The organism is Mycoplasma paraquilae (assembly GCF_048284415.1).
Taxonomy (GTDB): domain Bacteria; phylum Bacillota_I; class Bacilli_A; order Mycoplasmatales; family Metamycoplasmataceae; genus Mycoplasmopsis.
This window is the reverse complement of record NZ_JBLVZU010000002.1, coordinates 1-57671: the sequence shown is the minus strand read 5'-3', so window position 1 is coordinate 57671 and position 57671 is coordinate 1. Positions and strand designations below refer to the sequence as shown.

Sequence of the window (57671 nt, the reverse complement as noted above, 5' to 3'; positions counted from 1 at the left end):
TTGAAAAGGTACACCTTCATTAGTTTCGGGAATATAAGCACTAAACGTTAAATTTAAATTTCACTCATCTTCTTTAGCTCTTAAAAATCTACTAAAATTAAACCCATCATTATATTGTTCAAGCAATTTTCCGTTTTGAATGATTTTCTTTTCATCTTCACTTAAAAGGTAAAAGTCAAAATCGCAAGGACATAAAATGTTCTTGCCTTTAAGTTGTTCCTTATAATGATTTAATTCTTTTGCAATATCGTCATATTGAGTATAAAACTCATCATTTTTTGCATTTCTTGCACTGTGCAAGTTTGAGTTGTTTGATTTATTTGCGACTAGCGCGCTAGTCTCTCTCTCTCTCTCTCTCTCTCTCTCTCTCTCTCTCTCATCTTATTCATCACTCTTCTTTTGCACCCTACTGAATTTTTGATATAATTATTATATGGACATTCAGCAGGGTTCTACAATAGGCTGAGTGTCCTTTCTTCTATTATTAAGATTATACAAAAATAGCAAGGAAACCCTTGCTATTTCTATTTAACTTTATTTCGATATTTACGTACATAAATAAATCATCCCAATACTGAACTAGCACCCACCGCTAATAATGCAAGTGGAATACCAATAAATCATACAACGCGCTTAGCAATATTCTTGTCATCTCGCTTATCATTGATATTATTTGTTAAATTATCATTAATTTGTTGCGTTGTGCGGTTCATTAATGTTACATAACCATCATTTTTAACATCACCTAAAGGATGAAGTTTAACAAATGTACTTCTAATAATACCATCAGATTTTGAAACATTTCTAATAGCTTCATTCAACTCATTAACATCTAAATTGTAATCAATATTGTATTTAATACCATATATTGCATCAAGATATTTACTTAAATCATCAATAAATTTTGATTTTAATGTTTCTAGGTCGTTTTCGCTATATATAAAGCTTGCGCCTTTTATTACGCTTAAATCTTTGACTTTTACAGCTCCATTTATAATTATTTGCTTATTTAAATCATCAATAGGCTTTTTATCAGTCGTATTGCTGAATGCAAACGCTTTAGTGCCTTGACTTCTATTATTAACACCGTAAACATTAATTAAGCCTTTATGTATTTTTCCATCTCCTACTACCACATCTCTTATAGTTTTATTAATTTCCTCAATATCAAATGTGTAATCCTTATAAATTGTTAGCTTTTGCTTAGCTAGATATGCAACTACATCATTAATAAGCGAATTTCTTAGTAAATTCATACTATTAAAACTATAAGAATGCTCTTCTCAATTAGGAATATTATCTAAATCAATAATATCTACCAAATCATCTTCAATTTCTTTATTAGTTTTATTACTGAATTCAAAAGCTTTAGTACCAGTAGATATATTATTTATTCCATAAATATTAATGTATCCACTATGCTCAACATTATCGCTTTTAATTACTTCTCTTAATGTTTTATTAATTTCATTCAAATCGAATTTATAATCCTTGTTTTGAATTAAATAATATTTTTCAAATAAGTAATTACTAATTTTGTTTATTAATTTATTTTTAAGCACTGAAAGCTTATTCTCATTGAATTTTAAGGATTTTAAGCTATCTATTTGATTTAAGTCAATTAATTCTTTTGTATTAGCATCAATATTAGTCAATATATTTATAGTTGTAGTATTTTTCAACATCGCATTTTTACCAATTAATGTTGCTTTAAAAGAGCCTTTTCTTTTCAAAATGCTTAACATTAAATCACTATTTATGGTAAAGTCAATATCATTAGGCACGCTGATATTGTGTGCTTTTAACTGATTATTGATTTTTGTATATAATTCAGTTAACATTTCAGTATTACTTGCATTTTTAATTGTAACTTCATTTAATACAATTTTACTTAAATCAATTTCTTTATCATAAATACTATGTGCAGTGTTATATACTTTTACTAATACACGCCCATTTTTACCTTCTTTAGCAGTTAATTCTAATGTAGAATATTTGCTTCCAATACCATCCTTATTTAAAAGCAATTCAACAAATTTTCTTTCATTAGCTACAGTATCTAAATTTTTAATTTCATAATCAACATCAAGAATTAGAGAATTGTAATAGGTTACAATTTTTTCTTTTATTAACTTTTTAATCTTTTCAACATCAGTTTCACCATTTAAATTTATTGTTAATTCACCAAAATTTTCGAAAATATTTTTGGTATTTTGCTTTTTACCTTTCCCAAATTTACCAGTAATATCAATCATAAAAGTTGAACTACCGGCAAGTAAATATTTATCTTGAAATTCCGGTTTCAAAACGATGCCAAATTTTACGAAAACATTATTTTTTTCTTCTGTAGCAATCAGTTTGTCTCAATCGTTAAAGTTAATAAATCATTTTTCTTTATTGCTTAACATTTTATTGCTATATTCATCAGCATTCATACTATTGCTTAATTCATTTTGAAAGTAGCTAGCATTTCAATTTAGCGTGATAACAGTTTTATTAATCCCATTAATTTTTAATGGTATCGATATTGTTTCGCTACTGAGTTTGTGATTAATGTTAAATGAATTTAGTTTTAAATGCAAAATAACATTATTATTATCATCAAATGTTACATTATCTATTTCTACATATTGACTACCTTTAAAGTTATCAAAAAAGTAGTTTTTAATATCATTGAATTTTCACGTATCATTTGTTTTAAATTTTTCATTAAATTCTTCTTTAGTAAGCACATTATATTTCTTTAGCAATGGTGTAATTGCAATATATGCATTAAATTTTTCATTATTATAAATAGCATTCATAAACAATTTATAATATTCCATGACATCTTCATATTTTAAAGAAAATATAACATCATCTTTTAATTTATATTTATCTGAGATAAAGTTATACATCTCAGCACCAACTTTTGAATTTCAAAACGGGATTAAGTATTTATTTTGCACATTATCTGTAAATAAGCTTTGCGGATTTGTTTTTTCATCAATAAGCACAAATTTAAAGTTCGAAATTGCGTTTTGGCCATCTTGAACAATTAGGTATAAACCACTTTCACTAAAATAATTATTTTCCGAACTTTGATTTATATCTGTTTCAAACTCGCTATTGTATCCTAAAACATCGCTATCACTAAATATTTTAAAGATATGCACATCTTTTGTATCACCAATATAAGATTTTAATCCACCCTTACCAAGTACTACAGCTTCGGCAATAAATCCAGCATCTTTTAATTCCGGCTTAAATAATGTTTTTGCTCCATAAGGCAATAAAGTTTTTAAGTAATAGTTATATTCACTACTTCTTTCATCATATTTATGCTCTCATGACGAAATATAATCATTGTCATTTTCAGTATATTTTTCATAATCATCCCCTTGATTAAAGCCTTCAGATGGTACTCAAATTATTTGCTTTTTAGTACCAGTTTTAACATCAATACTTGCATCATAAAGCTCGTTAGGTATTTTATGCCCTTTTTCGTCTTTAATTTCATTTCCATCTTCATCTATTTTGTATGGTGAAATTAATACTTTTTGATGATAATTTTCATCCGGATTTCAAGCATATCATTTAAAATCTTCTTGAATGCTTTTAGAATTAATTACAAGTATCTTTTCATATTGCTTAACTAAATTCTTATCTAAATTTCCTTGACCATCATATGAATAAATTTCAATTCTATATTCATTTTTCTTATGTGAATTTTCTTCTGTTTTTGCTACTTCTTCTCCATTAGCATTTACGGTTTGAACACCACTATCAAATACTCTTTCATTATCGTTAGCATTATTTCTATTATCTTTTAATTCTTCCTCGAAATATTTGTTTAAAACATCAATTCTTTTGCCATTGATTTTTAATACCTCATTTTCATTAACTGTTGTAAATGAAATTTTTAATGGAGTATGCACTTCGTATTTACCAAGATAACATTTCTTACCATTACACTTAATTTCTTTATCACCAGCAACTCTTACTAATTTATCATTAACTAATGCAGTTGTTCCAGTTTCAAAATCTACTCATTTACCTAAATCAATTGTTAATCTATTATCAACATTTTTTGACTTAAAGTATTCTGATGGAATAAAATTAACTTTTAAGTTTTTATAAATTAAATAGTCACCTCAAGGAGATGTTAAATACAAGTTTATGTGAGTATTAGTAGCAATACTTGTTTTTAAAGAAATAATTTTGTCTAAACTTAAATGCATTTTGCTAGATAACTTGTTACGTATTGCGGAATTTACTCTTTTAATTTCTTCATTTAAATATTCACTATTAGCTTTTGTTGATTTTTCGTGTTCATTAGGTAATTCTGTATAAATATCACCCCCAGTATCAGTTGTAACATTCATCCCTTTTCTTCATTCACTTTTTAGTTCACTAACAAAATCGTTATATTGTTGAGCTATTTTATCAGCATTATACTTATCAATTTTTAAATTAGGTTCTTCATATTTAAAAGTAAATGATAGCCCTGTGATATATCACTTAGTTTCAGTAGATGTATAAGTTTTTCTACTATTTACTTTAGCATATTGTATTTCTCAATTAGTATCAAGTTTAGTATCAGTATCTGATAATTTTCATAGTTTTCATTTATCACTATTAATAAGTACATTTGTAGACCCAGAAAAAATTTTCTTCCCATTTGGGTATAGTACAGTTACATCCATACCTTGAATTAATTGTTCCACAAAATCCGGATGAATACTTAATTTACGCTTATAATTTGTTTTTGTACTTCAAGAACCTAAACTCTCTGTGCTGACTATAAATTCGTTATCATCAAGTAATTGCATCCCTTGATAAATATTGTTTTCGCCAAATTTTAAATAAACAGTATCTCCAATTGACTTAATTTCACTATTAGTTGACCAACTTCACCCAGAACTACCAATTGGTCGATTTAATATTTTCTTTCGCATATCAGCCAATGCTCGTGAAACATCATATTCTCCGGTAGGTATATCATAGTTGATGAATGCGGATACAAAATAAGGTACAGCACCAATTGTACTTGTGCCTAATAAAATTAGATTTTTAACTTTTTTATTCAAATATTTCATCATCAATTTCATCCTTTAGAATTTCACTATCAAATTTTTGTTCAATATCATAATTTTGAAATGTATTGAGTGTTTCTTCTCGTGTTTCATCTAATTTCTTGCGTTTTGTTCATTCTTTTTCTCTTTCTTGTAACATTGCTTTTTTATGCACATTAATTTTTTCTATATCATCTTTTGTGATGTTATATCCACATAATGCTTGTAATATTAAGTCGACTTTTTCGTTTAAAATTTTTACTTCATCTTCAACATTTTCTATTTCAGCAATAATATTATGTTGAAAAGGGCTTAATGATGCATAAAAACTTTTTCTAAATGAATAAAATAAGTCAGATTTAATATCCTTGAGAACAATTTCTTTTTCTTCATTAGCAAGCTGCATAGCTACCATATCGCTTAAATATGCACTTAAAGAAACTTTTTGACCAGCTAGTTGCTTTTTAAGCTTATTTAGTCGTGCAACATCATCGCCATTATAAAAACGTATTGTAGTCGCAATTCCAGTTTCTTTTTGTTTCTTCTCTTTTGCTCGCTTTTCAGCTTGTTTTACTTTAGCTAAATCTCTTTTAATTAATTGTTCAATTTTACTTTCTTTTTCATTCTGAGCTTCTTGTTCCTTTTGTGCAAGCTTGCTCATTAATTCATCTTCATTTATCATATTTCCCCTTTCAACTAATTAATTAATTTTTACCAAAATTACCTTGTTTAAATAAAATGCTCTTTTCAAAATCGTTGTAAAATACTTCAGCTTTTATTTTTGAATACTCGTGCAGTGACGTTAAATTAGTTCCAATATCAGCTTTAGCCAAGAAAGTAGTAATCGAATTATTTAACCCACCACTATTTTCATACAGCTTTTTAACAGCTTCTAAATCATTTTGTCTTAACCCAAAAAAGTAAGAATATTGAGAGTTCATCATAATAGCTTCAGCTTTTTTGCTTGCATCCGCACTAGCTAAGAAATCTGATGGATTTTGTGATGCAATAAGCATTCCAGCATTATATTTTCTAACAGTTTTAGTCATAAAGAATAATGCATCCATTGTATGTTTATTATCTTTAAATCGATGGAACTCATCAACAAGAATTGTTGTATTTACTTTCTTATCTAAGATAAAGTTATTAAATATCTTAGTTTGTAAATAAGAGATAAGCACAAATACAGCAACAGCTGATATTTCATCATCAGCAATATCTAATTTAGAAATATTAAAGACTATAAAGTCACTATCTAAATTCATATTTGTTTGCCCATTATAAATAAATTCATACTTACCATTATTTTCAAACAAGTATTCTAGCGTTTCAACAATATCAGCTAGCAATATTTGCTTGCTTGTAATGTTTTCTCCCTTAGGCAGTTTATATCTTTTTCCATATTGAATTAAATCACTCATTATAGGATATTTAAAATTACTAATCTCTTCAATAGTTTTAATCTTATAAACGCCCATTTCTTCATATAATCCTTTAACTAGCTTTAATATCATCATTATTTGCGCAGTCTTTCACTCATCGCAAATTAGTTTAAAGTAAGCCTCTAGTCATTCAAGATGTTTATTAATTATTAGTTTTACTCCTAAAGCATCAACCTCGTCTTCATCATAAAGTTGATATCTAATTTCAAGTGGATTTAATGTAGTGTTTTTACCACTTCCAAGGTCAATAACTTCACCACCAAACTTTTCACATAATTTAACATATTCGCCTTGAATATCTAAAATATATACTCTATTATTTTCGGCTAGTAATGAAAGAACTTCTTTTCCAAGAAAAGTAGATTTACCTTTTCCAGAACTTCCAAGCACAAAAGCATTGTAGTTACTTCTTTTACTACTATTTTTATAAAATCTATTAATAATAAGTGGCTCAGCAGTATCATAAGTTAATGATGCAATATTAATGTTTCCATCATTTACCATCGCATTTTCAAATGCTCAACCGTGACTTAAATTGTAAGAACTCATTTCCATTTGTTCTTTTAAATTATTTGTCGTAATTAAACAAGCTTGTGAATATGCTTCAAATTGTTTAAATGGTAAAGGATTTAAGTTTATTTTGCTTTTGCGTGCTTCTCTAAAGTTACTATTTTCAATTTCTTTTAATTCTTCTAATGAATTGGCTTTATTAATAACTAGAAATTGAACATCATAAAGTTTATTTTGATTAGTAATCAATTGATTTTGTAAATATTCAATCGCTTCAAGCTGTAATTCATTTGTCTTTTTGGCGTATTTTGATTTAATCCCGTTAATATTATCTTCAGTACGTTTTGTACCCTTATCTAGCATTATTGCTTGCATATCTTCGTTAAATGGAACACATTGTACAACAACTTGAGAGTTATTACTTAATAGTGGTAACATTCAATTGTTAGGTAGTTTTAATGGTAAATCGCTCATTACTTGTATGCTGTAAAATAACTCATTTTTCTTGAAATAATTCTTTTTAAAAATCATTTCATCCACAGTAAGCAGCTCATCTAAATAAATATGGTCATCACCTTCTCAATTTTCAGCTGAAAAATATTTTTCAATTGTTTCGTTATCGATATCAATATCTTCTTTGTTAGCTAAAAACTTAAACAGCTTTTCCTTTTTTAGTATTTCATTTAAAAGCCCCATTTTATCTAAAGCGTCTGAAACGTTATTTAAACTTTTAAAAACGTTATTTTTATTTTTAGAATATAGCACCAAATAGTATTTATCTACTTCATAATTTGTATCAAGTATTTCAAAATCTTGCATTCTAGCATCATAATATTTTTTAAAGTTTTCTTTGACTTCCTCGCTTGCTTTAGCTAATAAAATTTCTTTTTCTTTTCTATTCTTTTTAAGGCAATTAACATTATTAGAATAATCTTCTAAATCACGTAATCTTACAATACTCATTTGAGTTTCACTTGCATCTAAAATATCTGTAAATTGTTTAATAAACATTTCAGCATCATTTTCATCTTCGCTTCACGGATTATTACCACTAAATGCAATTACACCCAAATATCTTTTTCCACCCTTGATGTTTTTAGTTTTAATATACATTTCATCTTCGATATCTTCGTACGGAAACAGATTAAAAGTTGTATTACCTTTAGTACTATTTTTTGTATATTTTTTACTTGAAAATAAGTACATTAAGGCTCTAAAGCCTAGTACGTATGTTCTACAGTTATATTTTCTATTCTTAATAAGCAAAAAGCTAAATGAAATCATAAAAAATATTGTTAATATTAGTTTAAATATTTCATTTACACTTGATGGTAAGATAGTAAAACCTAGAACAAACGAAAGAACAGCTAGCGCCATAGCAACAGCAAAATCTCCAAGATTAAAATCTCGTCAAATTAAAAGCTTATTTTTATTATTACCTTTAGGTTGTAGCATCATCTTTTATTCCTCGGTTCCATTTATATTTTTTGTTTCATCACTTTTAATTTTTCCATCATAGTAATCTCTAGCGTTTTTTAATCCTTTTTCCATTCTTGCTTCTCTTGCTTGTTTTCAGTGGTTTAATTTACCTTTAAGTCCGTGATTATATTTTGTATCAAAGTCATTTAACTTTTGATTTGAATTAGCTAAATTGTTTTGTGCGTCAGTATATCCATCCAAATCTCCGGTTTTCTTATACATTTTGCTTTCAAACTTATTAGCTTTTAATTCTTGTCTTAAGTTATTTCTTCTTTCATTAAATACTTGTTTATCAGCTTTCACATTTGCTCGATTTTGTCTTGTGTTTTCGTGTAAGTTTCTAATGCGCTTTCTAGCTTCAGCTCCACTAATTTTTCCGGCTCTTTGCATATTTTTAATATCTTTACGTTGGCGATATACAGATAATCCAGAAGTTCCGTGTGTTGCAGCTTTAGCCATTACGGCTGCACCAGCTGCGCCAGCAATACCGGCCTTAGTCATCATACCAAGCGCTCTACCACCAGTCACAATTGATTTCATATCTTGCATTCCTTCTTTAACACTAGCACTTTCTCCAATAAAGTTCGCCACTTCAGAACCAAAATTTTGCATTGCTAAAGCACCACCAACATATAGTGCAACAGATAAAAGTATTCTTAATAAAAAGTTAATATTATCTATAGCATTAATATAGCTACCAGCGCGTGAAACAAATTGTACATAAATTTGTATTCCAATAAAGAATGCTAAAATTGCAAGTTGCTTTCCAATATATTGCGTACGTCATATCTTTAAGCGCTTACCATCATCGCAAATTGCAGCAGATATAACAAAAGGTGATATCATAAATAATCAAAACATTTGTAATACTTTACCAACAACTAGCATTATTCCCATAATCAAGCAATAAATTGTTCCAAGTGAAATCATTGCACCAGTAACAATAACCATTGCACCTTCACCTCAATTTAACTTATCATAGTATGTTCTCGGTATTACATATTCCCCTTCACTAGAATTCGAACCCCATTTATTTCATTCTTCAAATGAAATTCTATTAGCTAGCGCTTTTTTGTCATATAAAGAACTTCAAATTGTATCGGACAATGTAGTAGAACCACCTTCTCCTAAAATTACTCCAACAATTAAAGAAATAATCATATTAGCAACAAAAATAATAATTGGTATACCTATTAGATATAATGTACCAACAGCACTTCTTTTTATTGCTATTTTTACATAATTATCACTATCATCCATTTTTGCATAGTGCATTCGTACAACACTAAACATAACCATAAACACCCATAATATCAATGAGACTACAATAAACCGAACGAACATAAATGGAACTTCAGCACCATTTATGCCATCTTGTATTCTGACACCAAAGAGGATATATTGCGGTAAATCAATCGCTATTAATTGATATGCTTGCACTATCACCGAAATAAGTTTTAATGGTAATGCAACAAAAATGGTTGATGAAGTACTAAAAACTGAATAGTATAGCCCACCAAACATTTTTATTACCTCCTATAAATTAATTAAAGCACTTGTTACTAGTTCAGCTTTTGACCCAGTTCCATTCATAAATGCATTTTGCATAATACCAGTAATTGCACCAGTTAAAGCTCAAATGATTAAAATTGCAATAAATCCAATAAATACTCATTTAACCTTATCAAGTTGTTTCTTTCTCTCGTTTTCGTCTTCGCTTTTTGCTCCTTTGTAGAAAGCAATAGCACATATAATAGCCATTGCAAGCACAAATAAACCAGCTAAAGCTCCAAGTATAATATTTGCATATGTTTGCACTTGTTGTGCAATTTGTGAAATCCCAGTCGTGATAGTCTCACTGTTTCCACCTTCAAAAAATTTAATTAAATTGTCGTTCATAAGAACCTCCCTTTATTTCTTTAGTGATGAAGCACATTCTTCATCTAAATTTAAGTTTTCGTTTATGTTTAAAATATCTGTAGATATATTTAAATCTTTTAATGTTTCATAATATTCATCATTAGAAACATCTTTAATAAGATTTAGTAAGTAAATACATTGAATATCATTAATATAAAGAAAATTTAAATCATCCCTTATATTTGAGTATTCAAAAGTCTCGGCATCATCTTGACCATTTTCTATATATTTTTCATACAAGATACTATTATAAGCATCATAGTTATCCATAAAGTCACCATAATTATCCTTAATATCTTCTATGGAATAATGATAGAATTTAGCATTTTCGGCATCTTGTAATGCAACTTTTAGTATTTCAACATCTAAATTATTAAAATCCTTTAAATTTTTAATTCATTCTTTAGCGTTACTTAATTCTTCAGAATTTAAGCTATCTTTATAATCATTTTCGAAATCATTTAAAGCATTTTGAATTAGGTTTTTACGTTCATTTAAAATATCATCTAAATTAGATTTAAGCGCTTCGATATCTCGATAATTGTCCATAATCACCTACATTTTCATTCCGCAAGACTGTTCATTATCAAAATCTTCTATTTTTTCCTTATAGCCTTCATATCCATTTTGGCCAAGGTTATAATAAATTGATAATAAAAGTATTTCATTATCATTTGCATTAGGATACTTTTTATAAATATTAAGAATTTCCTCACTTAATTTAGCGTCTAAAAGGTTTTTAGTAATATAACAGCTCATTTCAAAAGGTTCTACATATTCATAATCATCATCCTTTTGATATGAAATAATTTCATTCATATTTATGATTTCATAAATAGTAAAGTTATTTCTTATGCATAAATCTAATTCGTCTTCAGTAATACCACGTTTTGTAAAAATATCTTCAGTAATGAATTCATCTAAAACATCATTTCAATTTAATTCCTCATTAGTGTTTAATAATCTATTTTCAATTAAATGAATTGATGAATTTAATGTTTCTAATCCTAAATCTAATAAATATTGTTTATCCATAATTACCTACATTTTCATTGATGATGTTTCTTCTTCATCCTCTTCTTGAGGTTTAATATTTTCTATAGCTTCATAATCTATATTTTCATTTCTTACATATTTACGTGTATTTTCTTCTACATTATTTTCTTCGCTTTCTACAACATCTTGTTTTCTTGCTTCACGTACAGCTTTAGTTTCTAAACAAGTAATAGTATCAGCAACAACCTCTAATTGTTTTTGGTTATAACCACTTGCATTAGTAAATACATTGCATTTAATCTTGCCTTGTAGCATAATTAACGCACCTTTTTCTAAATTATTTACTACATACTCAGCGCTTTTGTTTCATAATGTAACCGGTATAAAGTTAGTGCTTCCTTTTGTATCCACAGCAATATCAATTTTTACATATTGATTTCCTTTTGCGGTTTCTTGTAATTTGGGTTCATTTGAAATTCTCCCCATTAGTTTAATTTCATTAATCATAATATTTACCTCTTTTATTTTTTACGTTTAATAAGTAATCCAAGTCCAATTAATGCAGCTATACCACAAACCACAGTTGCACTTATTAATCCAGCAAAAATCGGATTTAATCCTTTGTTATCTTCTTGTGGTGTTATTTCAGCATCTTTAATAACTATTTGTGGTTTTGTATTTTTTGGCAAGGCATTTAATAAAGTTATCATTTCAGGTCTATTTTGTATTTTGTTGAAATTTTTATCAAACTTTTCACTAAAGACTGTGTCTTTATCTTCTTCAGTAAATGGTAATTTGCTCAATAACAATAATGCTTCGTGATAATTATTTACTAAATCATTGATGTTATCTGTTTCTAAATTTAAACTATTTAATTTTCCTTTTTGTTGTGATAAATCAATTTGTTTTGTTGTAGTCATATAATCAATAACTTTATTTGCCAGTTCTTTTAAGATAAAAGCAGATTGTTTAATCGTATTAATTTCTTCTAGCTTAAGCTCTAACTTACTTTTATCATCTGTTTTTGATATTTCCTTTAAAAAATTTTCATAATTTCTTACCATTGATGATAAAAAACTTTTTAATATCAGCAGTTTTTCACTATTATTTTTATTATTTAAATTAAGTTCGCTCACAATTTCGTTTTCGATATTGTGTAACTTCTCAATTTGCTTATTAGCTATTTCTGGTGAAATGCTAAATGATGATTTAATTGCTTTTAATTTTTGAATATAAGTGTCGAAATAAACTTCTTTAGTATCTGTATCATTATTACTATTTTCGATAATATATTTTATTTCCTTCAATGTTTCATTATCATTTAAATTGTTTATTATAAAGTCTAAAGGCACACCAGCATATCCTAACGCATATGCTCCAAAACTATGCAATGGAAATCAATGCATTGATACTGTATCAAAAATTTCTCTCATTTCATTTATTGCATTTTTGTTTTCTTTTATGCCTTCTATAAAAGTTTGATAATCGATAGATTTACCTTCAACGTTTCTAGATACATCACCAGTTTGTACTCAATAGAAATAAAAGTTTGCATCCATATACTTATTAAACGCATCATCAGTATAAATTTCTTCCGTGTATAAATCGTTTAATTTAATACTTATTAAATTTTTTAATCACTGAGTTGAAGAATTATTAAAATTAATTATGTCTAAAATATCATAATTTTTTTCGTCTGACAATCAAAGTTTTAATAATTTATATTGAGTTTTCAACATTTTATTATATTTTTCCATAACTACTAAATGCCTAGGTATTTCCACATCTTCAATATATGCGTTGCTAAGCCCACTAAAATTACTATCATTTTTAATAGCATTTGTTAGTTCATTATAATTGTTGAATTCTTGAATTTTTGAATTATAAGGGTTGCCACTTGAAATATAAAATAAGCTTTTAAATTCATCATAAGTTAAATATTTTTTAGAAATATTTATTTTTTCTTCAGCTTCTAATTTATTTTCATAATTAGTTTTAAAGTTATAGTTTGATTTTTTATAAGCAAAAACATTTTCTGTATCGATATTTTTAATATATTCATTTATTCTGAATTCTTTTATTCTATTTTTCTTGTTATAAAACATATCTTCAAAAGTCTGATTTGATTTAAATTTTCTTTCAAAATCTTCTTTTTGTTTTCTGATGTTTGGACTAAATTTAATTAATTCCTTAACTATCTCATCCATACTATTTCATAATGCTTTAACAGTTTCTTTGTTGCCGGTGTTGAATTCTTTCGCCATTAATAAATTAACAGTTTTTGCATATTGATATTTAGCATAATCGAATTTTGTGTTTCTAGTAATATCAAATCTCGTGTTAAAATCATTAATCTTTGAAGTTCTAGTACTCTTAAAATATTCTTTTAATTCATTAGGATTAATTAACAACTTCACTAGTTTATCATTGATATCGGTTTTTAGTAAGTCTGATATTTTATTTTTTATATCAAAATAGTCATTTTGCTCATCATAAGTTTTTGCAAAAACTGTATTTTTAATATTTTCTTTGTAATTTGTATAATATATTTCTGTTTTGTTTGTTCAACGACTTTTCTCTATCTTTTCATCACCATAAGCCTGACGAATATTTTCTTTAAGACTATCAATGTAAAAATCTAGTATATTTAAATATTGTTCAATGTAAAGTGGCTTGAAGTTTTTTACAATAACCTCTGTTTCTGGCACAATAATCAGCTTTTCAATTTTCGCTTCTTCATTTATAGTTGTAGCAGACATTGTAGCAATCGGTGTAACTACACTCATTCCAATTAATGGAAACATAAATCATTTTTTAAATTTCATTTTGTATTCCTTTCATAAAATAAAAACCTCATAACACACAAATAAATTCTTGTATGTTATAAGGTTTTTTAAATATTTTTCTTCATAAGCTCAGTTAAGAACTTATTTCTAATATCTCTATCTTCTAAAATGATTTTTTCTTTAGTTTTAATGTATGGTGACTTATATTTATTATTCTGTTTCATAACCAAATAATTCAGTTGCATATTGATAAATATCTTTTTGCTTGCTTGCTAATGCTGTATCATTAGGCACGCTAGGCTTGCTTGCCCCAGTACTTTTTTCTAGTGCTGTTCAAATAAGTTGATATTTATCTTCTTTATTACCATTTTTGAATTGTTCGTTGAATGATGCTCTAAAAAATAAGGAGCTTTTTGTTTCATCTTTTTCATCATACATTAAAGGAAGTGTAACGTTTTCAAATTGTTCTTTAGCTCATAAGTATGTGTCTTGATAATCACTTGCTCGTGTATATTGCCCACCAGCAAATAATGTTAAATCATAATTCTTAAAAGTACCATCTTCACGTGGAATAGTAGTTCCTACTATCATTTTTGCTTGTAGATACTCAATTAATCTGTTGTGATACTTGTTTAAAATTTGTCTGTTTTCTTCTTTTGCTAAATGTTGTTTAATAGTTTCATCTTCTTGCTTATTACTCATCGTAATTAAGAAATCTAAATAATCATTTAACAATTGATATTGAAGCATTTGCATTTTGATATAACTTGAAGATATTAGATTAAGATAAAGGTTCATATCATTGCCATAAGTATAGTTAGGATGGTCTGGCTCATTTGGCCCCATATTTAATGATGTAAATGCTACCGACACATCATCAAAAATATTTGTATTTCTTGTTAAATCCGTATATCCATTTATCAGCACTTCTAATGTGGAGCGCACATAATCACCATTAGGGTAACCATATCAGCTACCCTTAGGTGATGTATACCCATTTTCATTTCATCATCTTTGTGCCAACGTTAATGATGATGTTAGAATTTGATTAGAATATTGATTAGTAGTAGAATAGTAAGAAAAGATATCTAAATCTTTTACACTATTTACTAGGATATTTCAGCTTTCAACTTTATATTGTTCAGTTGGCTTATTTAGAGCAACAAGATACTTAGCACCATATTTTGTGCTATCAAAATCTGTTTTTGTGCTAGGATTTAAAATTTCTTTTAATTTTCCTAGTAGCATTTTGTATTGTTCACTAGTAGCATAGCTTCCATCTTGTTTTTTTACTAATTTTCCATTTTTAGTAAAATCAAGATTTCTAACATATTTTGAAATGAATGCAATGGATGGAATATTTTGGGAAATAACTCCATCGCCAGCAGTGTTTACTTCAGCAATATATGTACCAAGATTTAAATCTTGCTTTATCTTTTGTTCCATTCAGCTATTTTCTTCAGCTACAGCTTCATAGTCATATCTTCATTTTTCTCTATCTTGATAAGTCTTTCAAGTATCAGAATTATTTAGATAATAAGTTTTATCTTTATATGCGAATGTATCGCTTAATACTGGCGCTTCAATTTTGTCTCCACCTTTTTCTAAAGGTGGATTTTCTTTATTTTTATCTTTTTTTCCATCACCTTTAGGTTTGTAAGTATCAAAACCAATTTTTCAAACAAAATCTTTATTACAAGACACAGCACTAAGTGGTGCTATTAATGCGCCACATAAACTAAAAGCTAATAATCATTTTCTTTTCATAAACTTCCTTTATAACTAAATTTTATCATTTTAAAATTTAAAAACCTTATAACATTGTTTTTATATAATACCTAGCACTGAAATTGTTATAATCGCAATTAAGAATGCTAAGAATATTGCTAAAGCACTAAATAAAATAATTTGTGCCTTTTTGTTCTTAGGATTAAAGAAATTATTTAGTCCTTTTTGACTTTTTTCTCTATTTTGATTTTTGATAATTTTATTTTCAGTAACATTTTCTGTTACTTCATTTTTCTTTTCTTCCATTTTTGCCTCCATTAATAGAATTCATCATATTGAGTATTTGTTTCAGATGAAGCATTTTTTTCGTTGTTTTCAACTAATATTTCAGTTTCATAAACTTCATCTTCTAAGCTACTGTTTTCATTTTTTAAATCAGTAACTTCATTTAATTTTTCTGTTTCTTGAGTTTCAATTTCTTCTTTAATTTCTATATTTTCATCAGCAACATTTTCAATTGCTTCTTCTAATGTTTTTGTTTCGATAATATGAATTTCATCAGCAATTACTTGTTCCTTGTATTGCTTCTTTTCATTCTTATCAGTAAAAATTGTTTGGTTTATGTGTCCGATAATTTCTATAAATTTATTTTCTTTATAGAATTTTTCAAAATGTTCAGCAGTTTTCCCAAATGCAGTAACATTTATAAAATCATAGCCTTGCCCATATTCTTTTTTACATCTGATTTGAAATGTATAAACCATCACTTTATCACTTGTAATTTTTTTAACTGAGCTTTTCGCAATTGAACCACTTAAAAATAATTTATTCATATAATCTCCGTAATTTATAGTGCAGATGAATGCTTTTCTTCACTTTTAGCTATCATTTTTTCAATATCTGATAAATGTTTAATTTCGAAATCTTCTTTTTTAAATTGACTTGTATTTACAACTATATAGGTATTTTTAACAGTAGTATTTATGAAATCTTTTATGTTTTCTATGTTATCTTCGTCATAAAATGCGCTATAGTTATCTTTATAATCTGAACCATATTTTGATTTAACAATTAATTCAAAATTTTTACCCATTAATCCAAAAAAACCATTTGCATCGATAATATTAGGTTCCTCCAAACTAATATATTCGCTTTGTACATACCCCTTGTCATACATTTCCACAGGTATATCTAAATCAGCATAAAATTCAAAATTATTTATAGTATCTTTATTAAATACTAATGTAACAATATCATTATCATTTTGCGTATTTTCATAGGAAATTTTAAATTCAAATGTATCATCAACATATCCTAATCGATAAGCTTCTTGATAATCACAAAGGCTGAGAAGTTCATTCTCATCCCTAAATTTATTTGCTGCCTCAATATAATACTCAAAGTTCACTTTTTTATCGATATCATTTCAATATTCATCGTGTAATATTTTTGCATTACAGCTCATATTATTCAAAAAAGCTTTATATTGCAATTTTGCTAAATCATCTATATCCTTAATATCAAAATTGTTTATTCCCATATTAATCCTTTCTAATGTTTAATATTTCCAAGACAAATCATTGAATTCATTTTTTCTTCGTAATCAAAACCATTTTTGTTCAATACATCATAAGTAGCTACTAATAAGCGCTCATTATAAGAAATATCAACTTCATCATATTTTTCTCATAATTCTTCTTGTGTTTTTTCTAATTCATCTAACAATATGCTTTTGCACATTTGAATGTAAATTTCTTCATCTGTGCATTCGAGTGCATCTATTCCACTTTTTGCAATTGTTTTTACAATTGTTGATGGATAATAACTTTCAATTTCATTCATTCATACATAGTAATCACTTTCATTAAATAATTCTTCGTATGAATATTTAAAAGTTTCGTTTACTATTTCATCAACGCTTAACTCTTTCTTAGAATTCAGCATTTTTTCTTCAATATCACCTAATGCTTCATTTAACTGGTTAAAAACTGTTTTTCTAATTTTGCCTTCTGACGAGACTACAAATTTAACTTTTTTCATAAGTCAATACAAAATTTTAGAAGTGTCTCATTCATCGTCTACTTTCACTTTTTCTAAAAAAGTAATAAAACTGTCTATTATTTCTTCTCTTTTTTGCATACAAACTTTTCCTTTATTTTTTCTGAGTTTTGTTTTCATTTAACTCAGCGTATTTTTCTTGCATAATTTTTTCGAAATCTTTATGCATTGTTCCACTAATTAATTTTTTTGCTTTATTAAATTGATTACATCTTTCGGACTTTGAGTATTTTTCAAAATACCTTGAAATCTGTCCGCAATTATAAGGTTCAAACTTTCTTGAAATAAAATTAATTGTTTCATTAGCAGCTTGTAATTTTGTTAAATCAACTTGATTAATAAATTCATTTATGTTTTCTTCTGTAGCAATTATTGGTGGAAGACCTATAATTTTACATAGCATCTCTTTTTCACTAGGGACATATCTTAAGTATTCGCTAGTATCTTTTGCACAATATTCATAGGCATAAAAATATTCATCTAGCACTTTAAATACATCAGCATCAGCATCATTTCTATTTTCTAATGCATCAATATATTTGTTAAATATTTCACTATTAAAATTAGTTTTCATATTATCTTTTTTGACTTTGACCTAGTTCGCTACGAATTTTTTGTGATGCATCATCAACTAAATAGTCATATCTAAGATAATCTTTAAATTCATCATAGCTTGCTCAATTATTATTTATTCTCGTTTCATAAACATCAAGTTCAACCACTTGAGGCTTATTTACCCCAGCACATAAACCTTGATATTGAAATGCAATATCTTCTCAACCAACTACATCTCAATTTTCATCTAATATCTTTTCAAAATGTTCCATATCGGTATATACCTTGTTATCATATTGATATCTAGCTACATAATTTTCGAAATCATCTTCGTCAGTAATTATTTCATCTATTTGTTTTAACTCACCAAGTGAATGCTTTTCAAATATTTCATCAAAATCATCTACAAGGTAAATTTTTTGTAAGATTTCTAATTTCATTCCATCAGTAAATGCAATTTTTGAAAATACATTATCCATATTTTCTAATACATCAGCAAATTCTTCCTTTTCTTCATTATCAAAGGTATTGCTATATGCATCTATTTTGTTTTTTATGTAATCTAATTCTTCTGTCTTATATCTCATATTTTCTCCTATTTACTATTTTTTGGTGTACTTGATAAATTTTCGATATCTTGTCTAATTTGATTAATTTTTTCTTTGTAGTCATAACCATTATCTTGCATTAATTCATATGCACATAATAATAAAAGCGATTTATCATCTATGCTTGAATTATCAGCAAATTTTTTAACATACATAGAACAAAATTTTTCATTTAATGCATTAGCTAATTTTTGCTCAACAGCAGCAATATGAATTAGTTCATTATCAAATTTATCAATATCTAAATGAGATTTATGAAATACTTCATTTATCTCTTGAAAACTATCAAACTCAGCATCTAATTCTAATTTTGCAAGCTTATCTGAAAAAGTTAAACTACCATCTTCCATTGGCCGAGAAAACGAAACAAAAGCTATTTCTTCCGCTGAAGTTATAGTTCCGTCTCATACACCTCTTTCAATTAAATTAATAGAATTATTAAGTTCCGCAATTCCATAATTTAGTAATCTATTTTCTTTTCTAATGTTATTTTGAATAAAACTATTTAATCTAAGATAAATAACATCCATATCAAAATACTCATCTTGTTTAATCCATTCAATTTGATTTTCGAGACTTTTTATTAATTCGTCTCTTCTTTTCAAAACTTTTTCTTCAGTATTATTCATCACTCTCCTTTATTGATTTTTGTATTCTTTTTGTATTTGTATCCTTAAAAAACATATCTACTACTTCATCATCTGTTAAAAATGTTTCTCATTTTAATACATATCCATCAATTTCTTTTTCAACCTTACTCAAAAAAATAAATCCTTTATTATGTTCAAGTAATGTTTTTCTTAATTCAGAATTAATCAATGAATTAAATGTAGCATTTACACCTTTTTCTCTTAATCCAATATCTAACTTTTCTTTCAAATCTTGAATTTCAAAAATATTATTTTCTAATAGTCAAGCCTTAAATTCATTTATCAATCTTCCATTATCAAGTAAATTTAGTTTATAACTAGTTTGTTGCATTTTCATCTATATCCCTTTATCAGTGGTGATATCTAGTCAGTATTGGCGTGTGTATTTAAAGAAATCGAATTTAAGTGTAGCTATATCCTTTAATTCTTTATTTAGTTTCTTATTGCTCATTAAGTCAATAGAACTGAATATAAAATTTCTAAATCTTGCAATATCTTTTTTTGTAATATCTTTAATTTCATAAACAGTTTTTTTGTTAATTAATGATGCAAAGCTTATGCTATTACTTGTAATTTCTAAAGCATCAAGCACATCATATCAATCTATGTAACCCTTAATTTCTTTGACCACTTCTTGGTCAAATAGTTCATTAAAATCTTTAATACTACACTTTAGCTTTAATCCCTTATGTTGTATATATCCCATATTATTCCTCCTTAATCATATTTACAAACATTCGAATAACTTGATATTCATCTATAACACTTAATTTTTCCAAAAATGCTTCGACATATAAAAAGTCACTAATCTTAAGTTTCTTGTATAAGTCTATATAATCAAAATAAAACAAATATGCTGAACACAGTCCATTTTGCTTTAAGTCCTCATCTACAAGTGCTTCAAAATCTAAATGCAAATACAAGCTACTGATTTCACAAAAATTTTTAAAATCAGCTTTTAGTATTCCGTTATTAAACTCATTAAGTTGTTTTAGGCTGACTATCATTTAGTACTTCCTTTAAAATATCAAGTACTTCCAAATACAATGCTTCAAAATTTATTACTTTATCTCAGATATCTAAACCAAGAAATTCCAAGTCATCAATATATGCCCCATATAACACATCATTAACTTTGCAATAAATCTTTAACATCTTTTGCATTAGAATAATTTCTGATTTTTTCTTTTCTAATTCTAATTGCATATTGTTTTCTAGTTTACGAGCCATTAAATATCACAATGCATAATAACTTCATTTATTATCCAACCCATTTACATCATCTTCAAAATCTCTTGAAACATAAATTTTTTTATTTTCTAAATCGATTATTCCGCCGTAGTTTTTAATATCTTCGTTAATTTTGATATTGTATCCTTTAGCTTCCAATTCTCTTTTAAATCCTATTAAAGCATCAACCTTAATATCTCTATCGATATATCTAAGTTTCTTGCCCGCAAGGTCTTGTGTAATGTTAATAACATCCTTTAAATTAATAAGTTCATAGAAAAATATTTTATTTTTTCCCTCATCTTCTAATGTATAAGTACCAAGAGCTTGATATATATTTTTATCAGAAATGGAATTTATATAACTTGCTCAATTATTTTCTTCAATTTGAGCCTTAAAGAATATATAGCCTTGTTTTAGTGATAAGTCCATTTTGCTTTTTGAATATAAATAAATTAAAGTTCAAACATTAAAGACGTTGAATTGATATGCGATAAAAGTCAAAAAAGACATCAATTCTCTCCGATTTGAAAATATCTTTTCCGCATATTGTTTTACAGTATCGATATATTCTTTTGTGTGTTCTCTTTTTTGCTCAATTGATAAGTCATCATATCTACTTAAATCCAACATTTCTTCTTGCTCCTTCTAGTAAAAAACTTCAAGCACTGTGTTTATATTTATTCAATAGTTCATCAATGTTTTCTTGCTCGATTTCATCCGCTACATTATGCAAACTAAAAGTTTCAAAATCAAATGCTTTTGTAATTAATTCATCTTTTACATAATCATTTTCATATGGAATTAGGTCCTTATGATACTCATAAAACATTTTAGGAGCCACCATTACCGGTTTATTACCAGCAGTAAAGATAATTACATTTTTTGTTTTCTTATTTTTCAATTCATCAACACTCATTAAATCTTTTTCTTGCTCAGATACATTTTCACTTTTTCCATTAGAATTTGTGGTAATTGATTTTCTTTTAATAATCTTTTTACCGAGCAGTTTAGAAATTGTTTCAAGTGTATTAATCGAATTAGTTTCTAAATAGTAAAGTAATCTAGCTTGATTTTTAATCAATTCATCTGTTTTATCCCTACCACCATATTTTGCAAGCTGTTCAAAATCTTGAAGTACAATGCAGAAAAATATTTTTCTAGAACGTGATATAGCCATTCAATTTGCAATATCAACATTAGGAAGTGAATTGAATTCTTCTAGCATAAATCTGAGTGGAGTTTTTAATTTCCCATTTGATGTTTCTTGTGTTATATCAATTGCATTTTGATATAGCTGAGTAACAAATAGCGAAATAAGAAATCTCATTTTTGTTTTAGCATCATTGTATTTAATGTAAATAGCGAATGGTTGCTCACCTCTTAATAATTCTTTTACATCAAATGTATCATTACTTGTTAGACTTGAAATTTCCGGAGATGCAGCGAAAGGAGCGCATAAATCTGAAGCATTAAATAAAGCTGATGTTAATGTATCTTTATTAGTATTAAAATAAATTTCTCAGCTAGCATAAAGCTTCTTTCATTCATCGTTTTTATATCTATATTTTTTAAGTTTCTCAACCCATTTTCCTTTTTTAAAATTGTTTTCGCTAATAAATTGCATCGCATTAGCAATTGAAAAGTCATTTAGTTTAAAATTATCATCTTCAAGTGAATATAGCAGCATAAATTTAAGAACCAATTCAACGATATCAACACCTTTTCTTTCTCAAATATCATTTTCATTTTTATTTTCAGATATAGATTTGGAAACAGCATTCATAACGTCGCTTATACTTTCATATGCACGTGATATTTCATACTGTGTGATTTCATCTTTTGGTTTATTATGAACTTGTTCTCAAGCAAGTTTAAGTGGATTTCATTTAATAGATTTTCTAGTGTCAACTAAATCAAAAACAACAATTTTATATCCATTATTTTTAAGTATATTTCCACTCGATGCTAATATTTCACCTTTAGGGTCTGTGATAACTAAATTACTTTTAGACTTTACACTTGCAAGGTACTCAATATTAGGTAATAATATTTTTTGAGTTTTACCACTACCAGCTGTTCCTATCACGATTGCGTGAGTATCATTATCATTAGCATAAAAGCTTCCTTTAATTTTTCCTAAAGCAAAACCATTTACGCCACCTTTAAATATCTTTCTAAATTTATTTCAATTTCCAGTTTTATTTTCTTCGTTATATAATCAGCCTTCGAATTCCTTATTATCCCCTTTTCTGTTTTTAAATTGTGGGAATAGAACAAGATAAATAAAGCAAGCAAGTGAACCAATCAGTGGAATTAATACATTTCAAACTCGATATATATACCACTTATCAACTGTTCAAATGATTTTTACCCCATTTCAAAAGTTAGTTTCTTTTAATACTCACTCCTTAACAACATTGCTTCCCACAACTATAATTTGTAAAATCACAAACATAGCAAAAGTTAATACAAATGGAGTTAAAACAAAACTTAAAAACAATTTTATTATTAATCAAAATTTATTATTTTTCGCCAGCATTAGTTAAGTACGTCCTTTTTAAAATTTCTTATTGCTTGTTGCTTTTTAATTCATAAAGCACGATTAGCTTCTCACTTTCATCTTTTAATAATTCAATCAATTTCACTTTTTCTTTTTTGAGGTACATAATAATCAATGTAATTTTTAGTTTCTAAAGCATCAATTGTTTTACAAATAATATTGCCTACCTGTGACATAAACTCATCATTTTCCTTTTCTATAAATGAATTAACATAATTGTCTAAAAATTCAGATGGATACTCTTTATCTTCAATTTCATTAAGTGCATTCTTATAACTATCAACATAATGTTTAAACTCTTCATTATTTCTAATTAAGTAATTAAATATTTCGAATACATTTTGCTTATTAGTTTCACTTAAATTAGCAAATGTTTTATTATCCTTACTATTTAATTCAGCCTTAATTTCTTTAACTTTATTTAAACAAAGCAATTCATCATTAAACATTTTGAGTGAATTCTTTAATTCGTTTTTGATTTCTTTTCTTTTATCTCAAATTTCCTTTTTGGATTTTCTTATTTCATTAATTGAAATTTGATTTGAATTCATCGTTGCAATTGCTTGAACTTCAGCTTTAAACATTTTTTCAAACATAGTTAATGAATATTTGTTAAATGCGCCTTTTGGTCTATATATAAACTTTCCATTTTGCTCAATGTTAGGCAGTTTTTCTCAAAAACTTAAATGAATATGAGGATTTCCGGTGTTACAATGTATAGCTCAATACCCAGTAATATTATTTGCGGATAAATTATTTTTTCTTAAAAGTGTTGGTAATGTTTTGTTTAAAGCATCATTTCATTTTTCTTTATCAATAAAAAAGTACTTTTCACCATCACTACCTAAATTAATAATCATTTCTCAAATGTGTTGGTCTTTTTTAATTTGACTAAAATCAGTTTTTATATTATCTATAGGTATATCATCAGCTTGTTCAAATAATTTATAAGCTCCACTCTTATTGCTTTTTAGATTTTGCTTATTACGAGTGTTATATCAGTCTTTAAATGTTAAATTAGGTGCTTTATACATATTTCATAAAGTATCTGTATCAATATCGTCTTGCACATATACAGCATCACTTCTTGTAATGTAGTCAATAAAAGTACCACTTGCATAAAAATCATAATCGTGTACTTCATTTTGCCCTTTAAGCAAACTTTTAGATAATCCTCATTTAGTGAATTCAAAAGATGTGTAATAATTATCCATTTATATCAAAGCCTATTTCTCTAGAAATAACCTTACCAATATTCACTGTTATGTTACTAAATGCAAAGTTATTGTCTTTTTTAATAAGTACACTTATAAATTTAGTGATATCTGAATTGTTATCTAATTCAAAATTAATAAAATTATTTTCGAAAGAGTAATTAATATTTTTAATATTAACATTAAGTTTAGATGCAATTTTTTTAAAAAACTTAACTATTTCAAAATGTCTTGATTTTTCGTCAATATCATTATTGATATTAATTCATTTATTGTAAAAATCAGTAATATTAAAATTCTTAAAATTTACTCAAACAAAACTTTCTTCTATTTTAGAAATAACTTTCATAAATCACCTTCTATAATCATTTTCTATAACTAACAAATTATCACTAAACAAGCTTCAAGGCTTGAGCTAAAATAGTATTAAATTTATTTAATACTTAAGGATAATTTTTGTACTGTTAGAAACTTTTTAAAGCTAATATATTTATGAACAGCTGACTATTCGCTGTTCTTTTTGTAAAATACTGTAATCCGGACTTGATAAATTTAACTATTTTGTTTTTGTGACTTTTTCAGTAAATTTTATTTTTGTGTTGTGATTTTCTATAAAAGTAACATCACCCGTTCTTTCGAAACCGAGTTCAGTTATATCCATCAGTCTTATGTAAAGAATATTCTAAATCACAACAGTGTTTACACAGTTGTTTATCAATATTAAATTCTTCATCATTTAACATTTTTTCTTCAAGTTCTTCTTTTGTATATGTTTCGAAAACAGGTTTATCTAATTTGTATGAATTTTTTTCAGTGCAAAAAACATCATTGAAATCACAATTCAATAAAACTTCAGAAATCAATTTAAGTTGTTTATATATTGTTACTCTACTAATTCCAAGAAATCTAAATGCTTTGTTAGGTAAGTCAACGTTTTCTAAATCTTTCTTACTACGTACTTTAACTAACATTTTTTGGGAAATTCATAATGTAATAAAATTCCCAGCAAATAATAAATTCCATTTAACATCATTATCAATTGAAATATATTTTTCACCATATTTTGCATATTGAATTTCATCATTAACTTTAAATTCTTTTTTAGCTTTCTTGATGATTAAATTATTTGCGACTAAATATTTTGTAGCACCTCAAAGTGTATTCAAACTAATTCCGTATTCTTCACTCATTTCTTTAAGTGAAATACATTCATTGTTTTCTTCTTTGTGTTTCATTAGCATTAAAACAAAAAAGTACATTTTTTTGTGAAAAAGCAAACTAAACTCTCTGTTAACACAAACTTTCATACCTTTAAGTGTATTAATAGCTTTATCATTCATATTAACGTAATCTTTAGCATCAAATTTTGTGTTTTCCATAATTCACCTCACTTTTTCATTTACGCAAGGCTTAATTAAAAAGCCCTACTTCTTTTTTGAAGTAGAGCTACACACTCATTTTTCACGGTCCCAATATTTTATTAACGAAATAAAAGACATTTTATCTATTCCTAATATTTATTATTATGAATTGCACATTTCGCAAAAAGAAATTAATAAATCTTCCATAGAGAAAAAAATTAATAGAATTGGACTCGAAAATATATTTTTAAGCAATTATAAAGAATTAGATAATAATATTTTTAATAATAAAAAAGCTATTAATTTTATTGTGGAATCATGTTCGCTATGCGATAATGAAAAACATAAAAACATTAATTGCACAACTGTTATTGGATACACTAAAAAAGAAGTTGATTTAGAATGCAAATACTTAAATTTATATGATTTAGGTCAAAAGATAAAAATCGACACAATGTCTGAGAGCATAAAGCTATTAAAACGTGGTGGTAGCACTGAAGCGTTTCCTATTCTAGAATATATCCTAGGTTCTAAAAATACAAAAATGCCAGATAATAGCTGAAATATCGACGAAAACAGTTTGATTTATAGTAAATATATTAAACAATTGAATGAATCTCAAAGAAAAGCTTTTTTAATGTCAATTGATGGTTCACCAGTTTCATTAATTAAAGGTCCACCAGGTACAGGAAAGACATTTGTCATAAATGCTATTGTTGAATTCATAACAAAAGAGTTAAGAGAAAAAGTTGTCATATCGTCACAAACACATATTGCAATTGATAATGTTTTGGAAAAGCTTTTTTATAATAGTGATCCAATAATTCCGAAAAGAATAACAAATAGAAAAAACTTATATGATGGTGATTATTTAGATAAAATTTTAGCTAAAACATTTCCAAAATTATTAGAAAAAAATTTAAGTAATAATACTTTAGATAAAGAATATAAAAATATTATTGAAGACTATTTGGATATCAAATTTGATGGAGATCATAAATTTATTTTTTCTAAAGAATTTTCAATCGATGACTTTTCGGTTTTAGGTGTAACAACAACTTCATCAGCAATAACTGGAAAAAAAGGATATGAAACACTTGGGGGATATGATTGGCTGATTATTGATGAAGTCTCAAAATCTCCAATCACAGAAGTTATTAGATATTTGCCATATGTTAAAAAAATAATTTTAGTAGGTGATGATTATCAACTTGCTCCTATTTTAGAATTTAATAAAAATGATGTGGAAAAATTAGATATATATGATGAAGAAAAGTTCGAAGAGCTTAGACACATGTATGAAAATTCAGTTTTTACTAAAACACTTAAAAAAGCTGAAGAAGCAAATAGGCTTGTTATGCTAGATACTAATTATCGCTCAAGAAGAGAAATATTTGAATGTTATTCATTTTTTTATGATGGTAATTTAAAAATGGGCGGATATAATGAAAAACCAAATAAAGTAAAATTTATAGACAATATAAATGCTCAGATTTATTCTTTAGAAAAAAAAGATGCAATTTTTATCAATGTAAAAGGTGGACAACAAGTTAAAGAAAACACTTCAAGGTATAATCAAGAAGAACTAGAAGCAATTAAGCTGGTTTTAGAAAAGCTAATAGCAAATATAGTAAATAAAAGTGAACTTACAATTTCTGTAATTTTTCCATATGCAGCTCAAATAGCAAGATTCCAGAAACAAAATAAAAAATTAATTAATGAATTAAAAGAAGAATTTCTCTCTTTTGAATTTGATACAGTTGATGCGTTCCAAGGCAAAGAAAGCGACATAGTATTAGTTAGCACAGTTGTAACTGATTTAAATAGTAAGACATTTTTAAGTGACTTTCGTAGAATAAATGTTGCTATGTCTAGAGCAAAGGAAAAATTAATTATTTTTGGAAATTCATTTACATTATCAAAAATTGAAATGCAGAAGCCTAATGATATTACTGGCACAAAAAAAAGATATTTTAAAAACATTATAAATAATCTTATAAAAAATGAAGCTGTAATAGACTTTGAGAAAGAGAGAATAGATGAATAAAATGATTATTGAAAATGTTCCAATTGAATTTGAATATCACAATAAAAAATTAAACATAACATATTCAACACATCAACGTATACCTAGAGATTTGCACTTTTTAGCCTATGTTAAAAAAATATTAGTTTCAAAATACTCTCCAAGTGAAGTTGAATACGAAATAGAAAAAATTATCGACTCTTTATTTCCGGCAGGAACGCTAAATGAGTATTTTAAAAGCATTTATAATGACATAGTAAATAAATTTGATGAAAAAGCACTTGATAATGCAGTAAAAAATTATTGATATTCTAAATATGTAGTCGACAATTCAATAACAATAAAATACTTCCCTAAACTTGGGATATATGAATTCGAAAAGTGTATTGTTAATGAATTGTATTGCGACAATGATGATGAATTTATAAATAAATATTTTGAACCAGAATATAGCAGTAAATTGCAAAAAAAATTCAAGTCTGATTATATTAAATTGATTGAATTCTCTCCTTATGATAATGATTCTAATTTTCAAAAAGACTTAATAATATGTGATATTGAAATAGAAAAATTTGGAGAAATTAATATTTTCTTAAAAAGAGGCCCTAATAATAGTCGTATAAGATTATCAGATAAATCATTATCATATATATTTCAAGAAAAAATGGAAAACCTTTATAAATGTCATTATAATGCTGATGGCAATATTGTTCCATGTTTTAATAAAAATAGAATATATGATAATAATCAAATTGATACCGATAAATATGATTGAGAGCTCATTATTGATGATAATAAAATTGAAAAAATATATGAGAAATTTAAAAATAATAAATATTGTTTTTCAACAAATAATGCCTTTTATGAATTTAAGAATGAAAAATATGACCCTAAATTAATTGAGTATGTTGTTTTAGAAATAGATAATAAATGAAATTTAGAGTTGCTTGGTCAGAGATATATAGACATAGAAGTAGAAAAAGACATAACATTAATAAAAAACATTTTCAAGTTAATTAATAAAAATAATCTTATTAAAAATATGAATGAAAAATTCACTAATAGTTTGTTAAAAAATATGTTTGATCTTAGTTTGAATGAAGAAGCAGTTATTTTAATTGAAAAGTATATTAAACAAACTAAAAATAATGCAAGTGATAATATAGTCAAATTATTTATAGACAAAGCTGTTGAAGAAGAAGAAATAAGAAAACATATTAAATACGAAATGATAGATTCTCTTTCAAAATTAAGTAATTGAATATCTAACGATTATATGTTAAAAATTTACTTCTTAAATCCTAATTACTTTAATAACAATTTAGATTTTTTATTAAAATTACCTGAAGAAAAATTGAATAATGAGCACAAAAAAATAGTTGATGAATATCATAAACAAATAGAAAATATTATTAATGAGATAAATCAATTAATAGGAGCAATAACAAACTCAGGAATTAGAGAAAAAATTAAGCAATTCAAAAAAACACCAGAAATAATTAAAGCCAAAAAATTTCTTGATAAATACATTGGGCATAATAACAAAAGTACAGCAGATCTTTCGGTTGAGCAACTAAGAAATAAGTATAAAAAAGTATTAAATTTTTATAATAATGACTTTAAACATATACTTAAAATAGCAAAAGAAAAATAATGCACTTTGTAATAGTATATAAAGATAAAAAACATAAACATCCAATATAATAGGAGAAAATTTTAGACACATTCCAAAATTACAAAAGGAATGTGTTTTTTTATGTTAAGAATGCAATTTGCTGTAAAACAAAAATTAAAATATATTAATTTTCCTATGAATAAAGTAATTAAAAATGTGCAAATATAATTTGCTGAAAATTTTGAGCAGAAAGATATAATGATTTATATATTTAATATGTGAACGTAAAAAAGCATAATATTGAGCCTTATTGATATTCATATAAATATATTGAATATTGAATCAATATATATTAACACTACATGTCAAAATTAGAATTTTAAACTCGAAAAATTTGCTAACATAGACTATCCCTATGTTGCGTTTATTTTTTATAAAAAAACAGTGGCTTCAGCCACTGCAGAATGCATTATTATTTAGCATTCTTTTTTTCAAGTCTTCTGTTGAATCTATCGATTCTTCCTGTTGCTTTAACTTGAGCTTTTGATCCAGTGTAAACAGGGTGACAATTTGAACAAACGTCTACTGTAAAGTTAGGTCTAACTGATTTGAAAGTAAATGATTTTTGACATGTTGAACAAGTAGCTTCAACTGTGTGGTATTGTGGGTGAATGTTTTGTCTCATAATAATTCTCCTTAGATTTAGTTATTATTTTGAGTAGAACTCAACAACTAAAGCATCCTTGATTTCTGGGTGTAATTCATTTCTTTCTGGTAAACGATCTAATTTAGCAGTAAAATCTTTTCTTGTTAATCATGAAGCAGCTTCACGAGCTTCCATAGCTTCTAAAATTTGTTTGTTTGTTCTTGATTTTTCTTTAAGAGTAATTTCTGAACCTACTGAGATAACCATTGAAGGGATGTTTGCTTTTTTACCATCAACAACAAAGTGGTTGTGGTTAACTAATTGACGTGCTTGTCTACGTGTTGTAGCATATCCTGCTCTGTAAACTAAGTTGTCTAAACGTGTTTCTAATAATTGAAGCATGTTTGTCCCTGTAATTCCTTTAGCTTTAACAGCTTTTTGGAATACTTTTTGCAATTGTTTTTCGTTAACACCATATAAGTGTTTTACTTTTTGTTTTTCGTATAAGTGTAATCCGTATTCAGATAATTTTACTCTTTTGTTTCCGTGTTGTCCTGGAGCGTATGTTCTTTTCTTTCCTTTAGCAAATTCTTTTCCTGATTCAAGAATTGAAAATCCTAAACGACGTGATTTTTTAAATACAGGTCCTGTGTATCTTGACATATGATTTTCCTCTTTCTGCATAATGAGAGGGTTTATTTCTAATTGGATAAGTTTAACTTAATGTTTTCAGTTAAGCAGCTAACTTACTAACAAGAATAATTCGTTAAATTTATTTTCCAATCATAATAAACTGCTGTTTTTATGCTTATTTATTTTAACAGATTAGTATATTTATATAAGTAATTAATTTAATTAATTAAATGCTAGAATATAGGTGTAAAAGATTTTATATAATAATTTTGATTTTAAAGGAGAAATGAAAAATGAATGAAACTAAAAAAATCAAGCAAACAAAAATAACAAATATTGTTACAGCAACTTTATTTTTTGTTCTTGCATTAGCTATATTAATCTTTTTTGCTACACCAGCAATAATTTCTGGCACAGATACACATTCAAATTCACTAACGTTAACAATAGTTTTCTATGCTTATGGAATTTATATTTGTTCAATTTTAGGTGCTATATGATTGATTAGTGAAATAGTAAATATAATACTGCACATCATTCTTTTTAAAACACTTGAGTCAGAAACTAATGCAGTGATAAAAAAAGATATGATTATTTGATTAGTTTTAAGCTCAATTTTGCTATTTGGAATAGCAAATATTGTGTTAGCTATAAAACAAAATAAGATGTTAAAAATGCACAAAGAATGCTAATTATAGCATTAAAAGTCGTATAATTGAATAAAGGAGTAAAAATGAATACAGATTTATATAAAGGATATAAGAGAATTAAAGCAGTTAATATTGCTTCTTTAGTTTTAACATTCTTATGTATATTCTTCTTTATTCTGTGGTTAATATTAATTGCCCTCAATACCATAAATATGGCAAACTCTATGGATGGGAATAATAATTCAACACCTAATTTCGAAGATATCTTTGGAGGAGTACAACTAATTCCTTTTGTATTTCTGGTTATCACATTAATTGCTATATCCATATGCATGATTTTAAATATTGTTTTTGTTTGCATCGCTAATACTGCTGGTTCCCTTAATCAAAACCATGATGCTGCAAAAACTTTAACATGGGTTGGCTTTGGGCTTACATTTTGTCTGCCACCAATAGGAAACATTATTTTAATTGTATCCGCATCTCAAGCAATGCATGCTTTAGCAAGCGATCAACAAAACACTCAACCAAAACCAAATACATACCAATCAAACGATATTTTCTAGGAATAATTTAATCCCATAAATACTTATTTTATGGGATTTTTAATACAGAAAAAATTAAATTGATTATAATAAATTTATACTAACTAGGAGAATGATGAAACAAAGATTATTAAGTGGGATTAAACCTACTGGAGATTTAACATTAGGAAACTACATTGGAGCATTAAGAAACTTTGTGGCTTTACAAGATGAATTCGATTCATACTTTTTTGTTGCTGACTTACACGCCTTAACCACAGGAACAGTTGATCCAATTGAATTAAGAAAAGCTCGAAAAACAATAGTTGCTTTATATTTAGCATGTGGACTAGACCCTGAAAAAGCAACTATTTTTTACCAATCACAAGTAAGTGAACATGCTATGATGCAATGATTATGTGCATCAGAAACTACACTTGGTGAATTACAAAGAATGACTCAATATAAAGATAAAGCAACTAAATTAAAGCAAGGGAATGGAACTAGCAAAATTCCAACCAATTTGTTAATGTATCCAACTTTAATGGCTGGAGATATATTACTTTACAACCCTGACTTAGTCCCAATTGGAGAAGACCAAACTCAACACCTTGAATTAACAAGAAATATTGCAGAAAGATTTAATACTAAATATAATACTAGCTTTACTCTACCTGAAGGGTATATTCCTAAAGTTGGAGCAAGAATTAAATCATTAACTGATCCAAATAGCAAAATGTCAAAAAGTGAACATGGTACTAAATCAACAATATACTTACTAGAAAATCCACAACAAGCTTATAATAAGATTATGAAAGCTGTGACAGATTCAGAAGGTAAGGTTTATATTTCGCCTGAAAAACCTGGAATTTTAAACTTATTAAATATTTATGCTGCTTTAAGCAATATTACATTACAAGAGGCTGAAGCTTTATTTAAAGATAAAGACTATAAAGAATTTAAGGAAGCTGTAGCTACAGTAGTTCGTGATTTATTGATTAATATTCAAGCAAAATATGAAAGTGCACTAAAAATTGCTGATCAAATTACTGATCAAGGTGCTGCTAAAGCTTCTCAAATTGCTTCATATAATTTAAATAAGTTAATGAAAAAAATGGGACTGTATGCCAAAAAATAACTTGCGTAAGCGAGTTTTTTATATTGAAAACCTACAAGCCAAATAGTCTAAATTTGATAAAATTACAGCATGTTAAGAATTATTGCAGGAAAGTACCGTGGGTACAAGATTGAACAACCTGATGAAAAATATACTCGTCCAACTACAGATAAAGTTCGTGAAGCTGTATTTTCATCACTACAATTTAAACTTCAAAATAAAACTTGTTTAGATTTATTTGCTGGTTCTGGAGCTTGAAGCATTGAAGCTATTTCTCGAGGAGCTAGTTCCGTTACTTCGATTGAAAAAAATAAGGTGGTATTAAAAACCACGAAAAGCAATATCAACAAAATACCAGAAGCAAATAAAATTCAACTTATTAATGAGGATGCTTTAGCTTTTTTAAATCATTGTAGTAAAAAATATGATTTTGTTTTTATTGATGCCCCTTTTATTGAATACAACTTAGTTTCAAGTTGTCTTGCGCAACTGGTAAATAATTCCCTTCTTGAAGAAGACTTTGAAATTATCGTGGAAACTGATAACTTCAGCAAAATAACATTGCCAGCAGAGTTAAAAGTTTATAAAAGCAAAAAATATGGAAAGATTGAGATACTATTTTTATGTCAAAATTAAATCAATATCAAAAAAATCAAATTATTGAAGTCACTTGTAATGAATTGAGCTATGAAGGGCTTGGAGTTACTCGTAATTTAGATGGATATGCTATTTTTACAAGTGATTTATTTCCAGGTGAAATAGCACAAGTTCAATTATTAAAAGTTAATAGTAAGTTTGCTTTTGCTAAAGTTATTAAATTACTAGTGTCTTCACCAGCACGTAACAAAGAACAAGAAGATTGTATAAATTCAGCCCCACTTATCAATTTAAACTATCAAGAACAAGTTAAATTTAAAGATCAGTACTTAAGTAAATTATTATCGTGAAATTTAGGCTCTGAAGCAATAAAAAAATACATCTCTTTTCAAGCTAGTCCAATAATTTACAATTATCGTAATAAAGTGCGCTATCCATTTATAGTTTTAAATAATCGAATTTATGTCGGCGAATATGATATAAAGTCAAACAATTTACATCTTGCGAATAATTTTTCTCAAAATAAAGAAGCTATTAACAAAGTTCTTGATTATATATTAGATATATTTAATAACTATTATCCAATTAATAAAAAGCAAGAACATTTAAGATTTTATGAAGAAATCACTTTGCGTAGTAATGAACAAGGTGAAATTTCACTTGCTTTAAAAATTAATTCTGATTATGATATACCTAGTAAATTATTAGCAAAAATTCAATTTTATTCTGCAATTGTAGATTTTAATATTATAAAGAAAGATAATGTAATTAATTTATTTAATAAAAAACCTTTTGCAATGTCATTAAATAATATGCAATTTAATTGCAATATTAAATCATTTTTTCAAATTAATAGCCAAATGGCAGAAATGATCTTTGCAAAAATTAATGAAATAGTAGCAGGGATCTCTAGCCAAGTTATTTTAGACGCCTATTGTGGTGTGGGTGTTATTGGGCAACTAGTTGCCGGAAGTCAAAAACAAATAGTCGGGAGTGATATCGCGCCTTCTTCTATAATTGATGCTCGAATTAATTCAAAGCATAACAAAATAAATGCAAAATACTATATAGGTGATTCAGGAACAGTATTTAAAAAACAAGTTACAAACTTGCAAAATACAATTTTAATCTTAGATCCTCCTAGAAGTGGACTTACAACAGAATTTATTGATTGAATTAAGCGAAACAAAATTGAGAATATAGTATACATGTCTTGTGACCCAAAAACATTAGTTCGTGATTTAAAAGATTTAAGTTTATATTATAGTATTTCTTATATTCAAGGTTTTGATATGTTCCCTAATACTGCCCATATTGAAACAGTTGTTTTATTACAAAAGTTAAAATAAACAAAACTTTAAACATTGGAAGACAATTCTGATGTTTTTTGCTATTTTAATAAATTAAAAATAATTATTTTTATAAAAAAAGATTTATTTATAAAAAAATTTTTTAAAAATATATTTTTTTATAGCTATTAAAAAAAGCAATATTTATCTTTAATTTTGTTATTTTAACTTCATTTTATAAAATATTTTTTTAGATTTTTTATGCATATAAAACAAATGGCTCTATTTTATGGGGCTAAACAACAAAATAAAAAAATTATAAAACCTACCTAATTTATTTAGAAGGTTTATAATATTAATGAATAGATTAAGGAGTCAAAACCTAAGTAATATAAAAAAATAAAAAAATAAAAAATTTTTGACAAATTAATTTATTTTGTATTATAATATTAATGTAAGGCAGAAATGTCTTACAGAAAAGAAAAGATTTTTTTGTTTTTATACCTAGTATTTATTTACTAGAGAAATAGCTGTTTCAGTGTTATAACTGAAACAGTTTTTATTTATATGCTTTTGTACTTTTTTAGTTCTTTTTGTTTTATTTCTAATTTATATAATGAAAGGAAATGATGCAAACAGAATTAAAATTATTTGAAATTTACCAAATGAATGATGAAATTAATAATTTAATATCTAAACAAGATGAAATTGAATCAAATTATGTTATGCCTATTGCGATCTTACAAAATGACATATTATTTTGTGAAGTTAAAAAAAATAAGAGTTATCCTGAAAATAATAGAAATAAGCAATTATTAATTTATACTTGATCAAAAACAACTAATTATGTTGTTGAGTTTAAAACCATCTATAAAATACCACTTACAATTTTTGCACAGCAATTTATTAATATTCATAATGAAGTTATTGGAGATAGAATAGCGGAAAGTAATGAAATTGAATTATTAGATGCTTTCATTCAAATTTTAGAGCAAAAAGTTAAACTTTCTAAACTGATTTCAATTAATGTGAAACCTAAATCAAATAATAATTGCTATTAAAATAGTGGGAAATTAAGTTTTTGTATTAAAATATTACCGTATGATTATAGACCAGAACAACAGAAAGAACAAAACAAGCCAAACATTTGACAGCAATACTTGATTTTTACAACAAAGGTTGCAGCTACTACGTAGCGAAATGCTTAAACAACGCTTTGCGATTTTTGTAGCTCACTTTATTTATCAAGCATTATTTATTGCTTTCCTAGTACTAGGGATAATTAATGCTCTTAAAACACAAAATCAATCTGTATATCAAACATGATATACATATATTATTGTTGCTGTATTAATTTTTGTCTATTATAATTTTTGAATTTACATTAAAACATACCAATTACACTATCGATTAAATACGGTATTTAGCTCGCTAAACTATGATACCAAGAAATATAGCAAGCTAATTAAACTAGACTGACTTGTGACATTTTTACCTATTTCTAGTTTATTATTTAAAACACTAGTACTTGAAAAGGATTTAGTACCACAAAAAAAGAACATCAACGCTTTACAAGATCTTGCGAATATTCGTTACTTAATTAATTTAACAAATAACACTAAATTTGCCAAAGTAATCCAAGATGAATTTACATTTTCGATTCAGGACTTAACGATGTCAAGTGTATTACTAGGACTATTTTTAATAATTACAACATTAACAAAATTTACTGGATTATCAAAAGTTGGATTAAGCTTTGAATATGTTTTTTACATTATTTTTGCTTTATTTTTATCAACTTTTAAAGCATCCTTATTGGGGTTAATAGCAGATTTTGCTTCATTACTATTTACTGGTGGAATTTGATCATGATTCTGAATGTATGCCATAGTACCTGTGGCAGTAGTATTAATTGCAAAAGCCTTTTTATGAATGTATAAAGCAAACACAAAAGTAGCTTCACTAGTTACAACAATTATACTAGTTATAATTTTTATAGCTTTATTAAGTGCTACAGCTTATGCAGCATACTTGCATAATATTGATCCTGATTCAGGAGTTTTAAAGAATTTCTTTGGAATTGACAAAAAGAATGGCAATGCAGCTGGATGAAGAATTACGCGGACATTTGGAGTTTCAACCCTATCTGATGCAGTAATTTGAAGTATGGTTGCATTAGGCGGAGTATTTTTATCAGTAGCAATAGTGCTCACTATAATTATTTGGCATAATATGCGCCACTTGTCGCAAAAAGAATTTAACTTAGTTCCAAAATTAGTTTTTGTTAAAAAGTTATTAATATCATTTGGATTAGTTATCTCAGTTATTGTTATAACAAGATGAATTTATGGACCATATGTGTATATTAAATATATGAATTACTTTAATGGGAAAAATTACTTACTAGATGATAAATATATTTATTTCATGATTCCAATTGTACTTCGTTCATTTATTTCAATTCCTATATATACAGCTTTATTAATTACCATATATTCAACACTTGATTATTTTAATGAACGTGTTTTAAAACAAAAGAAAAAAATTACTTATTAGGCCACTTAAATAGTGGCTTTTTTGTATTAAAAAAGAGGTCTAAACCTCTATTTGTGATAAGTAATATTATTTCGAATTGTAAAAGCACGGTAAATTTGTTCTGCCAACATAACTCTAAAAAGTTGATGAGGAAAAGTCATTTTTGAAAAATTAATTTGATTTGGAAAGTAAGACTCAATTACACCATTTGATCCGCCGATAACAAAAGTGACGTTATCAATATCTAAAAAGAGATCGCCAAACTCCTCACTAGAATATTGTTTACCTCTAAGAGAAAGGTAAAAAACTTTAGAATTTTTAGGAATTTTTTCTAATATTAATTCAGTTTCCTTTTGCTTTTTTAATTCAATGTTCTCAATTTTTTGTTCTTTAATTTCAACAACATTTAATTTGCAAAAATAGTTTATTTTCTTTGCATAATCATCATACAGAACTTTAAATTCTTTACTTAAAGATCCAACACAAATAATATTTAATTTCATTTTTCCTCCTGGAATAAGTGACTAATATTATTTGAAATTAGTCTCTATTTATTTCTTGTTTCAATATAAAACATCAACATTTGAATATCAGCAGGGTTGATTCCACTGATTCTAGATGCTTGCCCAATTGTTAAGGGTCTGATTTTAGCTAGTTTTTGCTTTGCTTCAGTTGCGACATTTGGCACTTTATCATAATCAATATCTTGAGGTATTTTAAAGTTTTCAAGTTTATTCATTTTATTTGCTTCTGCTTGTTGTTTTTTAATATAACCATCTAGTCTAACCATGATTGTTAATTCATTTTTAAACTCATAATCACCAACTACTTCACTAGCTTCAACATCTGGTCTGGCTAAAACTCTAAGTAAAGAAACACCATTTTCAATTCCTAGACGTTGTGCTAATGGGCTTTTTGAAGATAAATATGAGTTAGCTAGTTCATCAATTTTAGCTTGAATGCTTGCATACTTATCTACAACTTTTTGATATTGTTCATTTGAAACTAAACCGACTTCATTACCATACTTAGCAAGTCTTAAATCTGGGTTATCATTTCTAAGTAATAAACGATATTCTGCTCTACTTGTAAGCATACGATATGGTTCTTTAGTTCCTTTAGTTACTAAATCATCAATTAAAACCCCGATGTAGGCATCATCTCTTTTTAAAATTAAAGGTTCTTTGTTTTCTAATTTTCTTCCAGCATTAATTCCAGCCATTAATCCTTGCGCAGCAGCTTCTTCATATCCGCTGGTTCCATTAATTTGACCAGCTGTAAAAATATTGCTAATAACTTTTGATTCTAATGAAGGTGAAATTTGCAATGGATTTAAAGCATCATATTCAATCGCATATCCTCATTTTTGTACTTTGCAATTTTCGAGACCAGGAATTGTACGTAACATTAAATCTTGTACTTCTACAGGCATAGAAGTTGACATTCCGTTAACATAAATAATTGAGCCATCCACTGTTTCGGGTTCAAAGAACACTTGGTGACGAGGCTTATCACAAAAACGCATTACCTTATCCTCAATACTTGGACAGTATCTTGGACCAATCCCTTCAATTAGACCTGAATACATAGCTGATCTGCCGATGTTTTCGCGAATTATTTTATGTGTTTTTTCATTAGTATAAGTTAAATAACATGAGATTTGTTTATCTAATTTAACATTTGATCTAGATGAAAATGAGAGATAAGTATCTTCTAAGTTTTCTTTTTCAACTTTAGAAAAGTCGATTGAATCAGCAAAAACTCTAGCTGGTGTTCCGGTCTTTAATCTTTGCAATTCGAAACCAAGTTTAGCTAATGATTGAGAAAGCTTAGGTGTAGTTTTTTGATTATCTGGCCCTGAGATAGTGATTTGATCTCCTCTTAAAATTCGAGAATTCATGTATGTCCCGGTTGTGATAACGAGTTCTTTAGCCTCTAAAATTTCTTCACCTTCTAGTTTAATTGCTTTAAATGAGTCATTTTCAACCAATATTTCTTCAGCCACACCTTCTATCAATGTAATGTTCGGGTGCTTTTGTAAAGCTTCCAAAATAATTCTTGAATATTTTTCTTTATCAATTTGAGCTCTCATAGCCCTAACTGCCGGCCCTTTTGATTCATTCAACATTTTGATTTGAATCATTGCTAGATCTGAAAAATAGCCTTGCACTCCCCCTAAAGCGTCAATTTCACGAGTAATGATTCCTTTAGCTGGCCCACCAATTGATGGGTTACATGGCATCATAGCAATTCTTGAAAGGTCAAAACTAATTAAAGCAACTTTATGTCCCATATTTGCTAAAGCAAAAGTTGCTTCGACTCCAGCGTGACCTCCACCAATAACTATTGCATCATATTTATTATTTGAAACTGTATTATTCATAGTTTTTATATTTTACTATTTTGAATTTAAATTAACATAAAAAAATTAAGCATTTTTAACCTTAATTAACTATAATGAATTTCATAATTAATTTAAACTTTTAATAAGTTGATAAAAAGGTAATTCAGTAAGCTACTAAAATCATAAAAGTTATTTGTCTTTTAGATAAAATGTAATATTTACCTAAAAAATAATGCACTTTTTTAACTTTTTTCTTTTAAATTAATTAAAAAATAAAATTAAAAGAAATAAAAAAACTGTAACTTGTTATAAAAAAACTAATATAATATATCCGAACATAAAAAGGGATACTTTTTATTAATAATTAAACTATTTGAAAGGAAGATTATGAAAAAAGTAGCAATTAACGGATTTGGAAGAATCGGAAGATTATTCTTACGTAGATTACTAGAAACTAAATCAACAGATATGGAAGTTGTGGCTGTTAATGACTTAACTGACCCAGCTACATTAGCACACTTATTAAAATACGATACAGCATACCACGCATTACCAGTAGAAGTTTCTGTTAAAGAAGGTGCAATTGTTGTAAATGGAAAAGAAATTAAAGTTCTATCAGAAAGAGATCCAGAAAACCTTCCATGAGGTGAATTAGGAATTGACCTTGTTGTTGAATCAACAGGATTCTTCACAAAACGTGAAGGTGCAGAAAAACACTTAAAAGCTGGAGCTAAAAAAGTTGTTGTTTCAGCACCATCTGACAAAGATGTTAAAACAATCGTTTACAATGTAAACCACAAAGAATTAAACTCAGAAGACAAGTTAATCTCAGCAGCTTCATGTACAACAAACTGTTTAGCACCAGTTGTTAAAGTTCTTGTTGACAACTTTGGGCTAAAATCAGGATACATGACAACAATTCACTCATATACAGCTGACCAAAGATTACAAGATGCTCCTCACAGAGATTTAAGAAGAGCTAGAGCAGCAGCTCAAAACATGGTTCCTACATCAACAGGTGCAGCTAAAGCTATTGGACTTGTAGTTCCAGAAGCAGCTGGAAAACTTGATGGGGTTGCAGTTAGAGTTCCTACAATTACAGGATCATTAGTTGATTTAACAGTTATGTTAGAAAAACAACCTACAGTTGAAGAAATTAACGAAGCTATGAAAAAAGCAGCAAGTGAAACACTTGAATTCTCAACATTACCACTTGTTTCTTCAGACATTATTGGACAACACCATGGTTCAATCTTTGACTCATTAATGACTTCAGCAAAAGATACAGTTGATGGAAAAATGTACAAATTATACTCATGATATGACAATGAAATGTCATACGTTTCACAACTTGTTAGAACTGTAGAATACTTTGTAAAATTATAATAAGATATAAATACATGATTTAGAAATTAGATCATTCCAGCGTGCATCATTAAGGGTGCGCGCTTTTGTTATTTATTTGTTACTTAATGAATAATTTAATATCTACTATATCCTGAATTATTATGAGAAAAATGTGTATATTTTCTATGGTTATTAATAAACAAAACTTATTGGCAGCACAGTAATATAAATTTTTAATAATAAAAAGAAAATGTTATAATAAATAAAAAAACTATATATAAATCTTTATTTTTTTAAAAAACATCTAATAGGAGCAAAAAATGAAAACTAAAAAAATTGTTATGCCTTTAGCTGGAGTTAGTCTATTAACGCTACCATTAATTGGCATAGTTTCTGCTAATGGAGAAAAAAGTTCAACTAGGCAAGAATTCGGTGGTCAGAATTCTGAATTTTCTGGAACTTTTTTAGAAAATAGCAATATAAATATTATTAAGAATGGAATGAATAGCATAAATGATGCTGTTTTTGGAAATTTATATCCATCTATGCCATCAGAAAATTTAGAATGAACGAATTTACAATCAGGCTACAGTATTTATCAATCACAAAATTCATATTCTTCAACAACAACATCTGACCAAATTTTTAAAAATTATGAAAATGTTGTACAAATTGTTGATATCACACCAACCTCAGCAGGTACTGCTTTATATGGCTCATCAACTTCAAGAGTTAGAACTTGACGAGCAACATTTAATAACTATTTTGTACCTCAAAACCCAGGACAAAAAAATTCTGCTGCAAATAATCATTTTGTACCAGATGGTTATGGAAACATGGGGTTTGGGATTATGTTATCAAAAAATTTACAATTAGTAAATAATTCTCTTAGAATAGCATCAATTGTAAAAGATAAAAATTATAACCCAACAACTATAAATGTTAATGGTAAAAATGTTACTGGTTATTTATACAATGTTTTAAATCAAGATTATGCCGGCAATGCTATCACTGGTGATATTATTTATAAAAATCCCACAAGTAATCAAAATGTAAATATGTCAGCTGAAGGATTTGAAACCTTATGGCCTGTTATGAATAGAGATGGCATGAAAGATTTTTATAATGAAACATATTGAAGTTCATTTAATGATGGATTTAGCCAAAATTACAGCAAAGTAGGTGTTGTAAATAACTTAAAATACTACACCATTGATCCTAACATAAATTGAGCAAGTACTATTAAACAAAATTTCCAAGGTAGTCCAAATGATTTTAGTGATCCGTACTCTCAGGCTTTTAATTCGATGCTTGGAAGCGCGCTAACAACAAAAAATGATAGTGTTCTAAAAAATAATATTGAAAATGCTGGTTCTATTTTATATGGTCAAGTAACAAATGGGTCATATTGAAATAGAAATGCAAACTATCAAACCACAATTGTTATGGAATTTCAAACCATTGATAATCAATCAGATTTTGGCACACAAGGACATTATGCATATATGAATGATGAACCAGGCAGCATTTCAGCTGTTTTAACTTGATACAGAGGTAATTACGGAGGAATCTATTCCAGTGATAATGGAAATTTTGTAGCTGCAAATACAGTTTCATATAATCGTTCAAAATTCAGAACAATTAATGTAGAAATTTCAGAAAAAGCTGTTAATTCATACATAGGAAATCAAAATGAGTCAAATAATTATTTTATTTCAAATGGTTATGGATATGAATTATGATATGAAAATACAAAAATAGGAGAGATACCTTCTGAAGTGGTGGACCAAGCTAAATCCGAAGGATATAATCCAAATAGAAAAGAATTCACAATTAATTTGAAATTTAATTCAGATACATCAAAATGACCTGAAGAAATGAGAAAAAGTTATTCTAGTTTCATGGATCCTTCAAAGTTTCAATTAAGAAGAAAATATAAGAATTCAGGCCAAGAGTTATTCTTTACAACTGGCAACAGCCATAATATGGATAGTGCACCCGTTGACAATGGACTGTATAATTTAGGTGGTACATTCCTTGATACAAATTCATTAAAATACAATGGTAATATTAAGTTTTATGATTATTCTCAATGAATTGGATCACTAAGTAATCAAATAGGTTTTGAAAAATTACAAAATTTAGATAGCATAGCCAAGACGACAAGTTCGAATGAAAATCCTGGTGTTGATTCTATTTATCAAGGGCGCAATTATACATTTAATGATGTCAAATTACTTAATAATCAGTTAACACCTTTTTACAACGGAGTTTATAACGATTGAACACCCGATCATTTCAAAAATGGCATTTGAAAAACTGAAATAAATGATATTAAACAAGGAATCTTTGATATTCAAAATAAAATTCCAACAATTTCAAATATGCAGCCAATAATTGACTACAATAAAAATCCTAATAGTAATACTAATAAAACTATAAAAGACTTTTTAAACTTAAATAATTTCATTAATAATACAACTCCAATTTCAGATTATTTACAATATTCATTCGCAAGTGATGAACTTAAAAAAGCTTATGCAAATGCATTTAATTCTATTTTAAATTGAGAAGCAAACTCCACACCAGATTTTGTTTTATCAAATGGAAATGTTACAGATGCAAATGAAGTTGCAATTAAATTTAAAAATTATGTTGAAAATATTGATAGACAAAAACAAATGATTAGCGAATATAAAGGTAAAGGCTTTAGCGAAGGCGAAGAACTAACATCAGCTCAATTTATTCAAAAAGCATTTAATTTAATTGATGGTGCTGCTTTATATTCAATTCAATATAAAAATGAATTCAAAAATATTATTTTACAACAAACTAACAGAGATGATGTAATTGCATATGTGAATGCAATACTAGATTTAAGCAAAAAATACGTTATTGCAAAAAGCGAGTATGAAACCTATTTACCAGTTTCTACTCAAGAAACTTATAAAAACATACAAAATGTTGATAATAAGAATAATGATTTTACCTATAACAGTTTTCTTTCAGCCTTAGAACAAATGAAAGACTTGTTATCATCATTTGAAAAGTATCAACAAAAAGATGTTGATGTAAAAATAGTTAATACTAATGTTTTAATTAATTTAGATAAAAATCTTAATACAAAAGCTATTGAGCAAAAATATCAATCTATTACTTCAGATATTACAGCTGCAATCGCACATATAAATTCATTAAAAATATCTAATGCTGATAAGGAAAAATACACATCACAATTGTGAAACATTGTAGCAAATAATGGAACTTATGGCGAAACATATAGACTATTAGCAAATTATGCTGCTAGAGAAGCAAAAATTGCTATGGTTGTTAATACAGCTAAAATGCAAGATCTATTGCTTCAAAAGAATAAAGACGTTGCAGCATTTGCACAAAAGTTTAATTTAAATTTCTCATCATTTGAATATACAAATAATATCTCTAAATCTGTTCACGAAGTTGATGTACCCGTTTCTAATGGAACATCAACAGCAACTATTATTACATATGAGGACATTCATCCGGATTTACCTTTTGTAATGAATGGAAGCAAAAAGATATATATTATCCCAAACACCACAGCAGAATCTGCATCAGTTAATTACCACTGACAATCAGCTGCTTTTGACTATATAGTTTTTAATAAAAAGTTTCCAGAACAATCAGAAACATTTACAAAAATTAATCAAGAAGAAACGACACAATTATCTTCATATTTATTTGAAAACTTTGTTAGTGCTTTATCTTACAATAGTGGAGTTCTTTTAACTGAACAACAAGTTAATGACTTCTATGACAATAGAATAGCATTATTAAACACTTTTATAACTCAATTAGAGGAACTAAATTCAGCATACAGCTCAACAGCAGATACAAGAATTAATAAAGCCCAATATAATTTCTACCTTAAAAAATTTATTGATCTAATTTTTACTCAATCAAACACAAATGTCAGCACACAAATCACTGATGGTATTCGTCAAATTAATGGTGAAATAGCTCAATTAAAAGTCTCAATGGCACAATTGAAGAAAAATTTAAGTACATATATATTAGCGAACTCAAGTGCTAATTCAGAAAATAATTTTGCTCCATCTCCAGAACAAAATGTGTTTCAAAATGGACAGTTTTATGGTCTAGGTAATCTAGACAAATTTGCACTATTATATAAGGGCAAATACACATTTAAGATGCCGGAAAATAATGGTAAATTAATTGCTTTAATTACCACGGCATTGCAGGTTCTTGAAATTTTACCTTCTAATATAAATGAAATAGCTAATGGCCAAGGAGAAGAAGCACAAATAGTTGCTGCAAGAACAGGATTCAATTTACCATCTGTTTTAAGAACGACAGTATTTAATACACAAACACCATACAATTGATTTGTATACAACAAAGATCAAATATCAAAATTAAAAGATGCAATAACAAACACAGCAAACTCATTAGATGGAAGATACAATGCTTTAAATAATTATTTTGAATATGCAGTTAATAAATACTTTTCATCAATTAATGATAAGAATCGTCCATTAATTCTTGATGCAGCTTCTACTTTTGAAAAATTTACTAAATTACTGAAAATCCCTGAAAAAGCTGATTACAGAATGGAAAATGATTCTATTTATTACAAGAGTATAAGCAATTTTATTGGATCCTTAGCGAAAAATGAAATTAATTCCTTAAGCAATTTATCACAACAAGAAAAAAGCACATTTAATAAGCAAATATCTAACGGTTCTGACACTATAGACTTTTATTCTTTAATCAGAGGAAGACAAGACCAACCTCAATGATTATGAAAAGTACAAGCTATTTTATATCAAGCTGCTCAAATTAATGAATACAAACAAGGAATCATTGACAAATTAGCAACCAACTATCCTTCATTAAACCAATTCCAAATTGATTCATTTACAAAGACTATTAAAGAATGAAACTTAGTAGATTCTTCAAAATGAAATATTGCAAATGTGTCAGAGGCGATGCCAAGCAAATATTCTGAACTTAATAAAACATTACATTTAACTGCTAGCCAAGAACAACTTTCAAATATTTCTGGTGCCAATGAACAAATGGCTGCTTTAAGAAAATTCTATGCGGAAAAATTAGCGCCATTAAATATTGATACTCCTAATGAATCAGATCTTTTAAAGTTAGCAGCAAATCGTGAAGAATTCATGAGACTTTACAACCCATTTAAAGATCCTGAACAAATAAGAGAAACCGGTTGAAGTGGAATAAACAAAATCTGAGTAAACATAAAAGAACAATATGATAAATTGAATGGATTTAATGTTAAACTACAAAATGATATCAATGGTGTTGACAACTCAATTAAAGATTTTGTAACTCAAACTGAATTTAGTAAAACAACTGATATCTCTAAACTGCCTATTATTCCTAGTCTAGAAGAATACAATAAACAATATAAAGTTATTTTAGGTAACTTAGCAAATGATGTTAAAGGTAAAATTAATGCTCAACCTAATCTAACAGAAGCACAAAAGAAGGCATATGCAAGCAATATTGATACAGTTGCAAATAAACCTGAAGCACAATTTAATGATCTAAAAACCACATTTGATGGTGTAAATCAATTAAATACAACAATGGGTAGTCTAAAAACTCAGTGAACAAAAGCTGTTGCATTCGAAAGAGACAATGAAAACAAATTAAAAGCTTTAAATTCAAAAACTAAGACTGATTTTGAAGCTGCATTAACACAAGCGAATACTGTTTTTGCTTCTTATTCTGAAGAAAATGCTACAGTTCAAAATATTTCTAACTCAGCTGCTCAAGAATTAACAACTAAATTAAGTGAATACATTCAACAATTAACAAAAGAAATTTTAGATAATGAAAAAGAATTAATTATCAAGCAAATAAATGATACATTAGCACCAATTAATGAACAATCACCAGTTGATATGCAACAAGCAAAAAGTGATTTAACTAAAGGATTAAGTACAGACAATACTCTTGAAGATTTAAAAGGCAAATTACAAAAAGCAAAAAATATTGTAGCTGCAAAACCTATATACGAAGCAATTAACTCTGCACAAAATTCAAATGACAAGTCAGAGGATGTTACAAAAGCTATTGCTACAGCACAACAAGAATTAGATAAACTTGTTAACCAAAAGGAAACACCAGCAAATGAAACCGTTCAAAAAGTTGCTGATGATTTAAACAATGCAGTTAAATTAAGTGAGCTAAAAAATCAAATTGCAGCAGCACAAAAAGTTCAAAATCCTTCTCAAGAACTTACTAATGCAATAAGCGCAGCTCAAAGTGTCGCTAATAATAAAGAAACAAGCAAATATGATACTCAAATCACAGCTTTAAAAGATGCTATGAAGAAGGAACCACTTTACAAAGCTATTGCAAATGCTAAAAAAGAAAACGAAACACTAAAGAATCCTTCATTAACTTCAGCAATTGAAAGTGCTCAAAATACAGCTAAATCAAATGATTTATCTGAAGAAGATGTACAAAAAGCTGTTGATGAACTAAATGATGAATTAGCTAAAGCAAAAGAAAACAAAAAGTTACTTGATAATCTAAATAAAGCAATAACTGCAGCAGAAAGCCAAAATAATGGTACTGCAACAGGTCTATTACATGATTTAATTGAAAGCGCTAAGAAAATAGTTGCCCAAGGTACTTCAGCTAATGCGACTGAAATTTCTAAGGCAACAAAACAATTAGAATATGCAACTGAATTAGATAAATTAATCAAAGTAAATGCACAAGCTCAAGATAAAGTTGCTCAAAATAATAGATCAAGAGAAATGAATTCAAATATTACCGATGTAGATGGATTTATCAATACTTGAACTGAACAAATTAAGAACAATATTTCAGCTCTACCTACTTTTGAACCTAATACAGAATTTAAAGATAATGTTAATGCAAAAATTGCTAAGACATATCAAACTACAAATGCAAATGATCTATATAAAACAGCTGATGCATTAACAGCTGCTAACCCAGAACCATTTGCTGAAGATCTAAAACCATACTTTAATAACTTTGCTAAGAATGCTGGTGAACTATATAATCAAATTCCTGCTTCAGTTTCAAATGATAAATTTGATGAAAATGCTGATACAAAGGCTCAAGACTTAACAAATGCATTAAACGCAAATGCAAACTACTATGAATTAGCAAAACTTGCTCATCAAGCAAAAGGAATTAGTGAACAACAACAATCTCAAGCATTAAAAGATGCTTTAGCTGATGCAAACACAATTTTAGGAGTTAAAAACAGTGAATTAACTGTTGCTGTTAACAAAGACTTTAATAACACATTTAACTCTATTGTTAAGTCATTGAAACAAGAAAACTTAAAAGATAAAACAGATAAGGCAAATCAACTTTTAGCACAAGCAAAATCAGATTTAGCTAGTGCAATAAATAAAAATGCATTAGCAAATAGTCTTGCAAACGCAAATCAAATAATGGAATTATTAAACAGCGGAAAGATTGTTATCCCCGAAAAAGATGCACATATCGAACTTTCAATTGAAGAAAGAAAACAACAACTTCAACAAGCTATCGCAAAAGCTACTCAAGCATTAAATACTAACCCTGAAAAATCTCAAACATTCTATGATGATGCTGCAAATGAGCTAGACAAGACCAACTTAATTGCTAAAGAATTAATTAGTAAATTAAAAGAAGTATTAAATTCTGAAGTTACAAATGCTCAAAAAATTTCTCCTAAATATGATGAATTATCAAATAGCATTAAGACAGCTCAAGAATTAATTAAATCTCCTACTTCTACAGCAGCAGATTTAGTCAATGCAATTTATGACTTGAAGAAATTAGAAGCGAAAGCTAAGTTAAATAATGCGATTAATTCTGTACCAGCAGAATTAGCAAATTCAAATTCATATAAAGAATTAGCTTTAGAACCAGCTAAAACAGTATTAGATAATTCAAGTTCAACAATTGAAGATTTCAATAATGCTGCAAATAAATTAGACAGCGATAAAAATAAGGCTCCATTATTTAATGCCTACGACCAAGCAATTAAAGCTTCAACTCCTGTAGATCCTAAACTCGCCTCTGCAATTGAACAAGCTAAAACAATCTTAACTGATCCAAATAATGAATATTTAACAGCTAATAAACAATTCTTCGAAGAAAAAGCAAAAGAGTTAACTAAATTACTAAGCAACAATAACTTAAACAATTTAGTTAACAAGGCTGAATTAGTTCAACCTAAATCAACTCAATTGACAGATGCATTAGAAAAAGCTAAAAAGGCACAAGAAACAATTGAAACAAATACAGCAGAGCAAAATCAAGCTGCTATTGATGCTTTACAAGATGCCTTAAATAAAAATACACTTCAAAATACTATTTCAAATGCTGAAAAATTATTAAATAGCTTTACTCCTAAAGAAGGCCAACAAGCTACTGAAGAAAGCACAAAGAACAAGAATGCACTTGAAACTGCTATTCAAGAAGCAAAAGCAGCTTTAGCTGATTCAAATAACTCGACAGAAGAACAATATAATGCAGCAGCAGAAAAACTACAAAAAGTTGTTACTGCTTCTGATAAAGTTTTATCTGACGCAAAGAATGAATTAGTAAATCAAGCTAAAGAATTAAATCAAAAAGCGCAAGATGGAACATTAAAACCATCTGCTGGATTAAGCACTGTAATCCAAAAAGACTTAAACCCAAGTGAAACAGATAATTATTTAGATTATGTACAGGCTAAAAAAGAATTAACTTACTTACAAGATTCTAATAATTTAGCAAATGCTATTAATTCTATGCCGCAATTAGATTCAAACATTTCAGGAATTAATACTACAAATATTTCACAAGCATCACAAAATACATTAGCTAATAAGGAATTAACAGCTAATGATTATGATGCTCAAGCTAATAAGCAAAATGCTTTAAATGATGTTATTAATGCAGCTAATAATATTCAAAAATTAGACTCATTAAACCAAACTCAAAAGAATAACATTTACAATGCATTACAAGAAGTTCTGAATAATCAAGGTACTAAACCTCTTACTGATGTACAAAATGAAATTAATAAGATTTCTCAAGATGCTAATGCTTTAAATGAAGCTATGAAAGAATTAAGAAATACTTATAATTCAATTTCTCCTGCATTAAAAGACTTACCATTATCATCTATAAATTACACTTATGCTGATGATGCGTTGCAAAATGCTTATAATACTGCTCTAACTTCAGCCAAAAATGTTACAGCAAATCCAGGAACTGTATTAGGAACAAACCAAGCTCAAAATGTAACTGAATTAAATAAACAATTAAAAGAAGCACTAACAGCATTGAATGGTAATAACAATTTTGCAAAAATTAAATCAGACGCTGAAGCTGAAATGAAATCATTAAATGATTCATTAAACAGTAATCAATTCTTTAATGCTCCTACAGCATTACAAAACAAATACAAAGATGCTTTAAAGAAAGCACAACAAGCCTTAAATGATGTTACTGCTATGACTAGTGCAACTGACAAAACTAAGACAGCTACACTAGAAAGTGCCTTAGCAGCTGCAAAAGAATTACAAGCTGAAATCAATAAGTTTAGTAATGAGAAATTTAATGATGGAACTAAAGATGTTCCAGAAATCCAAGATGTTTTAAACAATCTACCATTTATTTCTCCTTCTGAAAAAGAAACACTTAAAAATGAGTACAACAATACAACAAATTACAATGATGCTCAAGGTGTTATTTCAAAAGCAAAACAACTAAATGATTCACTAAGCAAACAAGCTTCAAGTCTTAATGATAAAGTAAATGCATTAGTAAACAACTTACCAAATATTAATAAGCAAAACTTAACTGATGCAATGAATCAACTAAAAGACTTAAAAGATAAAGTTGCGCCAGATCAATTACAAAATGCAAGTGATTTATTAAATGCAATTAATGATATTGATGCTTTAAACCAAGCTTTAGCTGCTTATGAAAAAGCTAATGTGCATTCAGAAAATTATGATGCTACATTAAAGAATTTACAATCTGCTATAGCTAAAATGCAAGCATTTTCTAATAAACAATCTGACAACCCATTATTTACTAAAGTACAAGAAACAGCCAATAAGCTTATTGCACAAAGCAATGGATTAATAAAATTAGTAAATTCATTGATTAATAATGATAAAGAACAATTCCAAGAAGCAATTAATACTCTTGAACAATCTTCAAAAGGTCAAGCATATAAAGAATTTGGAGATGTTATTAATAACAATGACTATTTTGGAATACTTTCTACAGCTAAAAATAAATACACTAATAAACAAGCTAAAGATTTATTAAACATTTTAAGTTCATCTGCATACAATAATATGCCAAATGTAGTAACTTCTACAATGTTAAAAGATATTAATGCTACTGCTTCATTCCCATGATGAGCTTACTTATTAATTGTTAGTGGTACATTATGAATAGCCGGAATCATTACTCTTGTATTTAGAAAAAAATAATAGAAGCTTAGTTAATATCGCATGAAATGTCAACATTAATGTTGGCATTTTTTTCTTTTTTAGTATTAAATCCATTTTAAATATGGTTAAGTTTGTTTTATAATTATTTATAAAATATAAAAAATAAGTAAAGGAAATAAAATATGACAAAACACAAAAAGAAAAAGATATTATTTATTGCAATAGGGGCAGTTCTTGCTGTTGGACTTATATCTGGTATTGCAGGAGGTACAGTTGCTAGCCAAAAGAATAAACAATATAAATCAGAACGTGAGCAAAGAATTAATAGTTTAAAACAAATTAATTCAGCTAAATTAAAAAATGAATTAGAAAGTTTTACAAATCTTCCACAAGCTTTGTTGTTAGCTAAAAATAATTTGATTACTGAATTAACTAAACTAAATGATGTTCTTATCAATACTGATAAATATTCAAACGATCAAATTGCTATGTTACTGCAAAAATATAATGATGCAAATACTGAATGAGTAACAAATGTGACAACTTATTTAACTATGGCATTGGCTTATATAAAAAATGATATTAATACACTAACTCCTAATGGTACACTATATAACACCCTAAACAGTTTAGCTAAAACAACACAAGTTTTTGAACTTTCTTATCAAAATGCGCAAGTTGGTCAAAAACTTTCTAATTTAATTAAGGTTAAAACTGATTTAATAAATGCAAACCTTTCAATGATTAGTAAGTTAAAATCAGTCCAAGAAACTGGTATTCCAAATGACAAAGAACTAATTAGTTTTGTTAATGAAACATTGAATAGTGGCATAAATTCAACTGACCAAGTACAATATGCTATAGAGCAAATAAACGCTTCATTAGCACCAAATAGCCAAACAGCTGCTCAAACAATTTCTGATGCAGAAGCACGGGCTTTAGCGAAAGATGCTGAGATTATAAAAGCTGCTGATGAATTAAATAATTTAAAGAAAAATATTTTGGAATTATTAGACTACTTAAAACAACAAAATATGCAAAACTCAGTAACAACTTTTAAAACATTAGACATTTCGTTACGTAATTATGCAGATAAAAATTCTAAACTTAAGGCACAAATAAATAGTGTTCTTCTAAACTCTAGACGTGCTGAGGCAGGAAAAGAATTAGAAAATTTAATTAATTCTCCAGCACACAATTCCTTATCTTCAAATATTGCAAATGAAGATTTTGATGCAATGTTACCTAGTGATATAGTTGCTTTAAAAAATAATTTTGTTACTAATGAAAAAGAAGCTAAAAATATCCTAAAAACAATTGATAATTATACTCCACAACAAATTGCATCGCAAAAACAAGCATTAAATGATGCCAGCCAAGCTATAAATAATGCTATTTCAAATTATGTGGATTTAATGGCTCAAAATGTTGAAAATAACACTAAACAGTTATCGAAGGATGGTGACACATTATTTGGTACAATTAAAAATAACTACTCACCAGCAGGAGTATTTGATCAACTTTATGCAAAATATAAAATTGCAGAAAGTGTTACAAAATTATCACAAATTAAAGAGATCTTAGCAAACACAAAACTAACAAGTCTGGAAAAATTCCTTCAAGTGCAACCATTATGACTAGAATCTAATAAATCTGTAGCACAATTTATTTCAGACCCAAAATTTGGAATTTTGGATCAAGAGCACACTAATCTGAATGCTATTTTAAAATTAGCTGTAGATGGAGTTGTTAATAATGATCCAGCTGCATTGAGCGAATTCTTTGATGGTAAAAAAATAACTATTGATGAATTCAATCTATTACTTAAACAAAATAAAATAATTGATGCTGCTAATAATATTGCAAATACGCAAATTAAAGTTAATGACTTTATTAAAAACTTAAATGAAGCCACAAAAGAAAATACTTTTATTTTATATGCGCCTCTTAATGAATTATTAAAATTAACTGCTCAATACTGAAATGAATTACTGCAAAAAGCTTTAAGAGAAGAAGTTCCAGTAGTAAGAAAACTTCTTACACAAAAAAATAATGAATCTAATGAATCTCATTAGTATCATTACATATTGCCTCAGGCCTTTAAAGCTTGAGGTTTTTTATAAAAAAAGAGCCTATAGCCCTTTATTTAATGTCTAATTTATTATCATCATTAATATAATATTCAAAATCGTTTGCTTCAATTTGATATTCAAAATGATCCAATTCGTTTTTAAATTTTAACCTTCCAAGGTACATAATTAGTTCATATACCATAATCATGGCCTTGACGTCATTTTCACAATAAAGTTTCAATGCAGGCACGGTTAATTCATTTCATAATGTATCACCAATAATTCCGGCATTTCTTTGCATTGCTTTTTCCATAGCCATAGTTCCTTTTTGAATTTCAAGATCTTTATAAGGAGTAATTAAAGTTTTAAGCTTTAATCCTAGGTGTGTAATGTATTTTTCAATCTTTTTAATTGAATAGTAATACATTAAATAATTAATTGAAATAATATGGCTGTTTCAAGAAGTAATTTCATGAAAGCGCGCAACATCAACGTTATCTAAAAGCTTAATTGCATGATTTTGCTCATCTTCCTCAAAAAAGACATATTCACGGAGTTCAGGATCCATGTTATTAACGGGCAATTTTTCAGAAGCATAACGATTGAAACAATCTGCAAGGTCAATTGTATTGCCATTAATATGAAAAACTATATGTTCAAAATCTTTTAAACCATTTGGGAATAATTCATTGAATTGAGCAATAAAAGTTAGGTTCTTTTCTGAACCATCACCATGTAGCATTTGCTTACGTACAAGTGATAAAACTTCTTTATTACGAGTGTTTTCATAACTTTTATTATAAACAACATAAGCATCAGCTTTATCACAGTAGATTTCTTTAATCATTTTTACAATATCAATTAATTTAAGTCCTAAAGTATCTATTACTATATTTTCTTTTTTAATTTCATTTCCATTTTGAGTCAAAATTATAGAAACTTGATTAATTACTTGATTATAGGAAGGTACATTATCAATAATTGGATATAAATTCATGAATCCTTCATAATCATATCAGCAAATTCTAGCATCTTTAATATGTATTTTTTTAACTACATTTAAGGCTTGAATGTTAAAAAAGTTAATATTATTTTTGATTCTTGCAATTTTATTAGTAATTGCTTCATATGATTTTTTTTCAGCTGGTTTAAAGGCATTTCCTGAATAATAATCGTATTTATTACCAAGTATATAATTTAACATAGCACTACGCTCTAGAGCTGTAAAATATTCTGGCAATGTAAAGTTTTGCTCGTCAGTATTTGGGATTAAACTTGTTGTTAATCAGTTTTTAACCTTGCTATCGTCTTCATTGGAACTAACGCTATAAAAATATTTAATGGCATCATAATTAAATGCATCTTCGTTATTAAATTCTTGGTAACTTTTAATCATAACTTGAACATAAAATTCAAAGTTTTCAAGTTGCCTAATAAGCAAGTCTCCTTTTCCCTTAAATTTAAAGGGTTGGTATTGTTCTAACTCATGTATATAGTCATTTTGATCAAGAATTGAACTTTCAAGTTGGACATTATCTTCCTCTTCATTAGCTTTAATAACAGTTTTATCTACTTCAACTCCATTTTGCAATATCAATCCACTTTTTGCGCTTTTGGCAAATGAAAACATACTATTGCGTTCATAAAAACCATTATAACCAAGCAAAGTAGCATCTCCGGTTTTCTTTAAAATGAAATCGAAGTCAATTAAATCACTATTTAATTTGGTGCTGCTTGATTTCGCAATACTTTTTAATGGATAAGCTGAGTAAGATTCATAGAACCAAATTTCATTTTGCTTAACACTTTTCTTCACAGCGGAAACTGGATCAATAATAATAGTTGAACATTCATTTAGTTCTACACCATTGCGCTTAAGAATTTTTTGCAAGTATCAAAATTGATAAAATTGTGTATTTTTTGCTCTTGAAACATAAGATAATGTTGTCAATTTTTTCAACTTTTTATCATATAGTAAGCTATCTGATACAAATCTGAATAATTGACCATTTTCATCCGATACTTGATACTCTAATACAGGATCGATAATTAAATCTATTTCTGGATTTGAAAGGAATTGCTTTGTAGCAGTGATTTTATTATCCAACTTATCAGTTCCTCTAATAAAAGCAACTTTTTTAGGACTGATTTGATATTTTTTAATATATCAATTAATAACATCCTTTTTATATTTAACATAAGAATCCAAACGAATGTTAATGTATGATTCTGATATATCATCAAAGTCAATTTTTTGATCCACATTTGTTTCAAAATGATCATCTTGAATGTGAAAGAAGATATCAGCTTCATCAAGTTCATTTATTTCGAAATCTTGATCAACAAAACCAGATTCATCATTTTCTATTTCTTGCAATAATGCACGATGATCTTCAGGAGAATAGCCTCATTGCTTCTTGTATTCATGTTCAATAATTCTATCTTGCAAATTGCTTGTGTTATAAATCATTGCTGGATTATTGTAAAAAACTTTTTTAAAAGTACTTCATTTAACTATGATTGGGTCTTTTTCATGCATAATACTCCTTTGCTCCTTTTTATATTATTGAATTATAATATTTTATATAAAATATTATCAACAATTAACTGTGAAGGATTTAAAATGAGAAGAAGTAAAAACTTAAATAAGATAATTTTAGTTGGAATTGCACCTATTACTATAGTGCCAATAATAATTGCCTCAAAATGTAATAGTTCTCAAAATAATGATGACAAAACTGACAAAACTGACAAAACTGACAAAACTGACAAAATAAATGACAATAAAATTAAAGAACAAGTACAAAATTTAAACAATTTGTTAAATCAAGAGCAGTTGAATTTTAATACTTTAGTTACTGCTAATATTGATAAAATAAAAAGTTGAAATATAATTTATGCTGATAGATTAGAACTTATAAAGTCTTCATGAAATGATATAAAACCAGAAGTTGCAAAAAAGAATGAAAAATTTCAAGCATCACAAGCACAATATGAAAAACTTGTTGCTAAATTTAACTCTATAACATTAAATACTTCAAATTCTGAATTAGGAGAACTTCAAAATAAAGTTAAATCAAAAATAAACACTATTAAAAGTCTTTTATTAGAATTCCAAAAAGTATTAGTTCCAGCGTTCAAAACAATTAATAATCTTGATGATTATTTAAAATACCCACTTAAAAGATGGAATGAAAATAAAGTTGAACTTGAATTAGTGGTGCAAAATGCAGAAGCATTAAAAAATCAAATTAATAAGGTTAAATTATCTATAAATCAGCCAGGTATGTCAGACCTTAAAATTCAACAATTACAAAACAAAATTAATGACATACATAGTTTAATAAATGATTTATTTAATAAGTTGGTAGACATAGCTAAAGTCAATAATAATGATTTATGATTTTGATTCGTTTCTCGTAAAACTAGCATTCCTGAGTTAGACGAAGTAAAAAAATGAGGCAATGGCATTGATTCAAATATGGTTCAACTTCAAGACTTGATCAATGATTTCCAGGCAAAAAGTGAAAAAATAAGCAAAGATAATGCAGAGCCAAAAACTGATAAAGAACATGAGCAAGGCAATACAGAATCAAACAAAGACGAAGGAAAAGACGAAGGAAAAGACGAAGGAAAAGACGAAGGAAAAGACGAAGGAAAAGACG

44 protein-coding genes (1 of these 44 running past the window's edge) are annotated in these 57671 nt (G+C 27.2%); 13 read left to right on the top strand and 31 right to left on the bottom strand.

Annotated features, from left to right (window positions below; translation table 4 throughout):
* The 26 genes from ACNQ12_RS01385 to ACNQ12_RS01260 all read right to left on the bottom strand — a co-directional run.
* Positions 1 to 300: the 5' portion of an adenine-specific methyltransferase EcoRI family protein gene (locus ACNQ12_RS01385; protein WP_418042106.1), read on the bottom strand. 576 nt of this gene lie to the left of the window's left edge; 300 of the gene's 876 nt are visible here — the first part of the coding sequence; it begins with the start codon at positions 298 to 300; its stop codon lies off the left edge, out of view.
* A gap of 224 nt (positions 301 to 524) precedes the next feature.
* Positions 525 to 5081 (bottom strand): Mbov_0399 family ICE element protein, encoded by a 4557-nt coding sequence (locus tag ACNQ12_RS01380; protein ID WP_418036997.1) that lies wholly within the window; start codon positions 5079 to 5081, stop codon positions 525 to 527.
* Entirely contained in the window at positions 5062 to 5736 is a 675-nt protein-coding gene (locus ACNQ12_RS01375) for an Mbov_0398 family ICE element protein (protein WP_418036995.1), read from the bottom strand. The genes ACNQ12_RS01380 and ACNQ12_RS01375 overlap by 20 nt, the downstream gene beginning before the upstream one ends.
* Before the next feature lie 22 nt (positions 5737 to 5758).
* Positions 5759 to 8464: an Mbov_0397 family ICE element conjugal transfer ATPase gene (locus ACNQ12_RS01370; protein ID WP_416754254.1), complete on the bottom strand. Its 2706-nt coding sequence runs from the start codon at positions 8462 to 8464 to the stop codon at positions 5759 to 5761.
* A 3-nt stretch (positions 8465 to 8467) separates the two neighbouring features.
* Positions 8468 to 10009 (bottom strand): Mbov_0396 family ICE element transmembrane protein, encoded by a 1542-nt coding sequence (locus ACNQ12_RS01365; protein WP_418036993.1) that lies wholly within the window; start codon positions 10007 to 10009, stop codon positions 8468 to 8470.
* A 12-nt stretch (positions 10010 to 10021) separates the two neighbouring features.
* Positions 10022 to 10384: an Mbov_0395 family pilin-like conjugal transfer protein gene (locus ACNQ12_RS01360; protein WP_416754258.1), complete on the bottom strand. Its 363-nt coding sequence runs from the start codon at positions 10382 to 10384 to the stop codon at positions 10022 to 10024.
* A gap of 12 nt (positions 10385 to 10396) precedes the next feature.
* On the bottom strand, positions 10397 to 10954 hold the full coding sequence (locus ACNQ12_RS01355) for a hypothetical protein (RefSeq protein ID WP_418036991.1): 558 nt from the start codon (positions 10952 to 10954) through the stop codon (positions 10397 to 10399).
* Positions 10955 to 10960: 6 nt separating this feature from the next.
* On the bottom strand, positions 10961 to 11440 hold the full coding sequence (locus ACNQ12_RS01350) for a hypothetical protein (protein WP_416754261.1): 480 nt from the start codon (positions 11438 to 11440) through the stop codon (positions 10961 to 10963).
* Between the two features lie 6 nt (positions 11441 to 11446).
* Positions 11447 to 11908, bottom strand: coding sequence for a single-stranded DNA-binding protein (locus tag ACNQ12_RS01345; RefSeq protein ID WP_416756178.1), 462 nt, complete (start codon positions 11906 to 11908; stop codon positions 11447 to 11449).
* 14 nt (positions 11909 to 11922) lie between these two features.
* Positions 11923 to 14226, bottom strand: coding sequence for a hypothetical protein (locus ACNQ12_RS01340; protein WP_418036989.1), 2304 nt, complete (start codon positions 14224 to 14226; stop codon positions 11923 to 11925).
* 171 nt (positions 14227 to 14397) lie between these two features.
* The gene (locus tag ACNQ12_RS01335; RefSeq protein ID WP_418036987.1) at positions 14398 to 15954 is read right to left on the bottom strand and encodes an MAG3960 family lipoprotein; all 1557 of its coding nucleotides are present in this window, start codon (positions 15952 to 15954) and stop codon (positions 14398 to 14400) included.
* Positions 15955 to 16014: 60 nt separating this feature from the next.
* Entirely contained in the window at positions 16015 to 16221 is a 207-nt protein-coding gene (locus ACNQ12_RS01330; protein ID WP_416754267.1) for a hypothetical protein, read from the bottom strand.
* 11 nt (positions 16222 to 16232) lie between these two features.
* Entirely contained in the window at positions 16233 to 16748 is a 516-nt protein-coding gene (locus ACNQ12_RS01325; protein ID WP_418036985.1) for a single-stranded DNA-binding protein, read from the bottom strand.
* 14 nt (positions 16749 to 16762) lie between these two features.
* Complete coding sequence (locus ACNQ12_RS01320; RefSeq protein WP_418036983.1) at positions 16763 to 17455, bottom strand: hypothetical protein; 693 nt, start codon at positions 17453 to 17455, stop codon at positions 16763 to 16765.
* A gap of 11 nt (positions 17456 to 17466) precedes the next feature.
* Entirely contained in the window at positions 17467 to 18054 is a 588-nt protein-coding gene (locus tag ACNQ12_RS01315) for a hypothetical protein (protein ID WP_418036982.1), read from the bottom strand.
* A 13-nt stretch (positions 18055 to 18067) separates the two neighbouring features.
* Positions 18068 to 18547 carry a hypothetical protein gene (locus ACNQ12_RS01310; protein WP_418036980.1) on the bottom strand — a complete coding sequence of 160 codons (480 nt, stop codon included), beginning with the start codon at positions 18545 to 18547 and terminating at the stop codon, positions 18068 to 18070.
* Between the two features lies 1 nt (position 18548).
* Positions 18549 to 19115: a hypothetical protein gene (locus ACNQ12_RS01305; protein WP_416756186.1), complete on the bottom strand. Its 567-nt coding sequence runs from the start codon at positions 19113 to 19115 to the stop codon at positions 18549 to 18551.
* Between the two features lie 8 nt (positions 19116 to 19123).
* Entirely contained in the window at positions 19124 to 19765 is a 642-nt protein-coding gene (locus tag ACNQ12_RS01300; RefSeq protein ID WP_418036978.1) for a hypothetical protein, read from the bottom strand.
* Entirely contained in the window at positions 19758 to 20123 is a 366-nt protein-coding gene (locus ACNQ12_RS01295) for a hypothetical protein (RefSeq protein WP_416756188.1), read from the bottom strand. The genes ACNQ12_RS01300 and ACNQ12_RS01295 overlap by 8 nt, the downstream gene beginning before the upstream one ends.
* The gene (locus ACNQ12_RS01290; RefSeq protein WP_418036977.1) at positions 20124 to 20492 is read right to left on the bottom strand and encodes a hypothetical protein; all 369 of its coding nucleotides are present in this window, start codon (positions 20490 to 20492) and stop codon (positions 20124 to 20126) included.
* Between the two features lies 1 nt (position 20493).
* Complete coding sequence (locus tag ACNQ12_RS01285; protein WP_418036976.1) at positions 20494 to 20793, bottom strand: hypothetical protein; 300 nt, start codon at positions 20791 to 20793, stop codon at positions 20494 to 20496.
* Positions 20768 to 21649, bottom strand: a complete 882-nt coding sequence (locus ACNQ12_RS01280) for a hypothetical protein (protein ID WP_418036974.1) — start codon at positions 21647 to 21649, stop codon at positions 20768 to 20770. The genes ACNQ12_RS01285 and ACNQ12_RS01280 overlap by 26 nt, the downstream gene beginning before the upstream one ends.
* Positions 21633 to 23558, bottom strand: coding sequence for a type IV secretory system conjugative DNA transfer family protein (locus ACNQ12_RS01275; protein WP_418036972.1), 1926 nt, complete (start codon positions 23556 to 23558; stop codon positions 21633 to 21635). The genes ACNQ12_RS01280 and ACNQ12_RS01275 overlap by 17 nt, the downstream gene beginning before the upstream one ends.
* Complete coding sequence (mobL, locus tag ACNQ12_RS01270; RefSeq protein ID WP_418036970.1) at positions 23558 to 24793, bottom strand: relaxase MobL; 1236 nt, start codon at positions 24791 to 24793, stop codon at positions 23558 to 23560. The genes ACNQ12_RS01275 and mobL overlap by 1 nt, the downstream gene beginning before the upstream one ends.
* Complete coding sequence (locus ACNQ12_RS01265) at positions 24786 to 25142, bottom strand: hypothetical protein (protein ID WP_418036968.1); 357 nt, start codon at positions 25140 to 25142, stop codon at positions 24786 to 24788. The genes mobL and ACNQ12_RS01265 overlap by 8 nt, the downstream gene beginning before the upstream one ends.
* Before the next feature lie 115 nt (positions 25143 to 25257).
* Positions 25258 to 26172: a replication/maintenance protein RepL gene (locus ACNQ12_RS01260; RefSeq protein ID WP_418036966.1), complete on the bottom strand. Its 915-nt coding sequence runs from the start codon at positions 26170 to 26172 to the stop codon at positions 25258 to 25260.
* Between ACNQ12_RS01260 and ACNQ12_RS01255 the strand changes: the two genes are divergently transcribed.
* Both ACNQ12_RS01255 and ACNQ12_RS01250 read left to right on the top strand, forming a co-directional pair.
* Complete coding sequence (locus ACNQ12_RS01255) at positions 26162 to 28201, top strand: DEAD/DEAH box helicase (protein ID WP_418036965.1); 2040 nt, start codon at positions 26162 to 26164, stop codon at positions 28199 to 28201. The two genes, ACNQ12_RS01260 and ACNQ12_RS01255, sit on opposite strands and share 11 nt — an antisense overlap.
* Complete coding sequence (locus ACNQ12_RS01250; RefSeq protein ID WP_418036964.1) at positions 28194 to 29834, top strand: hypothetical protein; 1641 nt, start codon at positions 28194 to 28196, stop codon at positions 29832 to 29834. The genes ACNQ12_RS01255 and ACNQ12_RS01250 overlap by 8 nt, the downstream gene beginning before the upstream one ends.
* A 433-nt stretch (positions 29835 to 30267) precedes the next feature.
* On the opposite strand, the gene rpmE is transcribed toward ACNQ12_RS01250, so the two are convergent.
* On the bottom strand, positions 30268 to 30480 hold the full coding sequence (gene rpmE, locus ACNQ12_RS01245; protein ID WP_416754877.1) for a 50S ribosomal protein L31: 213 nt from the start codon (positions 30478 to 30480) through the stop codon (positions 30268 to 30270).
* Positions 30481 to 30504: 24 nt separating this feature from the next.
* Positions 30505 to 31104 (bottom strand): 30S ribosomal protein S4, encoded by a 600-nt coding sequence (gene rpsD / locus ACNQ12_RS01240; protein WP_416754878.1) that lies wholly within the window; start codon positions 31102 to 31104, stop codon positions 30505 to 30507.
* A 263-nt stretch (positions 31105 to 31367) separates the two neighbouring features.
* Here rpsD and ACNQ12_RS01235 point away from each other — a divergent pair, with 263 nt between their 5' ends.
* The 7 genes from ACNQ12_RS01235 (at position 31368) to ACNQ12_RS01205 (ending at position 37807) form a co-directional block, all read left to right on the top strand.
* Entirely contained in the window at positions 31368 to 31766 is a 399-nt protein-coding gene (locus ACNQ12_RS01235) for a hypothetical protein (protein WP_418036963.1), read from the top strand.
* 41 nt (positions 31767 to 31807) lie between these two features.
* Positions 31808 to 32290: a hypothetical protein gene (locus ACNQ12_RS01230; protein ID WP_418036961.1), complete on the top strand. Its 483-nt coding sequence runs from the start codon at positions 31808 to 31810 to the stop codon at positions 32288 to 32290.
* 94 nt (positions 32291 to 32384) lie between these two features.
* Positions 32385 to 33386, top strand: coding sequence for a tryptophan--tRNA ligase (gene trpS / locus ACNQ12_RS01225; protein ID WP_418035198.1), 1002 nt, complete (start codon positions 32385 to 32387; stop codon positions 33384 to 33386).
* A gap of 69 nt (positions 33387 to 33455) precedes the next feature.
* Positions 33456 to 34001 (top strand): 16S rRNA (guanine(966)-N(2))-methyltransferase RsmD, encoded by a 546-nt coding sequence (rsmD, locus tag ACNQ12_RS01220; protein WP_418036960.1) that lies wholly within the window; start codon positions 33456 to 33458, stop codon positions 33999 to 34001.
* A complete protein-coding gene (rlmD, locus tag ACNQ12_RS01215) occupies positions 33989 to 35311 on the top strand; it encodes a 23S rRNA (uracil(1939)-C(5))-methyltransferase RlmD (RefSeq protein WP_418036958.1) in 1323 nt (440 codons plus the stop codon). The genes rsmD and rlmD overlap by 13 nt, the downstream gene beginning before the upstream one ends.
* A gap of 569 nt (positions 35312 to 35880) precedes the next feature.
* Positions 35881 to 36312 carry a hypothetical protein gene (locus tag ACNQ12_RS01210; protein ID WP_418027348.1) on the top strand — a complete coding sequence of 144 codons (432 nt, stop codon included), beginning with the start codon at positions 35881 to 35883 and terminating at the stop codon, positions 36310 to 36312.
* A gap of 40 nt (positions 36313 to 36352) precedes the next feature.
* A complete protein-coding gene (locus ACNQ12_RS01205) occupies positions 36353 to 37807 on the top strand; it encodes a hypothetical protein (protein ID WP_418019182.1) in 1455 nt (484 codons plus the stop codon).
* A 47-nt stretch (positions 37808 to 37854) separates the two neighbouring features.
* On the opposite strand, the gene ACNQ12_RS01200 is transcribed toward ACNQ12_RS01205, so the two are convergent.
* Both ACNQ12_RS01200 and mnmG read right to left on the bottom strand, forming a co-directional pair.
* Positions 37855 to 38289 (bottom strand): 23S rRNA (pseudouridine(1915)-N(3))-methyltransferase RlmH, encoded by a 435-nt coding sequence (locus tag ACNQ12_RS01200; RefSeq protein ID WP_416754886.1) that lies wholly within the window; start codon positions 38287 to 38289, stop codon positions 37855 to 37857.
* A 44-nt stretch (positions 38290 to 38333) separates the two neighbouring features.
* Complete coding sequence (gene mnmG / locus ACNQ12_RS01195; RefSeq protein WP_418027345.1) at positions 38334 to 40169, bottom strand: tRNA uridine-5-carboxymethylaminomethyl(34) synthesis enzyme MnmG; 1836 nt, start codon at positions 40167 to 40169, stop codon at positions 38334 to 38336.
* Between the two features lie 348 nt (positions 40170 to 40517).
* On the opposite strand from mnmG, the gene gap reads away from it, so the two are divergent.
* The 3 genes from gap (at position 40518) to ACNQ12_RS01180 (ending at position 54009) form a co-directional block, all read left to right on the top strand.
* Positions 40518 to 41516: a type I glyceraldehyde-3-phosphate dehydrogenase gene (gene gap / locus ACNQ12_RS01190; protein WP_418027343.1), complete on the top strand. Its 999-nt coding sequence runs from the start codon at positions 40518 to 40520 to the stop codon at positions 41514 to 41516.
* 281 nt (positions 41517 to 41797) lie between these two features.
* Positions 41798 to 51973 carry a hypothetical protein gene (locus ACNQ12_RS01185; protein ID WP_418036953.1) on the top strand — a complete coding sequence of 3392 codons (10176 nt, stop codon included), beginning with the start codon at positions 41798 to 41800 and terminating at the stop codon, positions 51971 to 51973.
* Between the two features lie 143 nt (positions 51974 to 52116).
* Entirely contained in the window at positions 52117 to 54009 is a 1893-nt protein-coding gene (locus tag ACNQ12_RS01180; protein ID WP_418036951.1) for a hypothetical protein, read from the top strand.
* Positions 54010 to 54076: 67 nt separating this feature from the next.
* Here the strand turns inward: ACNQ12_RS01180 and ACNQ12_RS01175 are convergent, their stop codons facing one another.
* Positions 54077 to 56545, bottom strand: coding sequence for a UU173 family protein (locus ACNQ12_RS01175; RefSeq protein ID WP_418036949.1), 2469 nt, complete (start codon positions 56543 to 56545; stop codon positions 54077 to 54079).
* Between the two features lie 84 nt (positions 56546 to 56629).
* On the opposite strand from ACNQ12_RS01175, the gene ACNQ12_RS01170 reads away from it, so the two are divergent.
* Positions 56630 to 57671 (top strand): hypothetical protein (locus ACNQ12_RS01170; protein ID WP_418036947.1); only part of this gene is annotated, 1042 nt, incomplete at its 3' end.